At 55.0% G+C, this 57,671-nt stretch carries 46 protein-coding genes and 3 tRNA genes (1 of these 49 cut by a window edge); 34 read left to right on the top strand and 15 right to left on the bottom strand.

Going from position 1 to position 57,671, the window contains the following annotated elements; genetic code table 11:
* Together aas and lplT are read left to right on the top strand one after the other, a co-directional pair.
* Positions 1 to 95, top strand: the end of a protein-coding gene (aas, locus tag AC6I8K_RS14960; protein WP_497826968.1) for a bifunctional acyl-ACP--phospholipid O-acyltransferase/long-chain-fatty-acid--ACP ligase. 2,056 nt of this gene lie to the left of the window's left edge; the window shows 95 of its 2,151 coding nt (coding positions 2,057–2,151); the start codon falls outside the window, past its left edge; its stop codon occupies positions 93 to 95.
* Positions 92 to 1,282 carry a lysophospholipid transporter LplT gene (lplT, locus tag AC6I8K_RS14955; RefSeq protein WP_064738067.1) on the top strand — a complete coding sequence of 397 codons (1,191 nt, stop codon included), beginning with the start codon at positions 92 to 94 and terminating at the stop codon, positions 1,280 to 1,282. The genes aas and lplT overlap by 4 nt, the downstream gene beginning before the upstream one ends.
* Before the next feature lie 81 nt (positions 1,283 to 1,363).
* On the opposite strand, the gene AC6I8K_RS14950 is transcribed toward lplT, so the two are convergent.
* The 3 genes from AC6I8K_RS14950 to mutH form a co-directional block, all read right to left on the bottom strand.
* A complete protein-coding gene (locus tag AC6I8K_RS14950) occupies positions 1,364 to 2,404 on the bottom strand; it encodes an NADP(H)-dependent aldo-keto reductase (protein WP_064738066.1) in 1,041 nt (346 codons plus the stop codon).
* A 144-nt stretch (positions 2,405 to 2,548) separates the two neighbouring features.
* Entirely contained in the window at positions 2,549 to 2,767 is a 219-nt protein-coding gene (locus AC6I8K_RS14945; protein ID WP_064738065.1) for a YgdI/YgdR family lipoprotein, read from the bottom strand.
* Positions 2,768 to 2,871: 104 nt separating this feature from the next.
* Positions 2,872 to 3,558 (bottom strand): DNA mismatch repair endonuclease MutH, encoded by a 687-nt coding sequence (gene mutH, locus AC6I8K_RS14940; protein ID WP_497826967.1) that lies wholly within the window; start codon positions 3,556 to 3,558, stop codon positions 2,872 to 2,874.
* Between the two features lie 681 nt (positions 3,559 to 4,239).
* Here mutH and rppH point away from each other — a divergent pair.
* The 12 genes from rppH (at position 4,240) to recD (ending at position 22,582) form a co-directional block, all read left to right on the top strand.
* Positions 4,240 to 4,767: an RNA pyrophosphohydrolase gene (rppH, locus tag AC6I8K_RS14935; RefSeq protein WP_007890933.1), complete on the top strand. Its 528-nt coding sequence runs from the start codon at positions 4,240 to 4,242 to the stop codon at positions 4,765 to 4,767.
* 12 nt (positions 4,768 to 4,779) lie between these two features.
* A complete protein-coding gene (gene ptsP, locus AC6I8K_RS14930) occupies positions 4,780 to 7,026 on the top strand; it encodes a phosphoenolpyruvate--protein phosphotransferase (RefSeq protein ID WP_483816057.1) in 2,247 nt (748 codons plus the stop codon).
* A gap of 94 nt (positions 7,027 to 7,120) precedes the next feature.
* Positions 7,121 to 8,002, top strand: coding sequence for a prolipoprotein diacylglyceryl transferase (gene lgt, locus AC6I8K_RS14925; RefSeq protein WP_064738062.1), 882 nt, complete (start codon positions 7,121 to 7,123; stop codon positions 8,000 to 8,002).
* Positions 7,999 to 8,793 carry a thymidylate synthase gene (thyA, locus tag AC6I8K_RS14920; RefSeq protein ID WP_064738061.1) on the top strand — a complete coding sequence of 265 codons (795 nt, stop codon included), beginning with the start codon at positions 7,999 to 8,001 and terminating at the stop codon, positions 8,791 to 8,793. The genes lgt and thyA overlap by 4 nt, the downstream gene beginning before the upstream one ends.
* A gap of 269 nt (positions 8,794 to 9,062) precedes the next feature.
* The gene (locus AC6I8K_RS14915) at positions 9,063 to 9,533 is read left to right on the top strand and encodes a prepilin-type N-terminal cleavage/methylation domain-containing protein (RefSeq protein ID WP_064738060.1); all 471 of its coding nucleotides are present in this window, start codon (positions 9,063 to 9,065) and stop codon (positions 9,531 to 9,533) included.
* A complete protein-coding gene (locus AC6I8K_RS14910; RefSeq protein ID WP_497826966.1) occupies positions 9,524 to 10,063 on the top strand; it encodes a prepilin peptidase-dependent protein in 540 nt (179 codons plus the stop codon). Before AC6I8K_RS14915 ends, AC6I8K_RS14910 begins: the two co-directional genes overlap by 10 nt.
* Positions 10,060 to 10,482 carry a DUF2509 family protein gene (locus AC6I8K_RS14905; protein WP_497826965.1) on the top strand — a complete coding sequence of 141 codons (423 nt, stop codon included), beginning with the start codon at positions 10,060 to 10,062 and terminating at the stop codon, positions 10,480 to 10,482. The genes AC6I8K_RS14910 and AC6I8K_RS14905 overlap by 4 nt, the downstream gene beginning before the upstream one ends.
* Complete coding sequence (locus AC6I8K_RS14900) at positions 10,415 to 10,756, top strand: prepilin-type N-terminal cleavage/methylation domain-containing protein (RefSeq protein ID WP_497826964.1); 342 nt, start codon at positions 10,415 to 10,417, stop codon at positions 10,754 to 10,756. Before AC6I8K_RS14905 ends, AC6I8K_RS14900 begins: the two co-directional genes overlap by 68 nt.
* 69 nt (positions 10,757 to 10,825) lie before the next feature.
* Positions 10,826 to 14,206 (top strand): exodeoxyribonuclease V subunit gamma, encoded by a 3,381-nt coding sequence (recC, locus tag AC6I8K_RS14895; protein WP_483816052.1) that lies wholly within the window; start codon positions 10,826 to 10,828, stop codon positions 14,204 to 14,206.
* A 107-nt stretch (positions 14,207 to 14,313) separates the two neighbouring features.
* Entirely contained in the window at positions 14,314 to 17,211 is a 2,898-nt protein-coding gene (gene ptrA, locus AC6I8K_RS14890; protein ID WP_497826963.1) for a pitrilysin, read from the top strand.
* Positions 17,208 to 20,747, top strand: coding sequence for an exodeoxyribonuclease V subunit beta (recB, locus tag AC6I8K_RS14885; protein ID WP_497826962.1), 3,540 nt, complete (start codon positions 17,208 to 17,210; stop codon positions 20,745 to 20,747). Before ptrA ends, recB begins: the two co-directional genes overlap by 4 nt.
* Complete coding sequence (gene recD / locus AC6I8K_RS14880; RefSeq protein WP_497826961.1) at positions 20,744 to 22,582, top strand: exodeoxyribonuclease V subunit alpha; 1,839 nt, start codon at positions 20,744 to 20,746, stop codon at positions 22,580 to 22,582. The genes recB and recD overlap by 4 nt, the downstream gene beginning before the upstream one ends.
* Before the next feature lie 97 nt (positions 22,583 to 22,679).
* On the opposite strand, the gene argA is transcribed toward recD, so the two are convergent.
* Positions 22,680 to 24,008 carry an amino-acid N-acetyltransferase gene (gene argA, locus AC6I8K_RS14875; RefSeq protein ID WP_064738053.1) on the bottom strand — a complete coding sequence of 443 codons (1,329 nt, stop codon included), beginning with the start codon at positions 24,006 to 24,008 and terminating at the stop codon, positions 22,680 to 22,682.
* A 233-nt stretch (positions 24,009 to 24,241) separates the two neighbouring features.
* Between argA and amiC the strand changes: the two genes are divergently transcribed.
* Positions 24,242 to 25,477: an N-acetylmuramoyl-L-alanine amidase AmiC gene (gene amiC, locus AC6I8K_RS14870; protein ID WP_483816048.1), complete on the top strand. Its 1,236-nt coding sequence runs from the start codon at positions 24,242 to 24,244 to the stop codon at positions 25,475 to 25,477.
* Between the two features lie 40 nt (positions 25,478 to 25,517).
* Here amiC and AC6I8K_RS14865 read toward each other — a convergent pair whose 3' ends face one another.
* The 4 genes from AC6I8K_RS14865 to AC6I8K_RS14850 form a co-directional block, all read right to left on the bottom strand.
* Positions 25,518 to 26,984 carry an Ig-like domain-containing protein gene (locus AC6I8K_RS14865; RefSeq protein WP_497826960.1) on the bottom strand — a complete coding sequence of 489 codons (1,467 nt, stop codon included), beginning with the start codon at positions 26,982 to 26,984 and terminating at the stop codon, positions 25,518 to 25,520.
* A 287-nt stretch (positions 26,985 to 27,271) separates the two neighbouring features.
* A tRNA-Met gene (locus AC6I8K_RS14860) sits at positions 27,272 to 27,348 on the bottom strand.
* A 51-nt stretch (positions 27,349 to 27,399) separates the two neighbouring features.
* Positions 27,400 to 27,476 (bottom strand) — tRNA-Met (locus AC6I8K_RS14855).
* Positions 27,477 to 27,528: 52 nt separating this feature from the next.
* A tRNA-Met gene (locus AC6I8K_RS14850) sits at positions 27,529 to 27,605 on the bottom strand.
* A gap of 204 nt (positions 27,606 to 27,809) precedes the next feature.
* On the opposite strand from AC6I8K_RS14850, the gene mltA reads away from it, so the two are divergent.
* The gene (gene mltA, locus AC6I8K_RS14845) at positions 27,810 to 28,958 is read left to right on the top strand and encodes a murein transglycosylase A (RefSeq protein WP_064738050.1); all 1,149 of its coding nucleotides are present in this window, start codon (positions 27,810 to 27,812) and stop codon (positions 28,956 to 28,958) included.
* A 28-nt stretch (positions 28,959 to 28,986) separates the two neighbouring features.
* Positions 28,987 to 29,793 (top strand): tRNA cyclic N6-threonylcarbamoyladenosine(37) synthase TcdA, encoded by an 807-nt coding sequence (tcdA, locus tag AC6I8K_RS14840; RefSeq protein WP_064738049.1) that lies wholly within the window; start codon positions 28,987 to 28,989, stop codon positions 29,791 to 29,793.
* Here the strand turns inward: tcdA and csdE are convergent.
* Complete coding sequence (gene csdE / locus AC6I8K_RS14835) at positions 29,781 to 30,236, bottom strand: cysteine desulfurase sulfur acceptor subunit CsdE (RefSeq protein WP_497826959.1); 456 nt, start codon at positions 30,234 to 30,236, stop codon at positions 29,781 to 29,783. The two genes, tcdA and csdE, sit on opposite strands and share 13 nt — an antisense overlap.
* A 4-nt stretch (positions 30,237 to 30,240) precedes the next feature.
* Positions 30,241 to 31,446, bottom strand: a complete 1,206-nt coding sequence (gene csdA, locus AC6I8K_RS14830) for a cysteine desulfurase CsdA (RefSeq protein ID WP_497826958.1) — start codon at positions 31,444 to 31,446, stop codon at positions 30,241 to 30,243.
* Positions 31,447 to 31,652: 206 nt separating this feature from the next.
* Here csdA and AC6I8K_RS14825 point away from each other — a divergent pair, with 206 nt between their 5' ends.
* From AC6I8K_RS14825 to rlmM, 4 genes are all read left to right on the top strand, one after another.
* Positions 31,653 to 31,877 (top strand): YgdI/YgdR family lipoprotein, encoded by a 225-nt coding sequence (locus AC6I8K_RS14825; protein WP_008109575.1) that lies wholly within the window; start codon positions 31,653 to 31,655, stop codon positions 31,875 to 31,877.
* A 413-nt stretch (positions 31,878 to 32,290) separates the two neighbouring features.
* Entirely contained in the window at positions 32,291 to 33,208 is a 918-nt protein-coding gene (locus AC6I8K_RS14820; protein WP_008109573.1) for a transcriptional regulator GcvA, read from the top strand.
* Between the two features lie 49 nt (positions 33,209 to 33,257).
* Positions 33,258 to 33,653 (top strand): DUF423 domain-containing protein, encoded by a 396-nt coding sequence (locus tag AC6I8K_RS14815; RefSeq protein ID WP_064738045.1) that lies wholly within the window; start codon positions 33,258 to 33,260, stop codon positions 33,651 to 33,653.
* Positions 33,646 to 34,746 carry a 23S rRNA (cytidine(2498)-2'-O)-methyltransferase RlmM gene (rlmM, locus tag AC6I8K_RS14810; protein ID WP_483816044.1) on the top strand — a complete coding sequence of 367 codons (1,101 nt, stop codon included), beginning with the start codon at positions 33,646 to 33,648 and terminating at the stop codon, positions 34,744 to 34,746. Before AC6I8K_RS14815 ends, rlmM begins: the two co-directional genes overlap by 8 nt.
* 426 nt (positions 34,747 to 35,172) lie before the next feature.
* On the opposite strand, the gene xni is transcribed toward rlmM, so the two are convergent.
* From xni to queF, 3 genes are all read right to left on the bottom strand, one after another.
* Positions 35,173 to 35,931, bottom strand: coding sequence for a flap endonuclease Xni (xni, locus tag AC6I8K_RS14805; protein WP_497826957.1), 759 nt, complete (start codon positions 35,929 to 35,931; stop codon positions 35,173 to 35,175).
* Positions 35,932 to 35,969: 38 nt separating this feature from the next.
* A complete protein-coding gene (gene ppnN / locus AC6I8K_RS14800; protein WP_064738042.1) occupies positions 35,970 to 37,334 on the bottom strand; it encodes a nucleotide 5'-monophosphate nucleosidase PpnN in 1,365 nt (454 codons plus the stop codon).
* 184 nt (positions 37,335 to 37,518) lie between these two features.
* Positions 37,519 to 38,364, bottom strand: a complete 846-nt coding sequence (queF, locus tag AC6I8K_RS14795; RefSeq protein ID WP_064738041.1) for an NADPH-dependent 7-cyano-7-deazaguanine reductase QueF — start codon at positions 38,362 to 38,364, stop codon at positions 37,519 to 37,521.
* A gap of 61 nt (positions 38,365 to 38,425) precedes the next feature.
* On the opposite strand from queF, the gene syd reads away from it, so the two are divergent.
* The 4 genes from syd to AC6I8K_RS14775 all read left to right on the top strand — a co-directional run bounded on the left by syd (position 38,426) and on the right by AC6I8K_RS14775 (position 41,129).
* Positions 38,426 to 38,974: a SecY-interacting protein gene (gene syd / locus AC6I8K_RS14790; RefSeq protein WP_497826956.1), complete on the top strand. Its 549-nt coding sequence runs from the start codon at positions 38,426 to 38,428 to the stop codon at positions 38,972 to 38,974.
* A 590-nt stretch (positions 38,975 to 39,564) separates the two neighbouring features.
* Complete coding sequence (locus AC6I8K_RS14785) at positions 39,565 to 39,891, top strand: YqcC family protein (protein WP_483816041.1); 327 nt, start codon at positions 39,565 to 39,567, stop codon at positions 39,889 to 39,891.
* Entirely contained in the window at positions 39,891 to 40,670 is a 780-nt protein-coding gene (gene truC, locus AC6I8K_RS14780) for a tRNA pseudouridine(65) synthase TruC (RefSeq protein WP_064738037.1), read from the top strand. The genes AC6I8K_RS14785 and truC overlap by 1 nt, the downstream gene beginning before the upstream one ends.
* 12 nt (positions 40,671 to 40,682) lie before the next feature.
* Positions 40,683 to 41,129, top strand: a complete 447-nt coding sequence (locus tag AC6I8K_RS14775) for a flavodoxin (RefSeq protein WP_497826955.1) — start codon at positions 40,683 to 40,685, stop codon at positions 41,127 to 41,129.
* Positions 41,130 to 41,181: 52 nt separating this feature from the next.
* Here AC6I8K_RS14775 and garD read toward each other — a convergent pair whose 3' ends face one another.
* Complete coding sequence (gene garD, locus AC6I8K_RS14770) at positions 41,182 to 42,741, bottom strand: galactarate dehydratase (RefSeq protein ID WP_497826954.1); 1,560 nt, start codon at positions 42,739 to 42,741, stop codon at positions 41,182 to 41,184.
* 508 nt (positions 42,742 to 43,249) lie between these two features.
* Here garD and AC6I8K_RS14765 point away from each other — a divergent pair.
* The 6 genes from AC6I8K_RS14765 (at position 43,250) to AC6I8K_RS14740 (ending at position 50,242) form a co-directional block, all read left to right on the top strand.
* The gene (locus AC6I8K_RS14765) at positions 43,250 to 44,596 is read left to right on the top strand and encodes an MFS transporter (protein WP_483816038.1); all 1,347 of its coding nucleotides are present in this window, start codon (positions 43,250 to 43,252) and stop codon (positions 44,594 to 44,596) included.
* Positions 44,597 to 44,605: 9 nt separating this feature from the next.
* Positions 44,606 to 45,946 (top strand): enolase C-terminal domain-like protein, encoded by a 1,341-nt coding sequence (locus AC6I8K_RS14760; RefSeq protein WP_483816037.1) that lies wholly within the window; start codon positions 44,606 to 44,608, stop codon positions 45,944 to 45,946.
* A 16-nt stretch (positions 45,947 to 45,962) separates the two neighbouring features.
* Positions 45,963 to 47,294 carry a glucarate dehydratase gene (gene gudD, locus AC6I8K_RS14755; RefSeq protein ID WP_483816036.1) on the top strand — a complete coding sequence of 444 codons (1,332 nt, stop codon included), beginning with the start codon at positions 45,963 to 45,965 and terminating at the stop codon, positions 47,292 to 47,294.
* A gap of 52 nt (positions 47,295 to 47,346) precedes the next feature.
* Positions 47,347 to 48,114, top strand: a complete 768-nt coding sequence (gene garL / locus AC6I8K_RS14750) for a 2-dehydro-3-deoxyglucarate aldolase (RefSeq protein ID WP_064738031.1) — start codon at positions 47,347 to 47,349, stop codon at positions 48,112 to 48,114.
* 19 nt (positions 48,115 to 48,133) lie between these two features.
* Entirely contained in the window at positions 48,134 to 49,018 is an 885-nt protein-coding gene (gene garR, locus AC6I8K_RS14745; protein ID WP_483816035.1) for a 2-hydroxy-3-oxopropionate reductase, read from the top strand.
* Between the two features lie 84 nt (positions 49,019 to 49,102).
* Complete coding sequence (locus AC6I8K_RS14740) at positions 49,103 to 50,242, top strand: glycerate kinase (RefSeq protein ID WP_497826953.1); 1,140 nt, start codon at positions 49,103 to 49,105, stop codon at positions 50,240 to 50,242.
* Positions 50,243 to 50,323: 81 nt separating this feature from the next.
* Here the strand turns inward: AC6I8K_RS14740 and barA are convergent, their stop codons facing one another.
* Positions 50,324 to 53,053 carry a two-component sensor histidine kinase BarA gene (barA, locus tag AC6I8K_RS14735; protein WP_483816033.1) on the bottom strand — a complete coding sequence of 910 codons (2,730 nt, stop codon included), beginning with the start codon at positions 53,051 to 53,053 and terminating at the stop codon, positions 50,324 to 50,326.
* A gap of 90 nt (positions 53,054 to 53,143) precedes the next feature.
* On the opposite strand from barA, the gene rlmD reads away from it, so the two are divergent.
* From rlmD to mazG, 3 genes are read left to right on the top strand one after another with little or no spacing between them, the layout of a single operon-like run.
* Positions 53,144 to 54,460, top strand: coding sequence for a 23S rRNA (uracil(1939)-C(5))-methyltransferase RlmD (rlmD, locus tag AC6I8K_RS14730; RefSeq protein ID WP_483816032.1), 1,317 nt, complete (start codon positions 53,144 to 53,146; stop codon positions 54,458 to 54,460).
* A gap of 32 nt (positions 54,461 to 54,492) precedes the next feature.
* A complete protein-coding gene (gene relA, locus AC6I8K_RS14725) occupies positions 54,493 to 56,724 on the top strand; it encodes a GTP diphosphokinase (protein ID WP_064738026.1) in 2,232 nt (743 codons plus the stop codon).
* 57 nt (positions 56,725 to 56,781) lie between these two features.
* Complete coding sequence (gene mazG / locus AC6I8K_RS14720; RefSeq protein WP_497826952.1) at positions 56,782 to 57,573, top strand: nucleoside triphosphate pyrophosphohydrolase; 792 nt, start codon at positions 56,782 to 56,784, stop codon at positions 57,571 to 57,573.
* Positions 57,574 to 57,671: the final 98 nt, after the last annotated feature.

Raw genomic sequence — 57,671 nt, 5'->3', positions numbered from 1 at the left:
GCGATATCCGCATCATGAAACAACTGCCGATGCTGGGCAGCGGCAAACCGGACTATGTCAGCCTCAAGCAGCTGGCGGAACAGGAGCAGGCATGAGCCAGGCGTTAAATAAGGATGCACCGCTAATGTCACGGAATATGCTGGCGGTGATTGTGGCGCAGTTCTTCTCGGCATTTGGCGACAACGCGCTGTTGTTTGCCACGCTGGCGCTGCTGAAAAATCAGTTCTACCCGGACTGGAGTCAGCCGATCCTGCAAATGCTGTTTGTGGCGACTTACATTCTGCTCGCGCCGTTTGTTGGGCAGATGGCGGATAGCTTTGCTAAAGGTCGGGTGATGATGTTCGCCAACAGCCTCAAGCTGCTGGGGGCGCTGATTATCTGTTTCGGCTTCAATCCGTTCCTTGGCTACACGCTGGTGGGGATTGGTGCGGCGTCCTATTCGCCGGCGAAGTACGGCATCCTGACGGAAATCACCCGCGGGGAACGCCTCGTAAAAGCTAACGGCTTAATGGAAGGGTCGACCATTGCGGCGATTCTGCTGGGTTCGGTAGCGGGTGGTATTCTGGCGGACTGGAACCTGGTGGCTGCGCTGGTGGTGTGTGCCATGACGTACGCAATGGCGGTGGTAGCGAACCTCTTTATTCCGCGCCTGACGGCGGCGCGTCCGGGACAGAGCTGGTATTTTGGCGCGATGCTGCGCAGTTTCATCGCGGCGACCAAGTTGTTGTGGCGCAACGGCGAGACGCGTTTCTCGCTGCTCGGCACCAGTTTGTTCTGGGGCGCGGGCGTGACGCTGCGCTTCCTGCTGGTGCTGTGGGTGCCGGTGGCGCTCGGCATCAGCGATAATAAAACCCCAACCACGCTGAATGCGATGGTGGCGATTGGCATTGTCATCGGTGCGGCTGCGGCGGCAAAACTGGTGACGCTGCAAACCGTGCGCCGCTGTATGCCGGCGGGCGTGTTGATTGGCGTGATGGTGGTCGTGTTTGCGTTGCAACAGAGTTTGCTGAATGCCTATCTGGTGCTGATGCTGATTGGTGCGCTGGGTGGTTTCTTTGTCGTGCCGCTCAATGCGCTGCTGCAGGAGCGTGGTAAAGCGTCCGTGGGTTCGGGTAACGCGATTGCGGTGCAAAATCTGGGTGAAAACAGCGCGATGCTGCTGATGCTGGGTTTGTATACCGTGGCGATTAAGCTGGGCGCACCTGCGGTGGCAACCGGCGTGGGATTCGGTGCGATTTTCGCCGTGGCGATTGCGGTGCTGTGGTGGAAAGCGCGGCGGTAATTGTGCGGTAATTAAAAAGGTCGCCATGAATGGCGACCCTACGGCAGAATTTGTAAGGTGCGCATTAATGCGCACCTGGTTTCAAGGGGCAGGATAAGTAAACTGGCGATGAATCGCTTCCAGTTCCTCTAACACATCAGCGTTCAGCGTCAGATTGAAACTCTCAACGTTAATCTTAAGTTGCTCCAGCGTGGTGGCGCCCAGCAAGGTGCTGGCGACAAACGGCTGTTGACGCACGTAGGCCAGCGCCATCTGCGACGGATCCATATTGTGCTTCTTCGCCAGCTCAACATAGGCGGCAATCGCCTGCTGAGACTGATCGCCGCTGTAGCGGGTAAAGCGACTAAACAGCGTATTGCGCGCACCGGCTGGTTTCGCACCGTTCAGGTATTTACCGCTCAAAGTACCAAAGGCCAGGCTGGAATAAGCCAGCAGCTCGACGCCTTCATGCTGACTGATCTCCGCTAAACCTACCTCGAAGCTGCGGTTCAGCAGGCTGTACGGGTTCTGGATGGTGACGATACGCGGTAGCTCGTGCTTTTCAGCCAGCTGCAGGTAACGCATCACGCCCCACGCGGTTTCGTTCGACACGCCAATGTAGCGAATCTTACCGGCACGAACTTGTTCGGTCAGCGCTTCCAGCGTTTCCAGCAGCGTCACGGGGACACTGGAATCGGTGTATTGATAGCCCAGCTTGCCGAAATAGTTGGTTTGGCGCTGTGGCCAATGCAACTGATAGAGATCGAGATAATCGGTATTCAGGCGTTTCAGGCTGGCATCCAGCGCTTCGCGGATGTTTTTGCGATCCAGCGCCTGGTTCGGGCGAATTGAGGCATCCGCACCGCGTACCGGGCCGGCCACTTTGCTGGCGAGGATGATTTTGTCACGGCTGCCGCGCTTCTTCAGCCAGCTACCAATGTACTGTTCGGTTAATCCCTGGGTTTCCGGGCTCGGCGGCACCGGATACATTTCCGCGGTATCAATCAGGTTAATGCCACTGCTAACCGCGTAATCAAGCTGTGCGTGGGCGTCGGCTTCGCTGTTCTGCTCACCAAACGTCATGGTTCCAAGCCCCAGCTGACTCACTTCCAGCGTGCTATGGGGAATACGGTGATAGTGCATTTGCCGGCATCCTTTTTTCATTATGAAAGGGAATGTTGTGTCCTTTGGGACTATAGCGTGTGAAGCGGCGCGGAAGGAAGGGGGGAAAGTTCGGGAAATCGCCTGCACAAGGGGAAAACATGTGCAGGCAAGGCAATTTGGCACTTAACGCTCAATGATGGTCGAAACCTCGTCACCATTGATCTGCATCTGATGGCCTTTCTCATCGGTGTACTGTACCAATCCAGTCTCTTTATCGATGGCGGGTTTGCCATCGGTCATGATCATGCGGCCATCTTTGGTCGCCATGACGTAATCACTGCTGCAACCACTCAATAACAGCGCAACCAATCCTAAACCCACTGCACTTACCAACCCTTTCATTCTTATCTCCTTCTCGCGACTTCAACAGCAAAAGTGTAGTAATAAATGCTTTCGTCGTTAGGAGTAATCGCATCATTCCTAAAATTATCGGCAGCAATATGCATTTACAGTAAAAAATGTCGCGCCAAAAGTGGGCCGGTAAAGCTCTTCTTTAAATAAAAGCCGCGCGGCAGCGTCATAATCGGCTCGCCGTGTTCCCCGATGGCTTCGGTTAATGCTTTGCTGTTGGCGGCTTTAGGGCGGATTTGCAGCCACGCACCGTGACGGGCGGTGATGCGCTCAACCTGGCCAAGCACAATCATATCCATTAACTCTTCCCAGTCTTCCCGCAACTGTTGTTCCTCTTCTTCACTGGGATGCCATAGCAGCGCTGAACCAACACGACGCTCAGCCAGCGGCAAGGCACGATCGCCTTCGATCGGAATCCACAGCACGCGTGCCAGTTTGTGCCGCACATGGCTGGTTTGCCAGGTAACGCCACTATTGCCGGTTAACGGCGCGACACACACGAAGGTGGTCTCCAGCGGTTTGCCTTGCGCATCTACCGGAATGGTCTTCAGCTCAATACCGAGATGCGCAAAATCCTGTTCGGCTTTGCTGCCCGCACTGGCACCTAAATGCAGCTCTAACAACATGCCGACCCAGCCTTTATCGCGTTTCAAATCGGTGGGTATCGGCAGGTTTAGCTGTGCCGCTAGCGCGGCAAAGGTCTGGCCTGCCAGCTGTTGTGCTCGTTGCAGTAATTCCGCTTCGTTTTCGGGTGATGACGGCAATAATGCTGAAGAGTGCATGCTAGAACTCACATTGGTTAAAGAGTGAACAGTGGAGGCTGACTGAGTTTGTCCACATGGCAATTAGGTGAATAACTGTGATAATAGCATGATTAAGAATGGTTTTTTATTCCAATAGAATGGGGCCATCCGATGCTGTGGCCAGGTTATCCCAGCTTGTTATCGACAATGAACAGGTGTTGAACCTAGTTATCCACAGAAATGTGGGGTAACCCCCTTTTCTCAGACACCTGTTTCCATTTACAGCCTTGACTTTCGCGTTTTGAACGCTTTTTTTCCTTTCTTTGACCAGGTTTAGGTCATTCTCTGTGGATAAAAACGTCATTGGTGGATCTTTAACCGATGACAGGCAAGTGGAATGAATCTGCAAAGGATCTTTTCATCGCCTGAGTTTCCATTATTTTATATGTGTATGAAATTTAATGTTTTATTTTATCTGGCGACGAGGGTTTTTGAGAATGTTCTGTAATGGTTATTCACGTCATTCCCGTGTTCTGCACAACGCTATCCACAGAAAAAGTGAATAAGATCGCCCATAAATCTCACTCGCTGTTTATAACTTGGCTAATCTCTGTGAGTTATCCTGTTTTTATTCTGCTTACACCCCGGTATCCAGTGGTTTACCGCCTGTAAGGAGTGTGAAACAATCAGGCTATTCAAATTTAGCTTTGAGGTAGTCCAGTGATCGATGATGATGGCTACCGCCCGAATGTTGGTATCGTAATCTGTAACAGGCAAGGACAAGTGTTGTGGGCCAGGCGCTTTGGACAGCACTCCTGGCAATTTCCTCAGGGAGGCATCAATCCGGGTGAAACTGCTGAACAGGCAATGTATCGCGAACTGTTCGAAGAAGTGGGTTTACACCGCAAAGATGTTCGAATACTTGCTTCAACCCGAAACTGGTTACGCTACAAGTTGCCAAAACGTTTGGTGCGTTGGGACACAAAGCCGGTGTGTATCGGCCAGAAACAAAAGTGGTTTCTTCTGCAGTTGATGTGTAGTGACGCGGAAATCAATGTGCAGCACAGCAGCACGCCCGAGTTTGACGGTTGGCGCTGGGTTAGCTTCTGGTATCCGGTGCGTCAGGTGGTCTCTTTCAAGCGCGATGTTTACCGCCGCGTGATGAAAGAATTCGCTGGCGTGGTGATGTCGATGCAGGAGAGTGCGGGGCAACGTAATAACGCTGCCCAACGACGTAAAAGAGGATAGGCCACGCCCTTTATGCTCACTCAGTTACGCGAAATAGTAGAGAAAGTGGCGAGTGCTCCACGTCTGAATGAAGCACTCGACATTCTGGTAAACGAAATTTGCCTTGCGATGGAAACCGAGGTTTGCTCGGTTTATCTCGCCGATCACGACCGTCGTTGCTACTACCTGATGGCGACACGCGGGCTAAAAAAGCCGCGTGGTCGTACGGTTACGCTGGCGTTTGACGAAGGCATCGTTGGCCTCGTTGGACGCTTAGCAGAGCCGATCAACCTCGCCGATGCGCAAAGCCATCCCAGCTTCAAATACATCCCTTCTGTTAAAGAGGAGCGTTATCGCTCCTTCCTCGGCGTCCCGATTATTAGCCGCCGCCAACTGCTTGGCGTGTTGGTTATCCAGCAGCGCGAACACCGTCAATTTGATGAGAGCGAAGAGTCCTTCCTCGTCACGCTCGCCACGCAAATGGCAGGATTGCTGTCGCAGTCGCAGCTCGGTCAACTGTTTGGTCAATTCCGTCAGACACGCGTAAAAGCGATCGCTGCTTCGCCTGGCGTGGCGGTCGCGCCGGGCTGGGTGGACGAAACCCAGCCGCTGCTCGATCAGGTTTCCGCTGCGTCCACGCTCGACGTGCAGCGCGAACGCGAGCGTCTGGTGCTGGCGATGGGTGAGGCCGGCAACGAATTTCGCCGCTTCAGTAAACGCTTTGCTGCCAGCGTGCAGAAAGAGAGCGCGGCGATCTTCGATCTCTATTCGCATCTGCTTACCGATGCACGCCTGAAAAAAGATCTGTTTGACGAGATCGAACGCGGATCGGTCGCCGAGTGGGCGGTGAAAACGGTGATCGAGAAGTTCGCCGAGCAGTTTGCCAATCTGCAGGATCAATATTTACGCGAGCGCGCCGGCGATTTACGCGTGCTCGGTCAACGTCTGCTGTTCCACCTTGATGATTCCCTGGTCGGCACCAATGCCTGGCCGGAACGCTTCGTGTTAGTCGCCGATGAACTCACGGCAACCACGCTGGCGGAATTACCGCAGGAGCGTTTAGCCGGCGTGGTGGTGCGCGACGGCGCCGCCAACTCGCATGCGGCGATTCTGACGCGCGCGATGGGTATTCCGACCGTAATGGGCGCGGATATCCTCCCGGCACAGCTCAACAAACGCTTGCTGATTGTGGATGGCTACCGCGGCGAAGTGCTGATCGATCCGGAACCGGTGCTGGTGCAGGAATATCAGCGTTTGATCAGCGAAGAGAATGCGCTGAGCAAAATGGCCGAAGGCGTGGTCGAGCAGCCCGGTGAGTTGAAAAGTGGTGAACGCATTCAGGTGATGCTGAATGCCGGTCTCAGTCCGGAACACGAGCAGGCGCTCGACAGCTGGGTAGATGGCATCGGTCTGTACCGTACCGAAATTCCGTTCATGCTGCACAATGGTTTCCCGTCCGAAGAGGAGCAGGTGGCGCAGTATCAGGGCATGTTGCAGCTGTTTTACAACAAGCCGGTTACGCTGCGCACGCTTGATGTCGGCGCGGATAAACAGCTGCCCTATATGCCGATAAGCGAAGAAAATCCCTGCCTTGGCTGGCGGGGTATTCGCTTGACGCTCGATCAGCCTGAAATCTTCCTGGTGCAGGTGCGCGCCATGCTGCGTGCTAACGTGGCGTCTGGCAACTTAAGCATTTTGCTGCCGATGATCAGCCATATCGACGAGATCGACGAGGCGCGTCGTCTGATCGATCGTGCCGGTCGTGAAGTGGAGGAGATGCTCGGCTATGTGATTCCTAAGCCGCGCATTGGCATCATGATTGAAGTGCCATCGATGCTGTTTATGATCCCGCATCTGGCGGATCGCGTCGATTTCGTTTCCGTCGGCACTAACGATCTGACGCAATATTTGCTGGCGGTCGATCGCAATAATACGCGCGTGGCGAACCTGTATGATTCGCTGCATCCGGCGATGCTGCGGGCGCTGCACACCATTGCCAGCGAAGCCCGCCAGGCCAAACTGGAGCTCTGCTTGTGTGGTGAAATGGCCGGCGATCCCATGTGTGTCGCGCTGTTAGTGGGCTTGGGATATCACCATCTCAGCATGAACGGCAAAAACGTACCGCGTGTGAAATATCTGCTGCGCCATCTCGATTTTGAAGAGGCGCAGAAGCTCAGCGAGCATGGGCTGGCCGCGCATTCCGCCTCGGAAGTGCGCCATCTGGTCTCCACCTTTATGGAGCGCCGCGGTTTAGGCGGTTTGATTCGCGGCGGGCGTTAACGGTTACAACTTCACGACCTGTAAAAAAAGTGGCTGTGCTATCATGCGCAGCCTTTTATTGTCCCGTTTCAGGGCAGAAAAATGATGGTGAAAGATGACTGACGGCTACATTTCGTTTCCCCAATTCGATCCGGTAATTTTCTCTATCGGACCGGTTTCGCTTCACTGGTACGGCTTGATGTACCTGGTAGGCTTTATATTTGCCATGTGGCTGGCCACGCGCCGTGCCAACAAACCTGGCAGCGGCTGGAAAAAAGAAGAAGTGGAAAACCTGCTCTATGCGGGCTTCCTTGGCGTCTTCCTCGGCGGCCGTATTGGCTATGTGCTGTTCTACAATCTGCCGCTGTTCCTTGAGAATCCGCTGTATCTGTTTAAGGTTTGGGATGGTGGCATGTCGTTCCACGGCGGCCTGATTGGTGTGATTGTGGTGATGCTGATCTTCGCACGCCGCACCAAGCGCACTTTCTTCCAGGTGGCTGATTTCATTGCACCGCTCATCCCATTTGGTTTGGGGGCCGGTCGTCTCGGCAACTTCATCAACGGCGAACTGTGGGGCCGCGTGGCGCCAGATTTCAAATACGCGATGTTGTTCCCCGGTTCACGCAGCGAAGATATCGCGCTGGCGGCCAATAATCCGCAGTACCAGGAATTGCTGAACACCTACGGCGTTCTGCCACGTCATGCGTCGCAGCTGTATGAGCTGTGCCTGGAAGGCATTGTGCTGTTCATCATTCTCAACCTGTTTATTCGCAAGCCGCGTCCAATGGGCAGCGTCTCGGGCCTGTTCCTGATTGGTTACGGTGCATTCCGTATCATCGTGGAGTTCTTCCGTCAGCCAGATGCACAGCTTGGCCTGTTTGAAGGCGGTGTCAGCATGGGACAGATCCTATCGATCCCAATGATTCTGGCCGGTGTGATTATGATGATCTGGGCGTATCGTCGTCGCCCGCAGCAACAAACGCGTGAGGTAAAATGAAACAGTATCTGGATCTAATGCAACATGTGCTGAATGAAGGCGCAGAAAAGGCCGACCGCACAGGTACCGGCACGCTCTCCATCTTTGGCCACCAGATGCGTTTTAATTTGCAGGACGGTTTTCCGCTGGTTACCACCAAGAAGGTACACTTGCGTTCCATCATTCATGAGCTGCTATGGTTCCTGAAAGGTGAGACCAACATTGGTTACCTGAAAGAGAACAAGGTCACCATTTGGGACGAGTGGGCGGATGAGAAGGGTGATCTCGGCCCGGTATACGGCAAGCAGTGGCGCAGCTGGGGCAGTGCTTCGGGCGACGAAATTGATCAGATCAGCAAAGTGATTGAGCAATTGAAGCGTGATCCGGATTCCCGTCGCATCATCGTCTCGGCGTGGAATGTGGGCGAGCTGGATCAGATGGCATTGGCACCTTGCCACGCCTTCTTCCAGTTCTACGTGGCCAACGGCAAACTCTCGTGCCAGCTGTATCAGCGTTCGTGCGACATTTTCCTCGGCCTGCCGTTTAATATCGCCAGCTATGCGCTGCTGGTGCATATGGTGGCGCAGCAGTGCGACCTTGAAGTGGGTGATTTTGTCTGGACGGGCGGCGATACCCATCTGTACAGCAACCATTTAGAGCAGGCGCGTCTGCAATTAACGCGCGAACCGCGTCCGTTGCCGAAGCTAGTGATCAAACGTAAACCAGCATCCATCTTTGATTATCAGTTCGACGATTTCGAAATTGAAGGTTACGATCCGCATCCAGCGATTAAAGCGCCCGTAGCGATTTAACGCTTTTTACCCGTAGGGTCGCCATTCATGGCGACCCATTTCCAACCGCTCTTCAATCCTCAACCGCTCCTCAATCTTCAACCGCTCCTCAATCTTCAACCGCTCCTCAATCCTCAACCGTTCCTCAATCCTCAAACACACCTCAATCCTGAATCCGCCTCACAAAATGCTGTATCCCTCTGCACACCTCCACGATTCCCTGCGCGACGTTTCCCATCGTCGATTTCTCCCGCTTGTTCAACCTCATCCCAACCGGCAGATTACCCGCCATGAACAAACACACGAACCACGGCTTCACCTTGCCCGAACTGCTGTTAGTGATGGTGATTGCCGGCATACTCAGCGTTGGCGCGCTGCAAGGTTGGCAGCGCTGGCAGCAGTATCAACAGTTGCGCGACAGCGTACTGCAACTGCAGGGATTTCTGCTGCGACTGCGCGCCCATGCTAATGGGCATAACCGCGATCTCACGCTGTGGTTGCAGAACGGTGAAAGCGGCTGTCTCGGCGCGGGCCCCAAACCTGCAGAAGGCTGTGCATTGCCGTCGCGCTGGTTGTTTAAACCGCCACATGACAGCGTGCATATTGTCGGCATTACTGGCGAAGTGGGCTTTTACGGTCTGCGTGATGTCGCGCGTCCCGGCAGTATCGATCTTGCCAGTGCAGCGGGACGTTGGCGTGTAATCATCTCCGCCAGAGCGCGCATCCGCGCCTGTCAACCCGGTGAGAAAGGATGCGAATAGTGCAAAGTGGATTTAGCCTACTGGAGATGCTGATTGCTATGGCGATTGGCGCGGTGTTGATGATCAGCGTCGGGCGTTTTTTGCCGCTGCTGCTGGAGCAGAATCTGCATCTGCAGCAGCGTGTTCAACTGCAACAGGAACTGCAGCAGATCGCCAATACGCTGCAAAAAGCGCTGCGTCGTGCAGGCTATTGCCACGGTCAGTGCAGCGGTTCAGCACTGACACTCGCCTCCAGCGGCAGCTGTGTTTTGCTGCGCTGGGATGAGAACAGTAATGGGCGTTGGGAAGGCGTGGGCCACAACGAAAGTGACTATTACGGCTATCGACTGCGCAGTGGACAGCTCGAAATGCAGCGTGGCGTGGAAGAGTGTAACAGCAGTGGCTGGGAGAAACTGTCCGATCCGGCGTTTCTCACCATCGATGTCTTCAAGCTTGAACGGCAGGGATCACGTTTGGTTCTGCAGTTAGCCGGACACGCCAGCAGCCAAAGCGTGGAGCTGGAAAACTGGATTGAAGGAATCAATCTGTGAAGCAGCGCGGCAATAGTACGCTGGGCATGGTGCTGATGATGTTGTTGATGGGCGGATTGACGCTGCACGCCACGCGGACTCAGCTATCGCAAAGCCTGGTATTGGTGGCAGATGAGCAGCAACAAAGTCAGGATTTTTGGCAGGCGCAGGCGGCATTGGAGTGGGGCAGCGTGCAAAACTGGCCGCAGGCCACCGGCTGGCAATGCCAGCAATGGACAGCAGAACAGTGGCAAAGCTGCCTGCTAAGGATGGAGGATGATAATGCGTTGTTATCGGGACATGGAGAAGGGCGCGCGCTGTGGCTCTATCGTTGGGTGTCACTCGCCAACACGCAACCACAGCTGCAACCGCATGGCTGGATTGATTACTGCCCGCTGTCGCAGCCGGCGCTGTGCCAGCCAGAAGCAGCGGGGCTTTAGCCTGGCGGAAACGCTGGTGGCGATGCTGCTCCTGGCGATGACGATCAGCACATTGCTGCAATATCATCGTGCGCTGGCGCTGGGTTTTAGTCAGCAGTGGCAGCAGCGTCAGGCATGGCGTGTTGCCGGTCAGGCGCTGCTTGGACGTGACGTTGAGGGCTGGCAGAGTCAGCGTCAGCAGCAAAGTCTGGCAGGTAACTGTAGGCTTGATCACGTCACGGTGACGGGTCCACATCAGCGTTCCGCCTCACTGGCGCAGCTCAATTGCCACTAGCGGTAGGCATCGCAGGTGATAACCGGTAGAGTGGCTCGGCTGCGTTGTTGTCTTGTGTTTAGGAGAAATATGTTCCGGGTCTATCACTCTAATCAGCTTGATCTGTTGAAAAATCTGGCAGGTATTCTGATTGAAAATCAACCGCTGGCCGATCCGCTGGCAGCTGAGCAGGTGCTGGTACAAAGCCCGGGTATGGCGCAGTGGCTGCAAATGGAACTGGCCAACAGTTTCGGTATTGCCGCTAACATCGATTTCCCGCTGCCTGCGAGCTTCATCTGGAACATGTTCGTCAAGGTGCTGCCTGATATTCCCGAAGAGAGCGCCTTCACCAAAGCCAGCATGAGCTGGAAGCTGATGCATCGCTTGCCAACCTTGCTGGAGCAAGACGCTTTCCAGCCGCTGCGTCATTACCTCAACGATGACGACGATAAGCGCAAGCTTTATCAGCTCAGCGCGCGTGTTGCCGATCTCTTTGACCAATATCTGGTGTATCGCTCGGACTGGCTCAACAGCTGGGAACGCGGAGAATTGATTGAAGGCTTAGGCGAATCGCAGCATTGGCAGGCGCCGCTGTGGTGCGATTTGGTCAACTTCACGGAAAGCCTGGGTCAGCCGATGTGGCATCGTGCCAATCTCTATGCGCGCTTTATCCAAAAGCTGGAACAGGCGCAAACGCCGCCGCCCGGCTTGCCGCAGCGCGTGTTTATTTGCGGTATCTCCGCGCTGCCGCCGGTCTATCTGCAGGCGCTGGAAGCGCTGGGCCGTCACATTGACATCCATCTGCTGTTCACCAATCCATGCCGTCACTATTGGGGCGACATTCAGGATTACGCCTTCCTCGCGAAGCTGCAAAGCCGCCAGCGCCGCCGCATACAGTCCGATGAGCTGCAGCCGCTGTTCCGCGATCCGGCTAGCGCACCGGCATTGTTTAACGACATCGGCGAACAGCAGCTGACCAATCCGCTGCTGGCGTCATGGGGCAAACTGGGGCGCGATAATCTGTTTCTGCTGAGTCAGATGGAGTCCGCCGCCAACGACATTGATGCCTTCGTGGAGATGCCACAAGACAACCTCCTACACTGCTTGCAAGCGGATCTGCTCAATCTGGACGATAACGCGGTTATTGGCCTCAGCGCCGGTGAGTTGGCCAACAGCGCCGAAAAACGTCTGCTCGATCCAGACGATCGCTCGATTACGCTGCAGGTATGCCACAGCGCCCAGCGTGAAGTTGAAGTGCTGCAGGATCATCTGCTCACGCTGATGGAAGCCAACCCAGAACTCAAGCCGCGCGACATCATCGTGATGGTGGCGGATATCGACAGCTACGCACCTTTTATTCAGGCCGCGTTTGCCAGCGCGCCGAGCGAACGCTATTTGCCGTTCGCCATCTCCGACCGCCGCGCCAGTCAGGCGCACCCGGCGATCCTGGCGCTGCTCAGTCTGTTGTCACTGCCTGAAAGCCGCTTTGCCTCCGAAGATGTGCTGGCGCTGCTGGAAGTTCCGGCACTGGCGCAGCGCTTCTCGGTTGATGAAAGCGGCCTGCGATTGCTGCGCCGTTGGGTGATGGAGTCCGGCATCCGCTGGGGGCTGGATGATGCCAGCGTTGAAGCGCTAGCTCTGCCGGTAACCGGGCAACACACGTGGCGCTTCGGCCTGCAGCGCATGCTGCTCGGCTACGCGCTTGAGAGTCGCAACGGCGACTGGCAAGGGATTTTGCCGTATGACGAATCCAGCGGTTTGATCGCTGAGCTGGCAGGGCATCTGGCCGAATTACTTTCGCGACTTGAAGAGTGGCGCACACGTCTCTCAGCAGAGCGCACGCTATCGGAGTGGCTGCCGTTATGTCGTGAGCTGATTGAATGCTTCTTCAGCGGTGACGCTGAAAGTGAAGCCGCGCTGTTGCTGGTGGAAACGCAGTGGAAACAGATTATCGAACAGGGGATGCAGGCAGCGTATCAACAGCCGATTCCGGCTACGCTGCTGCGCGACGAGCTGCGTTCGCGCCTGGACCAGCAGCGCATCAGCCAGCGTTTTCTTGCCGGTCCTATCAACTTCTGTACGCTGATGCCAATGCGTTCGATTCCCTTCAAAGTGGTGTGTTTGTTGGGCATGAACGACGGTGTCTATCCGCGCACCTTAGCGCCGCTTGGTTTCGATTTGATGCAGCAACAGATGCGCAAAGGCGACCGTAGCCGCCGCGATGATGACCGCTATCTGTTCCTCGAAGCGCTGATCTCAGCGCAGGATCAGCTGTATATCAGTTACATCGGCCGGGCAATTCAGGACAACACCGAGCGCTTTCCGTCGGTGCTGGTGAGTGAACTGGTGGATTACCTCGGTCAAAGCTTCTGTCTGCCCGGTGATGAAACGCTTGAACCCGATATCAGCGAGCAGCGCGTACGCGAACACCTGCAAAAGCTGCATAGCCGCATGCCGTTTGCTGCAGAGAACTTCAAGCCAGGCGCACACGGGCAAAGCTTTGCCGCAGAATGGTTGCCTGCGGCCACCGGCAGTGGCATAGCCCAGCCGGATTTTGTACAACCTTTGCTGCCTGCACCGTTAGAAACCTTGTCGCTGGAGCAACTGCTACGTTTCTGGCGTCATCCGGTACGCGCCTGGTTCCAACAGCGTTTGGGTGTTGCCTTCTGGATGGAAGAGAGCGAACTGCCTGATAGCGAACCGTTCGCGCCTGACAGCCTGGAACGCTACCAAATCAATGCCCAATTGCTGAATACGCTGGTCAACGGTGACGATCCTGCGCAGCTGTATGCTCGCCATCGCGCCGCTGGCAATCTGCCTTATGGCGCGTTTGGGGAACTTTTCTGGCAGAGCCAGACCGAAGAGATGCAGGAAGTGGCAGCGGAGGTGAGCGGTCAACGTCAGCCAGCCGAGAGCTGGGAGATCGCTCTAACGTTGGGTGAAGTGCAATTGACCGGCTGGCTGACACAGGTGCAAGCTGATGGGCTGCTGCGCTGGCGTCCAGGCGTGCTGAATATGAATGATGGTCTGCTGTTGTGGCTGGAACATCTGGTGTATTGCGCGATGGGCGGCAGCGGTGCAAGCCGCATGTACGGTCGTAAGCAGAGCCATTGGCGCTTCATGGCGCTGCCTGCTGAACAAGCGCTGGCGCTACTGAATGACTATGTTGCGGGTTATCAGGCCGGATTAGTTCAGCCGATGATGCTACTGAATAAATCCGGTGGTGCCTGGCTGGAAGCCAGCTTTGACAGCAAGTCGCACCAGTTGCTGGATGACGAAGCAACACAGAAAAAGGCACTTAACAAATTGCTGCAAGCCTGGCAGGGTGGTTTCCAGATCGAAGGCGAGGGCAGCGATCCCTATCTGCAGCGGTTAAGTCGTACATTGGATGATGATGCCGTGCAGGCAATTACTGCCGCCGCACGCCAGTGGTATTTGCCGGTGCGCCTGGCGCATCAACATGATGAATAGCAATGGGGTATGGTCTCGGTTGAGGTTGTTCCTGACACTATAAGAAAATGACTCTATTTAACCGCTGGGCACACAGCCAGCGGAAAAGGGTAACGTAAGGGGTTTAAATGCGGATTTACGCACGCTGGTTTGGAGCGCTGCTGCTGAGCACGTTAGCGCTGAATGCCTTTGCCGATACCGATCGCGGCTGGCAACCCATCAATGACACCATTCGTAAAAGCGATCACGATCCACGCAGTTATCAGGCGATTACGTTAAGTAACGGCATGATTGTGCTGCTAGTCTCAGATAACGAGGCACCTAAATCGTTGGCGGCGCTGACCTTGCCGATCGGTTCACTGGATGATCCAAATCAACAGCTGGGTCTGGCGCACTACCTCGAACACATGGTGTTGATGGGCTCAAAGCGATATCCCCAGCCTGATAACCTCGCCGAGTTCCTGAAAAAACATGGTGGTAGCCATAATGCCAGCACGGCATCTTATCGCACGGCATTCTACCTGGAAGTGGAAAACGATGCGCTGCAGCCGGCGGTGGATCGCCTGTCCGATGCGATTGCTGAACCGCTGCTCGATCCGATCAATGCCGATCGTGAGCGTTATGCGGTTAACGCTGAGCTGACGATGGCTCGCTCACGAGATGGCTTGCGCATGGCGCAGGTGGGTGCGGAAACCCTGAACCCGGCGCATCCGGGATCGCGTTATTCCGGCGGGAATCTCGATACGTTGAGCGACAAACCGGATAGCAAACTGCATCAGGCGCTGACCGATTTTTATCATAGCCATTACTCAGCCAATCTGATGAAGGCGGTAATCTACAGCAACAAGCCCTTGCCAGAGATGGCTGACATGGCGGCGAAAACCTTTGGTCGTGTTGCCAATCATCAGACCTCTGTGCCGAAGATTGAAGTACCGGTGGTGACCGCTGCGCAGAAGGGCGTCATTATCCACTACGTGCCCGCCCAGCCGCGCAAGCAGTTAAAAATTGAGTTCCGTATCCCGAACAATAGCAGCCAGTTCCGCAGTAAAACCGATACGCTGATCAGCTACGTTCTGGGTAATCGCAGCAAAAATACCCTTAACGATTGGCTGCAAAAGCAAGGGCTAGCGGATGGCGTTAGTGCCGGAGCTGACCCAATGACCGAGCGCAACAGTGGCGTATTCGCCATCAGCGTGTCGTTAACCGACAAAGGCCTGGCGCAACGTGATGAAGTGGTGGCTGCGGTGTTTAGCTACCTCGATATGCTGCGGAGTAAAGGCATCAGCAAAGATTACTTCGACGAAGTCTCCCACGTGCTGGCGCTGGATTTCCGTTATCCATCGATCACGCGTGATATGGATTACATCGAGTGGCTGGTGGATACCATGCTGCGTGTGCCGGTTGAACATACCCTGGATGCGCCTTATCTGGCCGATCAATTTGATCCCGCCGCCATTAAAGCCCGTCTTGATGAAATGACGCCGCAGAACGCGCGTATCTGGTACATCAGCCCGAATGAGCCGCATAACAAAGAAGCCTACTTTGTGAATGCGCCGTATCAGGTAGATAAAATCAGCGCCGCGCAGTTCAGCGACTGGCAGCAACGTGCCGCACAGCTGCAGTTGTCGATGCCAACGTTGAACCCCTATATTCCCTCTGATTTCGCCATCATCCCTGCGGATGGCAAAACCTACGATCATCCGGTCGCGCTGACCAATGGCGACAGCATGCGTATCTACTGGATGCCAAGCCAGCAGTTTGCCAGTGAACCGAAAGCCGCTATCACCTTAGCACTGCGTAACAAATCTGCGATTAGCGATGCGCGTCAGCAGGTGCTGTTTGGTCTGAATGACTATCTCTCCAGCCTGGCGCTGGATGAGCTGAATTCGCAGGCCTCGGTTGGCGGTATCAGTTTTTCTGTCGGCGAAGATGATGGCATCGTGTTTAGCGCCAGCGGCTTTACCCAGCGTTTGCCTGAATTGCTAAAGAAGCTGGTGGAGGGTTACGCCACCTTTACACCGGATCAGCAGCAGCTGGAGCAGGCTAAATCCTGGTATCTGGATCAACTGGAAGCGGCAGAGAAGGGCAAAGCTTTTGAGCTGGCAATTCAGCCGATGCAAATGTTGTCGCAGTTGCCGTACACCCAGCGCGAAACGCGTCGCAATCTGGTGAAAGACATCACGCTGAAAGAGGTCACCGATTACCGTGATGCGCTGATCCATCATGCAACACCGGAGATGATGGTGGTGGGCAATCTCTCAGCGGACCGTGTGAAACAGCTCGGCGATGAGCTCCAGCAGCAATTGCAAAGTGATGGCCACGGCTACTGGCACAGTGATTATGTGACGGTGGATAAAGAGATGAAGGCCAACCTGCAGAAGGTGGGCAGCAGCACCGATTCGGCGCTGGCGGCACTGTATGTGCCGTTGGGTTATAGCGAATATCAGAGCATGGCGAACAGCACCATGCTGAGCCAGATCGTGCAGCCGTGGTTCTATAACCAATTGCGTACCGAAGAGCAGCTCGGCTATGCGGTGTTTGCTTATCAGATGCCGATTGGTCGCCAATGGGGCATCGGTTTCCTGCTGCAAAGTAACAGCAAACAGCCCGCGTTCTTACTGCAACGTTTCCAGGCGTTTTATCCGCAGGCTGAAACGCGTCTGCGCAGCATGAAACCGGAAGATTTCGCCCAGTATCAGCAGGCGTTAATCAATGATATGAAACAGCGCCCGCAAACGCTGGATGAAGAGGCGAACCGTTTTAACCGTGACTTTAAGCGTCAGAATTTTGCTTTCGATACGCGTGAAAAAGCGATTGAGCAAATTCAGCAGCTGACGCCAGCCGGCCTCGCCGACTTTTTCCATCAGGCGGTATTCACGCAGCAAGGGATGGCGATGATTTCCCAGATTGGCGGCAGCCATGATGGCGCGACCAAAAATGATTACGCGCAATTGCCAGGCTGGACCACGTGGGATGAAGTTCAAAAGCTGCAGCAATCGTTGCCCGTAAAGAGTGATGCGCAATGAGTTTGCTCCCTGAATCGCTCAATCCTCTGACGCTGCCGCTGCGCGGTGAGCGTCTGATTGAGGCCTCAGCCGGTACGGGTAAAACTTTTACCATCGGCCTGCTTTACCTGCGGTTGCTGCTCGGATTAGGCGGACAAAATGCCTGGTCACGTCCGTTGTCGGTTGAAGAGATTTTGGTCGTGACCTTTACCGAGGCCGCTACTGCGGAATTGCGCGGGCGTATTCGCGCGAACATACATGAGCTGCGGCTGGCCTGCCTGCGTGGCGTCAGCAGCAATCCGATGCTGATGCAGTTATTGCAGGAAATTCCGCAACCCGCCGACGCGGCTTCGCTTCTGCTGGCCGCTGAACGCCAGATGGATGAAGCGGCCATCTTCACCATCCACGGTTTCTGCCAGCGCATGCTGAACCTCAATGCTTTTGAGTCCGGCATGCTGTTTGAGCAGCAGCTGATTGAAGATGAACAACTGCTGCTGCGCCAGGCGACCGCCGATTTCTGGCGTCGTCACTGCTATCCATTAACGCTGGATGTCGCGCGGGTGATCGTAAGCGAATGGAGCGGCCCTGAGCAGTTGCTTTCCACTTTACGTCCGTGGTTGCAGGGCGAATCGCCCAGCCTACGTCTGCCGCCAGCCGACAGTGAAACCCTGGGCTCGCGCCACAGTGAAAACCTTGCGCGAATAGCCGCGATGAAAGCGCAATGGCTGGCGGTGGGTGAAGAGGTGCTGACGCTGGTGGGGCAATCCGATGTGGATAAGCGCAGCTACAGCAGCAAAAATTTGCCGGTTTGGGTCAATAAAGTCAGCTTCTGGGCGCAAAGCGAAACGCGCGATTATCAGGTGCCCGCCGAACTGGCGCGTTTTGGTCAGCGCATGCTTGAAGAGAAGACCAAAAAGGGTAATCCGCCGCAACACCGTTTGTTCGATGCCGTCGACACTTTCCTTGCCCAGCCGCTGTCATTGCGCGATCTGGTGATTGCGCGCGCGCTAGTGGAGATCCGCGCCGCGGTGCGCAAAGAGAAACGTCAGCAGGCACTGTTAGGCTTTGATGATTTGCTGAGTCGGCTTGACGAAGCACTGCAACAGCCCAGCGGTGAGCAGCTGGCGCAGGCGATTCGCCAGCGCTTCCCGGTGGCGCTCATCGATGAGTTTCAGGACACCGATCCGCTGCAATACCGTATTTTCCGCACGCTTTATATCAATCAGCCAGCGCATGCGCTGCTGTTAATTGGCGATCCCAAACAGGCGATTTACGCCTTTCGTGGCGCGGATATCTTTACCTATATTCGGGCGCGTAACGAAGTCAGTGCGCACTACACGCTCGACACCAACTGGCGCTCATCGCCCGCGATGGTCAATAGCGTCAATCAGCTGTTTACGCGCCTCGACGCACCATTCTTGTTCGCCGATATTCCGTTCTTGCCGGTGCAGTTCGCACCACCGAACCAGCAGTTGTCACTCAGTATCGACCAGGTAGAGCAAGCGGCGTTACGCTTCTGGCTACAGCCGGGCGAAGGGTGCAGCGTTGGCGATTATCAGCAATGTATGGCGCAGCAGTGTGCGGCCGATATTAGCCGATGGCTGCAGGCCGGGCAGCAGCAGCGCGCGATGCTGGGCAAGGCACCCAATTTGCGGCCAGTACAAGCCTCTGATATCACTGTGCTGGTGCGCAGCCGTAACGAAGCAAATTTGATTCGCGAAGCCTTGAATTTGCTCGGTATTCCCTCGGTTTACCTCTCAAACCGCGACAGCGTTTACACCACACCAGAAGCGCGTGAACTGTTATGGCTGTTGCAGGCGGTGCTGGCGCCGGAGCAGGAACGCATGCTGCGCACCGCGTTGGCCACCTCGCTGTTTGCATTTGACGCCTCGCAGCTTGATGCGCTGGATCAGGATGCACGCGGCTGGGATGAACTGGTTGATACCTTTGCCCGCTGGCAACTGATATGGCAGCAACGCGGCGTGTTACCGATGCTGCGCGAGATGATGCTGGAGCGCCAACTGGCGGAGAACCTGCTGGCATCGGAGAACGGTGAGCGGCGCCTGACTGATTTACTGCATCTGGGTGAACTGCTGCAGGAAGCGGCTGCGCAGTTGGATAGTCCGCATGCGCTGGTGCGACATCTGGCGCAGCAGATTGCGCGTCCGGATAGCCAGTCGGCGAGTCAGCAACTGCGCCTGGAGAGCGACCGTCATCTGGTGCAAATCGTCACTATCCACAAATCCAAAGGGCTGCAATATCCGTTAGTGTGGCTGCCGTTTGCCGCCGGATTCCGCGAAGCAGATACCGCGCTTTATCACGACCGTGAGAATTTTGGCGCGGTATTGGATCTGCAAGCCGATGAGGAAAGCCTGGCGTTAGCCGAACAGGAGCGTCTGGCGGAGGATTTACGCCTGCTTTACGTGGCATTAACCCGCTCGATCTATCACTGCAGCGTCGGCGTCGCGCCGCTGTTTCGTGGTACGCGCAAGAAAGAAGGCGAGAGCGATTTACACAAAAGCGCACTGGGTTTCCTGTTGCAGCGTGGCGCAGCCGCGACGGCGGAACAGCTCGGCATATTACTGCATGATATGGACGCAGTGGGCACCGATGTGGTGCTGGTGGAGGATATTCAAGCTGAGCGTTGGCAAGTGGATGCCGTTGCCGATAGTAAACTTGGCGCGCGTGCCGTAACGCGAGTGCTGGCCGATCCGTGGCGCGTCACCAGCTACTCTGGCTTGCAGCAGCACAGTTCTCATCGTCTGCTTGAGGTGATGCCGAATTTCGATGTTGAAGCGGCAGGCGAAGAGGATCATGAAGAAGCGCTGGATGCGGCGCTGACGCCACACCATTTCCCACGCGGTGCTGCGCCTGGCACGTTTTTGCATGAGCTGTTCGAATCGCTGGATTTCCCGCAGCCGCCTTCTGAAGAGCAGCTGGCGCAACATCTGCAGCAGAACGGCTATCCGCTGCACTGGCAGCCGATGCTCAGCGCGTGGATCGCTCGCGCATTGAGCACGCCGCTCAATGCGCAGGGCATTCATCTGGCGCAGGTGCAGAGCAGCGATCGTTTGGTGGAGATGGCGTTCTATCTGCCGATTGATAATGTGCTGACGGCGCGTGAACTCAGTGAGTTGATCTCTCAGGATGCGTTATCGGCTCAGGCTCCGCCGCTTGATTTCCGCCAGGTGCAGGGCATGTTGAAGGGCTTTATCGATCTGGTGTTTCGCTGGCAGGGCAAATACTACCTGCTGGATTACAAATCCAACTGGCTTGGCGACAGCCATGAAGCCTATACGCCGCATGCGATGGCGCAGGCGATGATCGAGCACCGCTACGATTTGCAGTACCAACTTTACACGCTGGCCCTGCATCGTTATTTACAGCATCGCGTGCCGGATTATGACTATGAGCAGCATTTCGGCGGCGTATTTTATCTCTTCCTGCGTGGCATGGATGGCAGTTCGCCAGACAACGGCGTGTTCCACACCCGTCCGACTTTCGACTTCGTTTCACAACTGGATAGCCTGTTTCGCGGGCCGGGAGCAACAGCATGAGCAGTATGACCGCGCTTTTAGCCCAGGCGGCTGAGTTACGTTTGCTGCGCTCGCTGGACGTCCAGTTTGCCCAACTGCTGGCTGATGATGAGCAACCGGCACGTTTGCTGCTGGCGGCGTGCCTGAGTGCGGAAGCGGGTGATGGGCATGTCTGTTTGCCGTTATCACAGCTAAGTCGCGATAACCTCTTTAAAGGGCGACATGCGGAGCTGGCGCACGCCATCTGGCAAGCCGCGGGGGAACCACAGGATTGGCCTGCGCTTTTAGAAGGCTGGTCTGCGCTCAGTAGCAGCGATCAGGCGGCGCCAATCGTGTTGAGCGAAGACCGTCTCTATCTACATCGCTTGTGGCACCACGAAGGGCAGGTGGCGCGCTTCTTCCAGTCGCAGGCTTCGTCACAGCCTTTTGCGCCGGAACAGGTCAGGGAAGTGCTGGATGAGTTGTTTGGCAGCGAGCCAGATAACTGGCAGAAAATTGCGGCTGCTGTGGCGCTGACGCAGAAAACGGCGGTGATCTCGGGCGGCCCCGGTACTGGAAAAACCACCACGGTGGCAAAACTGCTGGCGGCGCTGATTCGTCTCAGCGCGGGCGCGTTGCGTATCCAGTTAGCCGCGCCAACCGGTAAAGCGGCGGCTCGTCTCACTGAGTCGCTGGGCAAGGCGCTGCAAAAACTGCCGGTGAGCGAGGCGGAACGGCAGCGTTTCCCGGCCGATGCCACTACGCTACACCGCTTGTTAGGCGCGCAGCCGGAAACGCAGCGTCTGCGCTATCACGCCGGGAACCCGCTGCATCTGGATGTGCTGGTGGTCGATGAAGCCTCCATGGTGGATCTCGGCATGATGGCGAACCTTATCGCCGCATTGCCCTCGCAGGCGCGCGTGGTATTTCTCGGCGACCGCGATCAGCTGGCATCGGTGGAGGCGGGTGCCGTGCTCGGCGATATCTGTCGCTGCGCCGAAGCCGGTTACAGTCCCGTGCGTGCTGCGCAGTTGAGCGAACTCACCGGCAGTCAGGTAGCGGGCATCGATGACATCAGCGCGCCTGCCGTGCGCGACGCGATCTGTCTGCTGCGTAAAAGTTACCGCTTTGACGCCAATTCCGGCATTGGCCAATTGGCCGCCGCGGTTAACGCCGGTGATGCAAAAGCGGTGGAAGCGGCATTTCAGGCAGGATTCAGCGATATCACTCGCCAACCATTGAATGATGCTGACGCTTATCAGGCGATGCTAACGGAGATTGCGGCAGGGTATCAGCCATTCCTTAAGCTGATTAGCCAGCGTGCTGAGCCGGCGAAAATTATCGCGGCGTTTGGACGTTATCAACTGCTGTGCGCACTGCGTGAAGGGCCATTTGGCGTGCAGGGACTGAACCAACGTATTGAGCAAAAGCTGATGCAGTTACAGCTGATTCGCCGTCCAACCGGCGGCAGTCGCTGGTATCAGGGACGTCCGGTGATGGTGACGCGTAACGACAGCGCGCTGGGGCTGTTTAACGGCGATATCGGCATTACGCTGTTCGATGATGAAGGTCTGCTGAAAGTGTTCTTCCCGTTGCCCGATGGCAGCATTAAAGCGGTACAGCCCAGCCGCTTGCCGACGCACGATACCGCATGGGCGATGACGGTGCACAAATCGCAGGGTTCGGAGTTCGATCATACGGCATTGGTGATGCCGGCGCAGTTTCTGCCGGTGTTAACGCGCGAACTGATTTACACGGCGATCACTCGCGCGCGTAAGCAGTTAACGTTGTACAGCGATGAAAGCGTGTTTCGCCGTGCGGTGCAGCTGCGCACCCAGCGGCGTAGCGGATTGCTGGAGCGGTTGAGCGGGGAATAAACCCGGGTCGGCATAAATGCCGCCCCTACAAAACCGTCGTAGGGTCGCCATTCATGGCGACCTCTTCCCGATGCACATAAATGCCCACCAGCAGGCGTTACCCCAAATCCGCCATCAACACTTTCGAACGGCGCTGATAGTTATACATCTGCTTTTTGCTCTCAGGCAGCGACTCAATATCCACCGGCGTAAATCCGCGTTCCTGGAACCAGTGAATGCTGCGCGTGGTTAAGACAAAGAGCTTTTTTAGCCCCATCTGGCGCGCCTGAAGCGCCACGCGGTCCAGAAGCAGTTCACCACGCGACGAGCTGCGATAATCCGGATGCACTGCCACACAGGCCATCTCACCAATCTGCTCATCCGGGAACGGATAGAGCGCGGCGCAGGCAATAGTCAGGTTATCGCGCTGAATAATCGTGAACTTATCAATCTCCATCTCCAGCTGTTCACGGGAACGGCGCACCAGAATACCTTGCTGCTCCAGTGGGCGGATCAGCTCGAGAATGCCGCCGATATCGTTGATGTTGGCGCGACGGATCTGTTCAGCGGACTCCATCACAATCTGCGTTCCGATACCGTCGCGCGAGAACAGTTCTTGCAGCAACGCACCGTCTTCCTGATAGCTGATCAGGTGGCTACGCCGCACGCCGCTGCGGCAGGCTTTTACCGCACCGCGTAAGAAACGCACGGTGCCAGAGAGGAAATCGCCGTCGCTCTCCATCTCGTCGATGCGCGCCTGGGCTTCGTTCGGGAACAGTTCGGAAATAATCGCGCCTTCACGGTTAGTCACGCCCTGCTCGGAGCAGAAACCAATCATCTTCTCGGCCTTCAATTTGATAGCCAGCTGCGTCGCCACTTCTTCAGAAGTCAGGTTAAAACTCTCGCCGGTGACAGAAACCGCTACCGGACCGAGCAGCACAATCGCATCGTTGTCCAACTGACGATGAATAGCGTCTTCATCAATACGACGAATACGGCCGCTGTGGCAGTAATCAACGCCATCATCCACGCCCAGCGGCTGCGCGATAATGAAGTTGCCGCTCACCACATTAATATGCGCGCCTTGAAGCGGCGTGTTGTTAAGGCTCATCGACAGTCGCGCGGTGATATCCAGCTGTAAACGACCGGCCGCCTGCTTCACCAATTCCAGCGACTGCGCATCGGTTACGCGCGTGTGTTTGTGATAAATCGGTTCCAGTTGTTGTTGGGCCATGCTGGCGTCAATCTGCGGACGCGCACCATAAACCACCACTAAGCGAATGCCGAGACTATGCAGCAGACCGATATCATTAACGATGCTTGAGAAGTTCTCATGCTCGATGGCCTCGCCACCCAACATGATGACAAAGGTCTTGTCACGATGGGTATTTATATAGGGAACGGTATGGCGAAAACCCTGAACCAGTTCTGTACTGCGTTCCTTCACGGCAAAGCCCTCTGTGCATGTTTATTCGTAATTTTCGTATTTTTATGCTCTTTTGCCGGTTATTGCAAGCGCCGGGCCTGACGTTACTTTACGATTTTCCTGATGCAACACGTGCTAACAGACTGCATTATCTGGGTTTTCCGGCAAGACAAGACAATTCTCATCGAACAAAGTTTTCACTTTCTTGCCATCAAGTGACGATTTTTTAGACATTACACAGTAGTTGGAGCGGCATGTCCGAAGCTTTTACACGACGACGATTATTACAGGGCGCAGGCGCACTATTCATGCTTAGCGTCACGCGCACCGGCTTGGCTGCCAGTCAGCATATTGTGGCGGTGCGTATCTGGCCATCATCGACTTACTCCCGCGTTACATTGGAATCAAACGTTCCCCTCAAGTACAAGCAGTTCACGCTGAGTAATCCCGATCGTCTGGTTATTGATATTGAAAATATGCACATTAATCCGGTACTGAAAGGGGTGGATAGACTGGTGCGTGTGGACGATCCCTACATCAAAACCGCGCGCGTTGGCCAGTTTGATGCCAACACGGTACGGCTTGTGCTGGAGGTGAAGCGTAGCATCGCACCAAAGACCTTCACGCTGGCGCCGGTGGCGGGTATTAAGCACCGCTTGGTGGTTGATCTCTATCCGAGTCAGCAGTCGCGCGAAGAGGATCCGCTACTGGCATTACTGCAGGATTACAATCAGGGCGATCTCGAGCGCGATCAGCCAGTACAGGCGGCGCTGCCGGGGAAAGCGGGGCGCGATCGACCGATTATCATCATGATCGATCCCGGACATGGTGGTGAAGATCCCGGTGCGCATGGCAAATACAAAACGCGTGAGAAAGATATTGTGTTGAAGATCGGTCGCTATCTGAAGGCGCTGATCGACAAAGAGCGCAACATGAAAGCCTACATGACGCGTAATGAGGATGTGTTCATCCCGCTGCGTGTGCGGGTGGCGAAAGCGCGCAAGCAGCGTGCGGATCTGTTTATTTCGATCCACGCCGATGCCTTTACCAGTCGTGCCGCGCGCGGCTCATCAGTATTTGCGCTCTCAACCCGCGGCGCAACCTCCGCGGCGGCGCGTTTTCTGGCGCAAACGCAGAATGAGGCTGATTTGATTGGTGGCGTTAGCATGAGTGGCGACCGTTATCTTGATCACACCATGTTCGATATGGTACAGCGGCAAACCATTAGCGACAGCCTAAAGTTTGGCAAAGAAGTCTTGTCGCGCATGGGGCACATCAACCATTTGCACAAGCGTACGGTCGATCAGGCCGGATTCGCGGTGCTTAAAGCGCCGGATATTCCCTCTATTCTGGTAGAAACCGCATTTATCAGTAATGTAGAAGAGGAACGGAAGCTGCGTACGGCGCGCTATCAGCATCAGGTCGCTGAGGCGATTCTGCAGGGTATTAAGGCGTATTTTGATAAGGGCGCGGCGCTGGCACATCGCTAAAAAACGGATGGCGGTGGCCATCCGTTTTATCTTTCAGTGATTAAGCGAAGGGCAGGGAAGCTTGTTCTTCATCTGCCGCCGTCAGCGGGAGTGCTGCGATCTCGATACCAACAGCATCACTTTGCGTCGTGAGATCACTCTGGTTGAGAACCAGAGTGGCAACTTCTGGCTGCTCAATATCCTGTGCAAACAGACTGGTTTCGTCTTCAATCAGCAAGTCATTCACACTATAGATGCCGCCACCCCAACCTTTGCCGGGTATTTTTTGCGCCGCAATGCTGAAGTTGAAAGGCTCGCTGGTTTGTCCGTCCGCGAAGGCCGTTATTGCATGCTGGCCTGCGTCCAGCGCCGTAGTGATTTCATAATTCCATTTACCTTGCTCATCTGCTTGTACAAAGCCAAGGAATTTAGTGCCTTCCAGAAGCAGGATGTTAGCAAAAGCCGCGCTTTTACCGCTGATCCATGGCGTGGAATCATTAGACAAGCCATTTTCAGGAATAGTATCAAAAGTCTGACCATCCACCAGGTAATCAATCGTCACAGGCTGAATAAACGTTTCAACTTCAATTGTCAGGGTGAATTGGGCGGTTTGGTTATCAGCACGCACTTCCAGCGTTTGCGTGCCCAGCTCAAGATCTTTGAAAGCAGTAATACTCCACTCACCAAAGCCGTTAGTAATTGTTCCACCAATCGGTTCATTGCTGCCTTCAACGAACAGATAAATTACTGAACCCGGTGCCGCTTTGCCCGTAAAATTAGGGCGCAGATCGTTGGTTTTTCCGTTTTCTGGAATACCTTCATACGTTAATAAATAAAAGGCACCAGTGAAGGTTAATGTATGATCAGGGGGCGTGGTATCAATGGTTAAATTTATGTCTGAGCTGTATTTTCCGTTAATAAATGCACGGAAGTTATAGCTGCCATCATTAATATCGTATTCTGGTTTAACGTTCCAGTTGCCATAAATATCCGTATTTCCTGAGGCAACTACATTATTATTTTCATCTACCAGCAAGACCTTCGCATTAGCCGGACCTTTTCCCCGGAAGCTGGGACGAGCGTCATTAGTATGATTACCATCGTGAAGCACGCTGTTATCGCTATAAACCTGAGTAATCTCCACAGGAATTTCGCTATTGTTACCTTCAACAATCAGGTTGATGGGGGCGCCTGGCGCAAAGCCATAACCTGTTTGTTTCACCATGAAATTGTGGTTGCCAGCAGAAATAACATCGGATAAGTCGGCAGTCCAGGTTCCTAAACGTCCCGCTTGCGTGGTGAATAAAAGTTTACCGTTGTCGTAAATTTCTATTTTGGCATAGGCGTAGGCGAAGCCGGATAATAACACATCACCCGTTTTATCCGTTGAACCAGGATTAATTGAGCTCCACTCATTTCCCACTTTGTGTCGGATATCATCTACGACAACTTCGCCAGGTTGAAACTGTGGGCGTGGCCATAAGTTTCTGTAAAAACCCCAAGAGTAAAATTTATTAGAATAAGCCATTTTTAATTTCTCACTGTGCCTGGACAACGCCCGATGCGTTATCAATGGGTGCAGTGTTACGAAAATGAGAAATTGAAAACCTGAGACTTGTCCCGATAAAAATTAACGAAAATGTTTACCTGAGGAATTCATAATTACATCATTAAAAACATGATGTTATGATATTTTAACATTATAAACATTTTGTGAAATCTACTCATGCGCGTTGAGTTTTATGGCAGATAACATGGAGGGGACAGCGATAAAGTGTAAAAACAAAAAAACACCCGTTAAGGTGTTTAAATGATTGGTTGCGGGGGCCGGATTTGAACCGACGACCTTCGGGTTATGAGCCCGACGAGCTACCAGGCTGCTCCACCCCGCGTCCGTCTGCCGCATTACGCGACTTTTCACATTGTATTCTTCTTAAGACAATTGGTTGCGGGGGCCGGATTTGAACCGACGACCTTCGGGTTATGAGCCCGACGAGCTACCAGGCTGCTCCACCCCGCGTCCGTTTGACGCGTTACACACACTTCACATTGTCTCTTCATTTAAGAAGAATTGGTTGCGGGGGCCGGATTTGAACCGACGACCTTCGGGTTATGAGCCCGACGAGCTACCAGGCTGCTCCACCCCGCGTCCGTGGATGCGCACTATACTCTGGACGCGCGGCGATGCAACCCCTTTTTGAGACAAAGCGCTAAATTTACAGTCAGTTGGTGAATAAACTCGCCATTGGGTGGATTATTGTACAGATGTGAGCGCAACCGCTTGTCGCGGATTTCAATCTCTCGGCCCCTTTGCTATCGTCGCCGGGCAAACAATCGATAAAAAGAGAAGGTTATGAAAGGACATTGGGCGAAGTATGCACTTACTGGCGCATTTATCGCGCTGTTAGCGGGCTGTAGTTCTAAACCGACCGACCGGGGTCAACAATATATAGATGGCAAGCTGGAGCAGCCGCTCGGGCTGGTCAATCAGCCGAATGCCAAAGGACGTCCGGTGAACGGCAAAGACTTTAGCGATCAGGTAGTGCAGATTCAAACTACCTCTTCCGGTCTGTTTGGCCGCAATAACGGCACCTATAGCGCAATCCAGAACTGGCTGCTTTCTGGCGCCGATACGCGTCAGCTCAATCAGTTTGGTTTGAATGCTTATCAGATGGAGGGCACCGACAATTATGGCAACGTGCAATTTACTGGCTATTACACGCCGGTAGTGGAAGCGCGTTATACGCGTCAGGGCGAGTTCCAGTATCCCATTTATCGTATGCCACCGCGCCCGCGCGGGCAGAAACTGCCGAGCCGCGCTTCTATCTATAATGGTGGACTCGACGACCGTTACATTATTGCTTACAGCAACTCGCTGATTGATAACTTCATGATGGATGTGCAGGGCAGTGGCTACGTCGATTTTGGTGACGGACGTCCGTTGCGCTTCTTTGGTTATGGCGGCAAAAATGGCTGGGCTTACCACAGCGTCGGTAAAGAGTTGATCGATCGTGGTGAAGTGAAGCGCGAAGATATGTCGATGCAGGCGATTCGTCAGTGGGCGCAGGATCATTCGCCAGCAGAAGTTCGCTCGGTACTGGAAACCAACCAATCCTTCGTCTTCTTTAAACCTGAAGAGTATGTGCCGGTGCGCGGTGCCAGCGCGGTTCCGCTGATTGCCAAGGCGTCAGTCGCCTCTGATCGTTCACTGATTCCAGCCGGAACTGTGCTGTTGGCAGAAGTGCCGCAGCTGAATGAGAAGGGGAAATTTAACGGCAAATATGAGATGCGACTGATGGTGGCGCTGGATGTCGGGGGGGCAATTAAAGGCCAGCACTTCGATATCTATCAGGGCGTTGGTCCGGATGCGGCGCATCTGGCTGGTTTCTACAACCATTATGGCCGCGTCTGGGTGCTGAAAGCCGCGCCGGGTACTGGTCAGCCGGTGTTTAGCAACCCACAAAATGGCAACAACGGTTCGCTGCTGTTAGGGTCTAATTAATGTCTCGTTTTCCCGGAAAGGTTTGGTTATGACAGTAGTAAGCGACGCCTGGCGACAACGTTTTGGCGGCACGGCGCGTCTGTATGGGCAGGACGCGCTTCAGCGTTTTGCCGACGCGCACTTTTGCGTGATTGGTATTGGCGGCGTGGGTTCGTGGGCGGCGGAAGCGTTAGCGCGCACCGGCATCGGTAAAATTACCCTGATTGATATGGACGATGTCTGTATCACCAATACCAATCGCCAGATTCACGCGTTGCAGGGCAAAGTGGGCCAGGCGAAAACCGAAGTGATGGCCGAGCGTATGCGCGCTATCAATCCGGAATGCGAGGTGATTTGTATCGATGACTTCATCACGCCAGAGAATACCGCCGAACTGCTCTCTGCGGGTTTTGACTATGTGATTGATGCGATTGACAGCGTGCGCCCCAAAGCCGCGTTGATTGCCTGGTGTCGTCGCAATAAGATCCCGCTGATTACCACCGGCGGCGCGGGCGGTCAGATCGATCCCACGCAGATTCAGGTTAGCGATCTGGCGAAAACCATTCAGGATCCGCTGGCGGCCAAGCTGCGTGAGAGATTGAAAGGGGATTTCGGCGTAGTGAAGAACAGTAAAGGGAAGCTCGGTATCGACTGCGTATTCTCGACGGAAGCGCTGATGTATCCGCAGCCGGACGGCAGCGTCTGCACCTCACGTTCCACCGCAGAAGGCCCGAAACGTATGGACTGTGCCGCTGGTTTCGGTGCGGCCACCATGGTCACCGCCACCTTCGGTTTTGTGGCGGTTTCGCATGCGCTAAAGAAGTTTCTCGCCAGGGCGGTGCGTCAAACAGCCTGAGTGTGCTGACGCGCCGCGCGTTGCACCGCATCGGCCAGCGCCTGTAAGCCACTGCTGCGCGACGCACTAAGCTGCGCGCGCAGGCCTAAGGTATCAAATAACGCCAGCGGATCTTGCCGCAGCAAGTCGGCTGGCGTTTTGCCTTCCACTGCCGTCAGTAACACCGCCAGCAATCCGCGCACGATGCGTCCTTCACTGTCGCCATAAAAATGCAGCGTGCCGTTGTTCAACAGCTGGCTGCTTAGCCATACGCGGTTTTCACAGCCGCTGAGCTCGATATCCGCCGTCTTTAATGCTTCCGATAACGCAGGCAGCTGACGGCTAAGTTGAATCAACTGGCGATAGCGATCTTCCCATTGATGGAACTGGGTGAATTTTTCCGTCAGGCTGGCTGCGGTAATCAGATCGCCGAACGGATGCGGGGCAAGCAGAGTTGATGTCATTGGCTTATTCACTTAGTAAGTCGACGGCATGATGCATGGCGCGCACCAGCGCATCCACGTCCTGCAGATTATTATAGGGGGCGAACGAGACGCGCAGCGTGCCAGTGACGCTAAGCGCCGCCATAAGCGGCTGCGCGCAGTGCTGCCCTGCGCGCAATGCGATGCCGTGCTCGGCGAGTAGTGTGACGATATCACTATGATGAATGCCTGCAATATCAAACGCCAGCAGGCTGGCATTACCACAACGGAAGCTGCGGAAACCGGGAATGTCGCTCAGCTGCTCTTCGGCCAGGCTCGCCAGCTGCTGGCTCCACATTTCGGCCTTTTCGGCATGATGCTGCGCCAGCCATTCCAGCGCGGCGCTCAAACCCACCACGCCTGCGACATTGGGCGTTCCGGCTTCAAAACGCCACGGCACTGGCTGCGGCGTGAAGCCGTTGAAATCGACTTGCGTCAGCATTTTGCCGCCGCCGTGCCACGGATTCATCGCGTCCAGTAATTCAGCTTTGCCATACAGCACGCCAATGCCCATTGGTCCGTATAGCTTATGGCCGGAAAAGGCATAGAAATCGATATCCAGCGCCTGTACGTCCGGTGGACAATGCACCACGCCTTGCGCACCATCGACCATGACTTTGGCGCCCACGTCATGGGCTAAGCGGATCGCCTGGGCCAGATCCGGACAGCCGCCGGTAACATTCGACATCTGGCTCACGGCCAGCAATCGGGTACGTGAATTAAGCAATGCCGGGAGCTGCGCGATATCGGGCAACCGATCGTCGCCTAGCGGCCATTTCACCACTTTCGCACCTCTGGCCTGCGCCAACATTAGCCACGGCACCAGATTGGCATGATGTTCAGCTTCGCTGACCACAATTTCATCGCCTGCTTGCAGTCGCGGGGCTAGCCAGCTGTTGGCCACCAGATTGATCGCTTCGGTGGTGCCACGCGTCCAGACAATCTGCCGATCGTCTGCCGCATTGAGCCAGCGCGCCACTAAACCGCGTGCCTGTTCATACTTTTCCGTTAACGCGCGGGCAGCAGCGAACTGGCTGCGGTGCACGGTGCCTGCGCTTAAGCTGTAAAACTGAGCGGTCGCGTCAATTACCGCCTGCGGTTTAAGCGCCGTGGCGGCGCTATCGAGATAAATGCCGGCATCGCTCATTGCGGGAAACTGCTGACGAAAGGATGTTGGGGAAAAAATGGTCATACTCGGCCCACTATTAATCATGTTAGGACCAGGCTGAAAGCTAGCCTGTTGCCTGGCAAAGCTGGAAAAGCGCGTTATGCTAATTATTGCAAGGTTTGAACCGAAACCCGCATAACGCATCGCTATTCATAGTCGATTTCACTGGCGCTACCGTTGATGAGCGCATGCGGGTGGTTTAATGCAATCAATCTGCAAGGAGATAGAAGATGAATAAACTCACCGCAGTGCTGGCCGTATGTACTCTGGCCTTTACCCTGTCCGCCTGTTCCAGCAATTACGTGATGCACACTAACGATGGTCGCACTATCGTAGCCGACGGCAAACCTAAAGTTGATGACGAAACCGGTATGATCAGCTATCAGGATGCCAATGGCAACAAGCAGCAGATTAACCGCTCTGACGTCAAAGAGATGGTGGAGATGGGACAGTAAGTAGAGAGATAAAAAATTTCCGGGAGAAATTATTAACGTCGCTTTGCGACGGCCCGGAAGGTGACGCACAGGGATGTGCGGCAAAAAAAAAAAAGCACCGCAATTTGCGGTGCTATTTAAAATCACTATGGACAGACAGGGTAAATCTACAGGAATTAAAAGCTTGATCTGCAAGCGTCAGATCAAAATGCAAACACAACATCACGACCACAAGCCAAAAGCTCTCCAAAAGTCTGCGATCTCTCGCACGTTTCCAGAAATCTTTTCGTTCCGGCTCAGGAAGTGCGGCAACTATAGGTATTTGCTGGAGCTTCCTCAACGGACAAATTATAATGTCTCGGATTAAAAAAACTAATACGTAGCGACTTTGTATAAGTTGAAGTATTACCTTGTCAATCCGGATACGGAAAACCATGTCTAAACGCCTTCCGCCGCTTAATGCTTTACGCGTCTTCGATGCTGCTGCCCGTCATTTGAGCTTCACCAAAGCCGCCGAAGAGCTATTTGTTACCCAGGCTGCTGTCAGCCATCAGATCAAATCTCTGGAAGATTTCCTCGGTCTAAAGCTGTTTCGCCGGAGGAATCGTTCGCTTTTACTGACAGAAGAAGGTCAAAGCTACTATTTAGATATTAAAGAGATTTTCTCCGCCCTGAACGATGCGACGCGTAAGTTACAGGCGCGCAGTGCCAAAGGTGCGCTCACCGTCAGTTTGCTGCCGAGCTTCGCCATTCAGTGGCTGGTGCCACGTCTTTCCAGCTTTAATATGGCTTATCCGGGCATCGACGTGCGTATCCAGGCGGTGGACCGTGACGAGGAGAAATTGGCGGACGATGTTGACGTGGCGATTTTCTACGGTCGCGGCAATTGGCCAGGCCTGCGGGTTGAGAAATTGTATGCCGAATATTTGCTGCCGGTCTGCTCACCGATGCTGCTGACGGGTGATAATCCACTCAAATCGCCGGCTGATTTGGCGCACTGCACGCTATTGCATGATGCATCGCGTCGCGACTGGCAATCCTACACCCGCCAGCTTGGCTTGCAGCACATTAACGTGCAACAGGGCCCGATCTTCAGCCACAGCGCGATGGTACTGCAGGCGGCCATTCATGGCCAGGGTGTGGCGCTGGCCAATAATGTGATGGCGCAGAGTGAAATTGAAGCCGGTCGTCTGGTCTGTCCTTTTAATGACGTATTGGTCAGTAAAAATGCTTTTTATCTGGTTTGTCATGACAGCCAGGCAGAACTGGGTAAAATAGCCGCCTTTCGTCAGTGGATCCTGGAAAAAGCGGCTAATGAACAAGAAAAATTCCGTTTTCGCTACGATCACTAATGCATTGATGGCCGCACAGTGATGTGCGTATTACCTTGAGGATTCTTTGATGTCCAGTCGTGCCATGTTTGTTTTTGCTGCCATTAGCGGATTTTTGCTGGTGGCGTTTGGTGCTTTCGGGGCGCACGTGCTGAGTCAATCACTCGGCCCAGCCGAAATGGCGTGGATACATACCGGCCTTGAATATCAGGCGTATCACACGCTGGCGGTGATTGGCCTGGGTGCCGCCATGCTGCGTCGCGCCAATATCTGGTTTTACTGGAGTAGTGCCGCTATGGCGCTCGGTACCGTGTTGTTCAGTGGCAGCCTCTATTGTCTGGCGCTGTCGCACATGAAGTTTTGGGTTTTTGTTACGCCAGTAGGAGGTTTGTGCTTCCTTATTGGCTGGTTTTTGATGTTGATTGGCGCACTGCGTCTGAAACGAAAGGCAGATCGCCATGAATAAAGTATTGCTCTATTGCCGTCCGGGATTTGAGAAAGAGTGCGCGGCAGAAATCAGCGCGAAAGCCGCTGAGCGTGAGATTTACGGCTTCCCGCGCGTCAAAGATGACTCGGGTTACGTGCTGTATGAATGCTATCAGCAGGAAGATGCAGAAAAGCTGATCCAAACGCTGCCGTTTGCCGAGCTAATCTTTGCACGTCAGATGCTGGTGGTCGGTGAACTGCTGCGCGATTTGCCGCCAGAGGATCGTATCACTCCTATTGTCGGCATGCTGACCGGTGTGGTGGAAAAGGGCGGTGAACTGCGGGTCGAGGTGCCGGATACCAATGAGGCGAAGGAGCTCACCAAGTTCTGCCGCAAGTTAACCGTGCCGCTGCGTGCCAGTCTGCGTGAAAGCAAAATCCTGCTTAACTACGAAACGCCGAAGCGTCCGGTGGTGCACGTCTTCTTTATTGCACCGGGCACGTGTTATGTCGGTTATTCGCTGCCAGAAAACAACTCGCCGTTCTACATGGGCATTCCGCGCCTGAAGTTCCCCTCCGATGCGCCGAGCCGTTCCACGCTCAAGCTGGAAGAGGCATTTCACGTATTTGTGCCCGCCGATGAATGGGATGAACGTTTAGCCAGCGGCATGTACGCCGTCGATCTCGGCGCTTGTCCAGGCGGTTGGACCTATCAACTGGTGAAGCGCAGCATGTGGGTGTTTGCGGTGGATAACGGCCCGATGGCGCCAAGCCTCATGGATACCGGACAAGTCACGCACTGCCGCGAAGATGGTTTTAAATTCCGCCCGCCGCGTACCAACATCAGTTGGCTGGTGTGCGACATGGTGGAAAAACCGGTACGCGTGGCCAGCCTGATGACCGAGTGGCTGGTAAATGGCTGGTGCCGTGAAGCTATCTTCAACCTCAAGCTGCCCATGAAGAAACGCTACGAAGAAGTGACGCAGAATCTGGCGATGATCGATGACGCGCTGAAAGCGCAGGGCATCAATGCGCAGATTCAGGCCCGTCAGCTGTATCACGATCGCGAAGAAGTGACGGTACACGTGCGCCGGTTTTGGGCGGCAGTTGGCGGGCGTCGCGACGAGCGCTAATCCTGCTTCATAATTTGCACTACAGCCGCGTTGGCTGCGTTTGCTCGCCCCGGTCACATACTGATGTATGCTCCCGGGGACTCGCGCACTTGCCGCCTTGCTGTAGCGCAAATTCTTTCGCAGGATGTCAGCTTCATACTTTGCACTACAGCCGCGTTGGCTGCGTTTGCTCGCCCCGGTCACATACTGATGTATGCTCCCGGGGACTCGCGCGCTTGCCGCCTTGCTGTAGCGCAAATTCTTTCGCAGGATGCCAGATTCATACTTTGCACTACAGGGGGGTTGGCTGCGTTTACTCGTCTTGTTCTAGCGCAAATTCTTTCGCAGGATGCATTTTGAAAACGCTATATTATTCCTGGTGCGCATGAATGCCCACCCTACGAAAACCGCGCTCTGTAAACGTAGGGGCGCCATTTATGGCGACCGTTATTTTGCCTGATATCTCAACGTATTGAGATTGCCCTGCAACACCAAATCGCGTTTTAACGTTGATACCTCACGGCAGATTTCCGCCATTTCTCGCTGTTCCTGTAATTTCCCCTGCCACTTGCCTGGAACTTGATCCCATTGCTGATAGATCGTGTCCAGCGAGCCAAACTGCATCAGCAACTCGCGGGCGCTTTTGGGTCCAATGCCAGGCACGCCGGGGATTTTACTGCTGCTGATACCGCATAATCCCCAGTAATCGGGTAACTGTGCAGGCGAGACGCCAAACTCTTGCTCGATAAAGGGCACATCCAGCCAACGCTTCTGAAAATAGTCGCGAATGCGAATGTTGGGGGCCAGTAGCTGACAATAGCCTTTATCGGTGGACACAATCGTTGCCTGATGACCGGCGTCAGCCATTTTCACCGCCAGCGTGGCAGCAAGATCGTCAGCTTCGTCTACATCGGCGACCCAGCAACTGACGCCAACGGCGCGGAAGGCTTCCTGCAGCGCTGGCATCTCCAGATGCAAATCTTCGGGCATCGGCGGGCGACCCGCTTTGTAATCCGGCAGAAGTTGATGACGCCAACCCGGCTGACGATCGTGACTATCAAAAACCGCCACCACGTGCGTGGGCTGAGTGTGGCCTAATAACTGATGCAAGGCGGCAACGCAGCTGTCACGGCACGGGGATCCTTGCACGGCATGCAGACGACGAATCAGATTAAGCGCATCAATGATAAGAAGATGAAACGACATAGCGATAGCGGCAGCCCGCAGGCTGCCTTCCTGATGGGTTATTTGATGATTTCGTAGCAAGGCGTGTAAGCGCTGCCCGGCAGCTTCATGCGCTGCTGCGCGACAAAGCCCTGTAAAAGCTCATCCATGCGATGCATGAGATTGGCATCGCCATGCAGCTTGTACGGGCCTTTCTCGCGGATTTCACGGATCCCTATCTCTTTAACGTTTCCGGCGACAATCCCGGAGAAGGCGCGGCGCAGATCGGCTGCCAACAGCTCGGCAGGTTGATCCGGGAACAACTTCAGGTTAGCCATATTCTCGTGCGTGGGCAGGAAGGGAACCTGTAATTCCGGTGCAATACGAATCGACCAGTTGAAGCTATACGCATCGCCGGTTTCGCGACGATATTCCTTCACCTGCGGCATGGCCTTTTTCATCAGACGCGCGACTTCAGCGGCGTCATCAATGATGATTTTGTAGTGCTTACGTGCTGCTTCGCCCAGCGTGTTAACAATAAAATCATCCAGCACGCGGAAGTAATCGGCGCTCTCTTTGGGGCCGGTCAGAATCAGTGGCAACACCTGCTCGCTGTTGTGCGGATTCATCAGAATACCCAGCAAATACAAGAACTCTTCTGCCGTGCCGACGCCGCCAGGGAAGATCACAATACCGTGAGCCATACGCACAAAAGCTTCGAGGCGTTTTTCAATATCCGGCATGATGATCAGCTCATTGACCAACGGATTCGGTGGCTCAGCAGCAATGATTGACGGTTCGGTTAAGCCGATAAAGCGGCTGTCGTGATAACGCTGTTGCGCATGACCGACGGCCGCGCCTTTCATTGGTGCTTCCATGACGCCAGGCCCGCAGCCGGTACAGATGTTGAGTTCACGCAGGCCCATCTGCGTACCCACGTTGCGGCAATATTGATACTCCACCGCATTGATTGAGTGACCGCCCCAGCAAACCACGGTATTCGGGTATTCGCCGATATGCAGCGCGCGGGCGTTACGCAGAATCGAAAACACCTGGTTAGTGATGTGCGCGGAGTCTTCGGTATCTTCAGGCTGGAAACGTTCGATCGCGGAGAGATGGCCATTAACAAACAGAATATCGCGCAGTACCGCAAACAGGTTGGCCTGCAGCGAACGAATAATACGGCCATCAACAAACGCTTCTTCCGGCGGGTTGATAAGCTCCAGTTTTACACCGCGCTCACGACGCAACACATTGATATCGAAGTTTTCGAAGCGCGAGAGCAATTCCTGACTGCTGTCGGTCTGGCTACCCGAATTAAGTACCGCAAGAGAACAGTTACGAAACAGCTGATAAAGGTCGCTGCTGGCAGTGCGCTTCAGCATGTCAACTTCAAGCTGGGATAGCAGATCCATCGAGCCAAGCGGGCTGATATGTGTAATCAAGAGAACTCCTTTACACGCAAATGCGTGGCTGATGACGCTGCGCTTAACTTATTAACGCAGCGACGAAAATCCCTGGTCGCGCATGCTTTTCAATCGCGCCTTCAACAGAGTAACGTTGTCCCCCGTGAATGCTCAAGAGGAACCGCGCATCCGTGTAGCGGCCTGCGAGGCGTCTCGCAATCTGTTACTGGCGAACCAGGCGGGAAAATCCCGGAGAGAAGGGCACGTTACTGCGCCACGGATTGATATCCAGGCCGCCGCGACGCGTATAGCGTGCATAGACGGTCAATGCTTCTGGCTGACAAAAGCGCTGAACGTCATTAAAAATGCGCTCAACACACTGCTCGTGAAACTCATTATGCTGACGGAATGAGATGAGATAACGCAGCAGCGCTTCGCGATCAATCCGCGGGCCTTTATAACGAATCATCACCGAGCCCCAGTCAGGCTGATTGGTGATTAAGCAGTTGGATTTCAGCAAATGGCTAACCAGGGTTTCTTCAACAATCTCGCGGCCTGCAGCCTGCGCCAGATAATCCGCATTGAATCCGTAATCGTGAATCTCAATATCCTGCTCATCAATCACTTCGCCATTAAAGTGACCAATTGGCTGGCCTTCCACTTCGCTGAGACGGAACAGCGCCACGCTGACCTCGCCGTTGGCGCAGGCGCTGAGATCGCGCTCCAGCGTCTGGCGCACTTCACCCCAGTCGGCGAAAACTGTCTGATTAAAACTGTTAAGATAGAGCTTGAAACTCTTCGACTCGATCAGGTTTTGGCTGTCGGCGCGTAGCACAACTTCGCCCACCGCCACCTGTGGAACGCCTTTGCTGTTGAGCCAGGAGAGTTCGTATAGCGTCCAGATATCCGCGCCGCTAAACGGCAGATTATCCGGATACAGCCCAAGCGGTTCACGATTCAGGCTGCGCGGCACCGATTGCAGCAGCGTGTTATCGTAGCGATCTACATAAGCCGTGGGCTTACCTAAGGTCAGGCCGCTTAGTGCCTGATCCCGGTTTTCAGAAGACATACAGTTACCACTAAATTTCATCAAAGTGGTTAAGTGTAACCTAACACCTGCGAGAATATGAATGATGCAGCAAACCGTAGATGCTCTGCGTGAATTTACCGCCCGCTACGTTGAACATTGGCAGCAACAAACCGGGCATTTGCCCGCCAGCGCCGAACTGATTGGCGTCCCTTCCGACTGCATTGTTAGTACGCTGGATGACCGCGTATTATGGCAGTCGCAACCTTTTACGCTGCCTGCCACGCTTGAAGCGGTGGAGCGCGCGCTGGAGCTCCAGCTAAAACCAGAAATTAGTGCGTTTTACACCACGCAATTTGCTGGCGATATGACAGCAAGGTTTGAGCAGCGGGCGATTACATTACTGCAGGTGTGGAGCGAAGCGGATTTCACCCGCTTGCAGGAAAACCTGATTGGTCATCTGGTAATGAAGCGCCGCTTAAGACAAGCGCCAACGTTATTTATTGCCACCACTGACTCAGATAATGATGTGATAGCGCTGTGCAATCTTACGGGTGAGGTCATTCTGGAAGAGCCTGGTACTAAAAGGCGTGAAATACTGGCGACTTCTGTTGAGACATTTCTTAATGCATTACAGCCAGTTAGTGATTGATTTGCAGATTTTAAGGGCGTGCCTTGTGAGAGATCTCTCACGTGATGTGTGAGAGATCGCTAGATCATGCCGCAGAGTAATGGAAGCCCTAAATGTAAAAATATTGTGAATCATGAACTTATGGCATCTATCTGAAAATCAAGACAGGACTCAAGCTATTAACGCGTCTTACTGGGTTGTTATTGCGATGGTTTCTGGGAGAATAGTCACCACTGGCAGGATGCTGGGGATTAAGAGACGTTCAGGAGAATGTCAGCCATGAGGCGGGAACGTAACGGAGTTTACGGCACAAGGAAGGCTTCAGGATGAAGCAGGACACTCAGGATTGAGTAAGGGACACCTCCAGGACGGAGAATGAGAGCCACGCGGAATGTGGCGGGCCAGGATGCCAGGGACCAATGTCATGATGACAAGCGATGGAAAGCGCAGGAAAAGTTGTCATGGATGAGCAGGGAGCACAGCAGTAGCTGGAATGCTGCAAACGAAAACCGGGAGCACTGTAATCACAGTGCTCCCTTTTTTTATGCCTTTTTTGCGCAGGGCGTGACTGATGATATGCTTGCCGCCCAATTTTTCTCTGGAGGTGGCGTATGTCATCGCAAATGATTATTCAACGCCTGCAGCAGGTCGAAGCAGTAATGCGCGAACACGGCCACTGGCAGACGCAATCGCCTGAGGCGAACGCCTTCGCCAGTACCGAACCTTTCTGTCTCGATACCATGGAGCCACTGCAATGGCTGCAATGGGTGTTGATGCCGCGTTTTTATGCGCTGCTTGAGAGCGGTGCGCCGTTACCACAAAATTTCGCTATCGCACCTTATTATGAAGTGGCATTACCAGCCGACACGTCGGGTTATGCGGCGTTATTGCTGACAATCAACCACTTTGATGCGCTGTTCCAGGAACCTTCCGCCTGATGCTCGAAATCCTCTATCAAGATGAATGGCTGGTCGCCGTAAATAAACCGGCCGGTTGGCTGGTGCATCGCAGTTGGCTCGATCGCAATGAAAAAGTGGTGGTGATGCAAACGGTACGCGATCAGATTGGTCAGCACGTTTTTACCGTGCATCGCCTTGATCGCCCCACCTCGGGCGTATTGCTGATGGGATTATCGAGCGAAGTCGCCCATTTGCTGGCGCAGCAGTTTGAACAGCATCAGATGCAGAAAACCTATCATGCGGTGTTGCGCGGCTGGCTTGAAGGCGGCGCGACGCTGGATTATCCGCTGGTGGAAGAACTGGATAAGATTGCTGACAAATTCGCCACGCAAGAACCCGTGGCACAACCGGCGGTAACGGATTATCAGGCTCTTGCACATGTAGAAATGCCGGTCGCCATCAGCCGTTATAACACCGCGCGCTATACGTTGGTTGAGATGGCGCCGCACACTGGCCGTAAACATCAGCTGCGTCGTCACATGGTGCATCTGCGTCATCCGATTATTGGTGACAGCGCACACGGCGATCTGCGCCAGAATCGTGGTGCGGCGGCACACTTTGGCCTTAATCGCCTGATGCTACACGCCAGCGCACTCCGCTTTACCCATCCTGTCACCGGCGAGCCCTTAGTGATTCGTGCCGGGTTGGATCGCGTCTGGCAGCAGATGCTTGAGCAGTTCGGCTGGCAGGATCAGATCCCTGATGTTCCCAGGGTTGAGTTTGCCCTTGATGCAGTCCAGGATAAGCCGACAGAATAAAGGAGCGGCAAGATGGCAAAGATTGGCATTTTTACAGGTACGGTTTACGGCAATGCACTGCTGGTGGCTGAAGAAGCACAGACGGTGCTGGAAGAGCAGGGCCATGACGTGCAGGTGTTCGAAGATCCGTCGATGGCAGATTGGCAGGCATACAGCAAAGATGTCGTGCTGATTGTCACCTCAACCACCGGACAGGGCGACTTCCCGGATAACATTGCCCGCCTGTATGTCGCGGTGCGTGATGAGCTGGGTTATCAGCCAGAATTACGTTACGGTGTGATTGGCTTGGGTGACAGCAGCTATGACAATTTCTGTGGTGCAGGTAAAACCTTCGATGTCACCTTGCAGGATCAAAGTGCAAAGCGTGTTGGAGAGATGTTACTGGTGGATGCGACGGAACATCCTGAACCAGAATCGGTGACATCACCGTGGGTGGAGAGCTGGGGTAAGTTGCTGTAATGAATAAGGTCGCCATGAATGGCGACCCTACATTAACCTGCCAGATTAGCCATTACGTTACCGGCGCGGGATTAAATACCGCCAGCTGATTGCGAATCCCCCAGCGATCCGACCACGTTTGCTTGCGTCCGCTGGCTATATCCAGAATCAACTCAAACAGTCGCCAGCCGACCTGCTCAATACTCTCTTCACCGGTTGCAATGGTTCCGGCATTAATATCCATCAAATCATGCCAGCGCTCAGCCAGCGCATTGCGCGTCGCCATTTTAATCACTGGGATAGCCGCCAACCCGTAAGGCGTGCCGCGTCCGGTGGTGAACACCTGCAAGGTAATGCCCGATGCCATCTGCTGCGTGCCACAGACGAAATCGCTGGCTGGCGTGGCCGCATAAATTAGCCCGCGTTTAGTTGGGCGCTGTCCTGGCGATAACACTTCAACAATCGGGCTGCGACCTGATTTAGCAATCGAGCCCAGCGCTTTCTCCACCACATTCGCCAGCCCACCTTTTTTGTTGCCCGGTGAGGGATTGGCGCTGCGATCGGTTTGCCCCTGGCTGAGATAATCGTCATACCACGCCATCTCTTCCAGCAGCCGTTGACCAACGGCTTCATCTACCACGCGTGGCGTTAGCAGATGAATGGCATCACGCACTTCGGTCACTTCCGAGAACATCACCGTTGCACCACAGCGCACCAGCAAATCAGAAGCAAATCCCACGGCGGGATTCGCCGTTACGCCCGAGAAGGCATCGCTGCCGCCACACTGCGTGCCGATCACCAGCTCTGATGCTGGACAGGTTTCGCGCTGGCGTTGATTGAGCTTTTTCAGATGGCGCTCGGCGACCTGCAGGATTTCATCCACCATCGCACCAAAGCCCACCAGCCGCTCATCCTGCAAACGCACAATGTCGTGGTCATCCAGTGAAATGGCCTGCACATCCGGTGTGCCGGTCAGCAGACGTTCCGGCTGTAATTTCTCGCAGCCGAGGCTGACGATCATCACTTCGCCACCGAAATTGGGATTCAAAGCCAGGTTGTGAATGGTGCGAATCGGCACCACAGCAGCGGGCGCATTGATTGCCACGCCGCAGCCATAAAGGTGATTCAGCGCCACCACGCCGTCGACATTGGGATAACGCGGCAATAAATCACGTTCGATTATCTGCACCACGTAATCCACTACACCCGCCACGCAGTGAACGCTGGTGGTGATACCGAGAAGATTGCGCGTTCCGACGCTGCCATCGGCGTTGCGATAGCCTTCGAAAGTGTAACCTTCCAGCGGCGGCAAGGCGGGCGGCACATTGTTCGCCAGTGGCAAACTAGTGAGCGGTGGTGCTTCGGGCAGCGCCACCAGTGATTCTTCAATCCAGCTACCTTGGGCGATCGGACGCAGCGCGTAGCCAATCACCTCGCCGTAGCGCAGGATGGCGCCATCTTGCGGGATGTCGCTCAGCGCGACTTTATGCCCCTGCGGCACATGCTCAGTCAGTTGCAGTCCGTCGTCGAAACGGGTGCCTGACGGCAATCCCTGATTGTTGACCACGATTGCCACGTTATCGGCATCGTGTACTTTGATATAGAGCGGTTTTTCTGTCAGAGGACGGTTCATTGCTCACCTTCCAGTTCGTCGCACTGTACTTAGCAGCGCGGTTTAAATGTGTTCATCACGTCATCGTTTTTTGCCAGCCTCAGTATATGCAGGGGTATTTGCGTAACGCATTGTGCAACTGACTGGCTTTAAGGGGATTTATCCGCGCAATTTGGTTCGTTTATCCAAACGCAAGTGAAGGGACTCACAAACTGCGGTCGGCCTGTACGTTTACCAGGCAAAATCAGGGTGAAAAAAAGCGTTCCGTGAGCCACGCCGCAGCGTTATGTGCAGATGCCATAAAATCATTCTTATTCATCCTTAATCCTCATGCTTTCTTCCAATGTTTCGCCGCCAGGCTGTTCCTATACTGATTCTCGTTCTTCAACGTTAGGTTATTCGTCACGACGCATCATCGTTTTGCCAAATATAAAAATCGCCGTGTTTAACCCAACTTCTCTCTGATACCCAACGCGATGTGTATGCAGTCAGAGCGGATGTAGCTCACGCTATATTTCAGGAGTGCATCATGAATAGTTTCAGCCAGACAGCGGAAGCGGTGCAAAAGCGCACCAATGCCCGTTACTGGATTGTGGTGATGTTATTTATCGTCACCTCGTTCAACTACGGTGACCGCGCAACCATTTCGATTGCCGGTTCGGCAATGTCCAAAGATATCGGTCTCGATACAGTCGGACTGGGCTACATCTTCTCCGCCTTCTCGTGGGCTTATGTGATTGGTCAGATTCCGGGCGGCTGGCTGCTCGACCGCTTCGGCTCAAAACGCGTCTACTTCTGGAGCATCTTCACCTGGTCGCTGTTTACCTTGCTGCAAGGCTTCGTCGATGTATTCAGCGGCTTCGGCATCATCGTTTCATTGTTTATGTTGCGATTCCTGGTGGGTTTAGCTGAGGCGCCATCCTTCCCCGGCAACAGCCGTATTGTTGCGGCCTGGTTCCCGGCGCAGGAGCGCGGCACCGCCGTAGCGATCTTCAACTCGGCGCAATACTTCGCCACGGTGATTTTCGCGCCCATCATGGGTTGGCTGGTATCAGAAGTGGGCTGGGCTCACGTGTTCTGGTTCATGGGCGGATTGGGCATCATCCTCAGCTTCATCTGGCTGAAAGTGATCCACGATCCCACCGATCATCCGGGCGTTAATAAAGCCGAGTTGGAGTACATGGAGCAGGGCGGTGCGCTGATCAACATGGACGCCAAAAAGGATGACCGCAAAGTCAGCTGGAGCGAGAAGTGGTTTCAAATTAAACAGCTGCTCTCCTCACGCATGATGCTGGGCATCTATCTCGGCCAGTATTGCGTCAACGCTTTAACTTACTTCTTTATTACCTGGTTCCCGGTGTATCTGGTGCAGGCGCGCGGCATGTCGATTCTGAAAGCCGGCTTTATCGCTTCGATCCCGGCGGTGTGCGGCTTCCTCGGTGGCGTATTGGGCGGTGTGATTTCCGATTACCTGATGCGTAAAACCGGCTCGCTGAATATCGCGCGTAAAACGCCGATTGTGCTCGGCATGCTGCTTTCCATTTCGATGGTGATGTGTAACTACACCGACACTGAATGGGTAGTGGTGTTCTTCATGGCCCTGGCGTTCTTTGGGAAAGGCATTGGTGCGCTGGGTTGGGCGGTGATGGCGGATACCGCACCGAAAGAGATCAGCGGCCTGAGCGGGGGTCTGTTCAACATGTTCGGTAACTTCTCCGGCATCGTCACGCCAATTGCTATCGGTTACATCATCGCCACCAGCGGATCCTTCGAAGGCGCGCTGATTTATGTCGGTATCCATGCCTTTGTCGCCGCATTTAGCTTCCTGGTGATTGCGGGCGATATCAAGCGCGTCGAGCTGAAAACCAGGCCATAAGGACGGAATATGACTACGCAAAGCACGCCGGTGATCACCGAAATGCAGGTGATTCCGGTTGCCGGTTACGACAGCATGCTGCTCAACATCGGGGGCGCGCACAGCGCCTGCTTCACCCGCAATATCGTGGTGCTCACTGACAGTGCGGGACATACCGGCGTCGGTGAAGCACCAGGCGGTGAAACCATCTACCAAACGCTGATTGAGGCGATTCCGCAGGTTAAAGGCCAGCAGATTGCTCGCATGAATCGTCTGGTGCAGCAGGTGCATAAAGGCAACCAGTCGGCGGATTTCGATACGTTCGGCAAAGGCGCGTGGACCTTCGAACTGCGCGTCAACGCGGTCGCCGCGCTGGAAGCGGCACTGCTCGATCTGCTCGGCCAATGCCTCGGCGTGCCGGTGGCGGAACTGCTCGGTCCAGGTCAGCAGCGTGATGAAGTGACGGTACTTGGCTATCTGTTCTATCTCGGCGATCGCCGTAAAACCGATTTGCCGTATTTGACCGGCGAAGGGGCCAGCCACGATTGGTACCACTTGCGCCATCAGGAAGCGCTAACACCGGAATCCGTGGTGCGTCTGGCGGAAGCGGCGCAGGACAAATACGGCTTCAAAGATTTCAAACTCAAAGGCGGCGTGCTACCGGGCGAGCAGGAGATTGAGTCGGCGGCGGCACTGAAAAAACGTTTCCCCGATGCACGCATTACCGTCGATCCCAACGGCGCCTGGACGCTCGACGAAGCCATTCGCTTATGTAAGGGCATGGGTGATGTGCTGACCTACGCCGAAGATCCGTGCGGTGCCGAACAGGGCTATTCCGGACGCGAAGTAATGGCCGAATTCCGCCGCGCCACCGGATTGCCTGTCGCCACCAATATGATTGCCACCAACTGGCGCGAAATGAACCACGCGGTGATGCTCAACTCCGTCGATATTCCGCTGGCCGATCCGCACTTCTGGACGCTGAGCGGCGCGGTGCGGGTAGCGCAACTGTGTGACGATTGGGGATTAACCTGGGGTTGTCACTCGAATAACCACTTCGACATTTCGCTGGCGATGTTCACCCATGTGGGCGCAGCGGCGCCGGGCAAACCGACCGCCATTGATACGCACTGGATTTGGCAGGAGGGCGATCAGCGCCTGACCAAAGAGCCGCTGCAGATCCGCAACGGCAAAATTGCCGTGCCGGATAAGCCGGGCCTCGGCGTTGAGCTGGATTGGGATCGTTTGCATCAGGCCAACGCATTGTACAAATCGCTGCCAGTTGGTGCGCGTAATGACGCCACCGCTATGCAGTATCTGGTTCCCAATTGGTCATTCGACCGCAAGCGTCCGGCCTTCGGTCGCGGCTAAGTCTAAGGAGCAGAAAATGAGTCAGACACCGAAAATCATATCGCTGCAGGTCATTCCGGTGGCCGGTTACGACAGTATGTTGCTCAACCTGAGTGGCGCGCATTCGCCGTTCTTCACCCGCAATATCGTTATCATTAAAGACAATGCCGGTCATACCGGTGTGGGTGAAATTCCGGGCGGCGAAAAGATTCGCCAGACGCTGGAGGATGCAGAGGCGCTGGTGGTGCAGAAAACCGTTGGCGAATACAAAAACATCCTCAATCTGGTGCGCAGCACCTTTGCCGACCGCGATTCCAGCGGGCGCGGCAACCAAACCTTCGACTTGCGCACCACCATTCATGTGGTGACCGGTATTGAAGCGGCGCTGCTTGATCTGCTGGGGCAGCATTTGGGGGTTAACGTGGCCTCGCTGCTCGGCGATGGGCAGCAGCGCGACCGCGTAGAAATGCTCGGCTACCTGTTCTACGTCGGCGACCGCAAGAAAACGTCGCTGCCGTATCAGAGTCAGGAACATGACAAATGCGATTGGTATCGCCTGCGCCATGAAGAAGCGCTGACGCCGGATACAGTGGTGCGGCTGGCGGAAGCGGCTTATGAAAAATATGGCTTTAACGATTTCAAACTGAAAGGCGGCGTGCTGCGCGGTGGTGAAGAGGCCGAAGCGGTGACGGCGCTGGCGAAGCGTTTCCCCCAGGCGCGTATCACGCTCGATCCTAACGGTGCCTGGTCGCTGAACGAAGCGATTCTGCTCGGTAAGCAGCTGAAAGGTGTGCTGGCGTATGCGGAAGATCCGTGCGGTGCTGAGCAGGGCTATTCCGGTCGCGAAGTGATGGCTGAGTTTCGTCGCGCCACCGGCATGCCGACCGCCACCAATATGATCGCCACCGACTGGCGTCAAATGGGCCACACGCTGTCGCTGCAATCGGTCGATATCCCGCTGGCCGATCCGCACTTCTGGACGATGCAGGGTTCGGTGCGCGTGGCGCAAATGTGCCACGACTTCGGCCTGACTTGGGGCTCGCACTCTAACAACCACTTCGATGTATCACTGGCGATGTTTACCCACGTCGCCGCCGCCGCGCCGGGCGCGATTACCGCTATCGATACGCACTGGATTTGGCAAGAAGGCAATCAGCGCCTGACCAAAGAGCCGTTCCAGATAAAAGGCGGCATGGTGCAGGTGCCGCAAAAACCGGGTCTCGGCGTTGAGCTGGATATGGATCAGGTCATGCAGGCTAATGCGCTGTATCAGAAACACGGTCTGGGCGCGCGCGATGATGCGCAGGCCATGCAGTTCCTCGTACCGAACTGGACCTTTGATAACAAGCGTCCATGCCTGGTGCGCTAACTTTTCCGGCTCCCCGCGCGGGAGCCTGCTGTGACCGACAGGAGTGAAGACAATGAGCAATGCCTGGCCGAATAATTTTCGTCGCCGTCTGCTGGCAGGAGAAACCCTGATTGGCAGCTGGTGTGCGCTAGCTAACCCCCTTACCACCGAAGTACTGGGCCTGGCGGGCTTTGACTGGCTGGTACTGGATGGCGAACACGCACCGAACGACATCACCACTTTTGTGCCGCAGCTGATGGCGCTGAAGGGCAGTCACAGCGCGCCGGTGGTGCGTCCGCCGTGCAATGAACCGATCATCATTAAGCGTCTGCTGGATATCGGCTTCTACAACTTCCTGGTGCCGTTCGTGGAAACCGAGGAAGAAGCGATTCGCGCGGTCGCGTCCACCCGCTATCCGCCGGCTGGCATACGCGGTGTCTCGGTTTCACACCGCAGCAACATGTACGGCACGCTGCCGGACTACAACAGCACCATCAACGACAACATTACGGTGCTGGTGCAGATCGAAACCCAACAAGCGGTGGACAACATTGATGCTATCGCCGCGGTGGAGGGTGTCGATGGCATCTTCGTTGGGCCAGGCGATCTCTCGGCAGCGCTCGGCTATCTCGGCCAGCCCGCGCATCCCGAAGTATTGAAAGTGATTAAACACGTGTTTGAACGCGCTAAAGCAGCGGGGAAACCCAGCGGCATTCTCGCCCCGGTCGAAGCCGATGCGCGCCGCTATCTGGAGTGGGGTGCCAGCTTTGTCGCGGTAGGCAGCGATCTGGGTGTATTCCGTAATGCCACGCAGGCGCTGTGTGACAAATTTAAAAAATAACTGACTGAGAGGAAAGGCAATGAAAATTGGATTTATCGGCCTCGGCATCATGGGCAAACCGATGAGTAAAAACCTGGTGAAAGCCGGTTATTCGCTGGTGGTACGCGACCATAATGTCAGCAACGAAGCAGAGCTGGTGGAGCTGGGCGCTACCGTGGCGAAGACGCCAAAAGAGGTCGCCGAGCAGGTGGATGTGTTGATCACTATGGTGCCGAATTCGCCGCAGGTAAAAGAGGTGTGCCTCGGCGCCAACGGCATCATCGAAGGGGCGAAGCCGGGCCTGATCGTTATCGACATGAGCTCCATCGCGCCGTTGGCCAGCCGTGAAGTGCATGATGCGCTGGCGGCAAAAGGCATCAAAATGCTGGATGCACCGGTAAGCGGCGGTGAGCCGAAAGCGATCGAAGGTACGCTATCGGTGATGGTGGGTGGCGATAAAGCCGTATTTGACCAGTGCTACGACATCATGAAAGCGATGGCGGGTTCGGTAGTGCATACCGGCGATATTGGTGCGGGCAACGTTACCAAGCTGGCCAATCAGGTGATTGTGGCGCTTAACATCGCAGCGATGTCGGAAGCGCTGTCGCTGGCAACCAAAGCGGGTGTGAATCCTGAGCTGGTATATCAGGCGATTCGCGGCGGTCTGGCGGGCAGCACGGTGCTGGATGCCAAAGCGCCGATGGTGCTGGATCGTAACTTCAAGCCGGGCTTCCGTATCGATCTGCATATTAAAGATCTGGCGAATGCGCTGGATACCTCCCACGACATTGGTGCGCATCTGCCGCTGACCGCTGCCGTAATGGAGATGATGCAAGCGCTGAAGGTAGACGGACAGGGCACTTCCGACCATAGCGCACTGGCCTGCTATTATGAAAAATTAGCGAAAGTTGAGATCACCCGGTAGTGCAATCGTCCGGCATCTGCGGATGCCGGACGGCTCGCTATCTTCGCAGGACGGATGTCCGTCATCAACCGCGCTGGATTGCCTATGAAAATTGTCATCGCACCGGATTCATATAAAGAGAGTTTATCCGCCCTGGAAGTGGCTTCGGCGATTGAAGCGGGTTTCCGCGAGATTTTTCCTGAAGCTGACTACGTGAAAATACCGGTTGCCGACGGTGGTGAAGGCACGGTTGAAGCGATGGTGGCGGCAACGCAGGGAAACATTGTCAGGCTGACGGTTACTGGACCGCTCGGCAAGCCAGTGGAGGCGTTCTACGGTTTATCTGGCGATGAGCGTACCGCGTTTATCGAAATGGCGGCGGCCAGCGGGCTGGAGTTAGTGCCTGCAGCACAGCGCGATCCGCTGATTACCACCTCGTTCGGCACCGGCGAGCTGCTCAAAGATGCGCTTGATCGCGGTGTCGATCACATCATCATCGGCATTGGCGGCAGCGCCACCAACGATGGCGGTTCTGGCATGATGCAGGCGCTGGGCGCGCATCTGCTGGATGAGCACGGCAAGGAAATTGCCTATGGCGGCGGTGCATTGCCGCAGCTGGCGCGCATTGATATCGAACAGCTGGATCCGCGTATTAAGCAGTGCCGCTTTGAGGTGGCCTGCGATGTCAGCAATCCACTCACCGGTGAAAAAGGCGCTTCGGCGATATTCGGCCCGCAAAAAGGTGCGACGCCGGAGTTGGTGCAGCAATTGGACAAAGCACTGGAACATTACGCCACCCTGATTCATCGCGATCTGGATATTGATGTTTTACACATTGATGGCGGCGGTGCGGCAGGCGGCATGGGCGCGGCGCTGCATGCGTTTTGCCAGGCCGAATTACGCAGCGGTATTGAGATTGTCACTGAAGCCCTGGGTCTGGCCGAACAGGTGAAAGATGCCGATTTGGTGATTACCGGCGAAGGGCGCATTGATAGTCAAAGCATCAACGGCAAGGTACCGATTGGCGTGGCAAAAGTTGCGAAGCAGTTTAATAAGCCGGTGATTGGCATTGCCGGAAGTTTAACCGCGGATGTCGGCGTGGTGCATCAACATGGGCTGGATGCGGTGTTTAGCGTACTGTTTGGCATCTGCACGCTGGAGGAGGCGCTGGCCAATGCGGCGCAGAACGTACGCCTGACAGCGCGCAATGTGGCCGCGGTCATCAAAGCGGGCAAAGGGTTATAAGTCGGTCGCCATGAATGGCGACCCTACAGATGCCGTCGTAAGGGCGGCATTTATGCCAACCGGGTCCATCACCGCACGCAATTAACCCAACGCCAATAACTTCCGCGCCTCACGCGCCACGTTTGCCATCTCATCGCTCAACTCCAGCAACTCCGGCTCCAGCGCTTCGATATCACTTTCCTGATGCAAACTCTTCTCCAACTGCTGACACAACTGCTTCAGGCGCGGTACGCCGCTGTAGCTGGCGCTGCCGTGCAGCTTGTGGATAATCTCCCGCAATCCCATCACATCATTACTCGCTATCGCACTCTCAACGCGCGCTTCGACTTCCGGCAGGAAATCGAGCAGCATTTGCAGCAGATCGCGGGCTAAATCAGGTTTGTTGGCGGCCTGACGCAGCGCTAATGTCCAGTCCAGCGATGGCGCTACTTCCGGCTGTTGCGGCTGCGGCGTGACTCGGTTTGGCGCGTAACGCTGCAGCAGCTGGCTCAATTTGTCCTCGTCAATCGGCTTTGCCAAATAGTCGTTCATGCCAGCGTTGATGAGCTGCGCACGTTCGCCATCCAGCGCATGGGCGGTAACGGCAACAATCGGCGTGGTGGCATGCAACGGCAGGCCGCGGATGATTTCGCTGGCGCGGATGCCATCAATATCCGGCATCTGAATGTCCATCAGAATCACGTCCAGCTTGTGCAGTCGCGCCTGGCGAATCGCCTGCTCGGCGTTATCACACAGAATGATGTGCTGCACCTGTTCCTCCAGCAACGCGCCAATCAGTTTCAGGTTGGCAGGATTATCATCCACCGCCATCACCGTCAGCGGTTGGCGTGTCCCGCGTGGCAGCGCATCGCTTTGCCAGTCATGTAAGTCCAGCAGCATCGGCAGCAAGCGCGTCAACGAAATCGGCTTGGCGATACAACCGGCAATCCCGCGAGCCCGCAGTTCGTCGGCAAACAGCATCATTTCACTGGGTAGCGCCAGCAGTACCGAATCGGCACGCGCATGCAAACGGTTAATTAACGCATCCGGCAGCGTCGCGGGATGCGGTTCAGTTACCGGCCATCCCATCAGCAGAAGCGGGAAGTGCGTGTCGGGCATCTCATCCAGGCTGGAGAAATGCTGCACTTGCAGCGGCGTGATGCTTAGCATCTCCTGCACCGCTTTCGCCACCGCCGGGTGCGGCTCGATATAAGCCAGCGGCGTGGCGCGCAGATCGTCCAGCATGCGTGGAATGGCTGGCGCATTCGGATTGAGATCGAGATGAATGTGTACCCAGAAAGTCGAACCCTGGTTCGGACGGCTGTGGAAGGCAATTTCACCGCCCATTTCGCTCACCAGTTTCTGCGTGATGACCAGCCCTAAACCGGTACCGCCATGACGCCGTGTGATACTGGCATCGGCCTGGCGAAACGCCTGGAACAGCTGCGACTGTTGCTGTTCGGCGATGCCAATGCCGGTGTCATGCACCTGAATCTCCAGCTCGACGCGCGTGGCGCTGATGCTGCGTAACTCAACGCGTAAATCGATATGTCCGTGCTCGGTGAATTTAATCGCGTTGCCAATCAGGTTGATCATGATCTGCTGCAGACGCAGCGGATCGCCAATCACATTGTCCGGCACCTGTTTTTCCAGGCAGACGGTAATTTCCAGTCCTTTGTCATGGGCGGACGGTGCCAGCAGCACCAGCGTCTCATCCAGCGTGGCGCGCAGTGGGAAGGGGATAGACTCCAGCACCAGCTTGCCGGCTTCCAGTTTCGAAAAATCGAGCACGTCGTTAATGATGCTTAGCAGGTTATTCGCCGAACGCTCGATGGTGCTCATGTAGTCGCGCTGGTTGGTGCTCAGTCCGGTTTTCAGCATCTGGCGGGTAAAGCCGATCACGCCATTGAGCGGCGTACGCAGCTCATGCGACATGTTGGCGAGAAATTCCGATTTGATACGCGCCGCTTCCTGCGCGCGCTTCTTCGCCAGATCCAGCTCCACGTTCTGAATCTCCAGCTGTTCCAGCGTTTCGCGCAGATCGTAAGTGGCCTGATCGATGTTCTGCTGCATCTCTTCGTGATATGCAGTAAGCGACATCGCCATCGCATTGATACCGTTCTTAAGAATACTCAGTTCGCCCAGCATGTAGCCATCCACGCGACTGTCCAGCTGGCCGCGGCGAATGCGGTCAACGGTGGTAACCATATTGCGAATCGGGCCGGTGACATCGCGCATCAGGCGATAAGCAAACAGCATGGCGATGCACAGGCAGAACAGCAGCAGCAGCGTGGCGACAAACACCTCTTTGTACTGCTCCAGCCGCACCGATTGCAGATCTAACTCGATCGCCACATAACCCAGCGGATTCCCCGACGGTTTAGCGTCTTCGCCCGGCAACTCATCCACTGAATAGCGTTCAGAAATGATCGGCGTGCGCAGAATCATAATCGTGCCCTGGCGCTCAACCGAGACCCCATCTTCCAGCGTTGAGATATCCTCTTTTTGCAGCAGCGCCAGATTTTGATTGTTATTTGAGGTGACGTAGACGTGATTGTTATTGTCGAAAATGGTGATGGCACGGACAATATTGGAATGGCGGCGGTGCAGCAGGCTCACTAATTCGCGAATCGCATCGCGGTTGTGCCACGTCATACTGTATTCACTGGAGACGGCCAGGGGTTCGATAATATTCGCCCCCGCGTCATGTACCTGATGCTGTAATTCGTTGTAGCGGTGAACCACGAAGAAGGTACTGAGCAGCAAGCCAATCATCAGCGTTGGCGCCAGTATCAAAATCATCATTCGCGCCCGCAGGCTATATTTGGTCATAATTGTGGCCTGGCGACTCCTGACATTTTTTCCCTGTGCGAGCGCTGTTAACGGCTGCACACCCAACTAAAGTAGAGATTTCACAATACTATGGCGCAATTTTACTCTGCAAAACAGCGTGTGACGACCAAGGCGCGCATAACCGTCACCATCGAAGACCTCGATCCTTTTGGGCAAGGTGTTGCGCGCCATAAGGGCAAGACGATGTTTATCAGCGGCGCGCTGCCCGGTGAACAGGCTGAAGTGACGGTGTTTGAGGATAAAAGTAAGTACGCGCGCGCCAAAGCGAACAAGATTCTTAATCCCAGCCCACAGCGGGAAAAACCGCGCTGTGTCCATTTCGGTGTATGCGGCGGTTGCCAGCAGCAACATGCTGCGGTGGCCTTGCAGCAAGAGAGCAAAGCGCGCGCATTAAGCCGCATGTTAAGCCGAGAAGCGCCGCTGCCGGTCAAGGTTGATGAGATCATTAGCGGCAGCGCGTGGGGTTATCGTCGTCGGGCGCGTTTAGGCCTGCAGTGGCAGGCGAAACAGCAGCGCCTGCAAATGGGGTTTCGTCAGGCGGCGAGCAACGATCTGATTGAACTGAAGCAATGCCCGGTTTTGGTGCCCGAACTTGAGGCGTTACTCCAGCCATTGCACCACTGTCTCAGCGATTTGCAGGCGGTCAGACGTTTGGGCCACGTCGAATTGGTGCTGGCCGATAATGGCCCGCTGATGGTGTTGCGTCATCTTGATGCATTATCTGCAGGCGACCGCGCAAAACTGGAACGCTTTTCGCATGAGCAGCAACTGTCGCTCTATCTGGCTGATGGCAGTGAAAGTTTGCAGGCGCTCAATGCGCGCGAACCTTTTTATCACTCGTTGAATTTACCGCTATCCTTTAGCCCGCAGAATTTTATTCAGGTCAACGATGGCGTGAATCAGCAGATGGTCGCCACCGCCATCGAATGGCTGGATTTGCAGCCAGAGGATCGTGTGCTGGATTTGTTCTGTGGCATGGGAAACTTCACTTTGCCGCTAGGAAAATTCGTACAAAATGCTGTAGGTGTGGAGGGTGTTGCAGCATTAGTGCAGCAGGCAGCGTATAATGCTGAGCAGAATAATCTTGGGAATGTTCGCTTCTTCCAGCACAACCTGGAGGAAGATGTAACGCGTCAGCCGTGGGCGACGCAGGGATTTAATAAGGTGTTACTGGATCCAGCGCGTGCTGGGGCCGCGGGCGTAATGGCGCATGTGGTTAAACTTGCGCCGGAACGTGTGGTCTATGTTTCCTGTAACCCGACAACGCTGGCGCGTGACAGTCAAACATTGCTGTCAGCGGGCTACCATTTGGAAAGGGTCGCGATGCTGGATATGTTCCCCCATACCAGTCATCTCGAATCCATGGTGCTATTTAGCAAAGCATAAGCGGTGTCCACATCGCTGTGGCAGGAGAGGATATGGTTGCGGTTAGAAGTGCGCATTTAAATACGGCGGGCGAATTTGCCCTCGACCAGTGGATCGCCAGTTTAAGTATCAACAATCCGCAATCCTGTCAGCGACTGGCGGATGCATGGCGCTACTGTGAAGCCGAAACGCACAACCATCCTGATCAAGCTCTGCTGCTGTGGCGTGGCATTGAGATGGTGGAAATTCTTACCATGCTCAGCATGGATATCGACAGTCTGCGCGCCGCACTGCTGTTCCCCCTTGCCAATGCCGATGTGGTGAGCGAAGAGGATCTTGAGAAAGCGTTTGGCAAAGAGATTGTGATGTTGGTGCACGGCGTGCGCGACATGGATGCCATTCGCCAGCTGAAAGCCATTCACAACGATTCGATGGCCTCCGAGCAGGTGGATAACGTACGCCGCATGCTGCTGGCAATGGTGGAAGATTTCCGCTGCGTGGTTATCAAGCTGGCGGAACGCATCGCCCATCTGCGTGAAATGAAAGACGCGCCAGAAGATGAGCGCGTACTCGCGGCGAAAGAGAGCACCAATATCTACGCGCCGCTGGCCAACCGCCTGGGTATCGGTCAACTCAAATGGGAGCTGGAAGATTACTGCTTCCGCTATCTGCATCCCGATGAATACAAACGTATCGCTAAGCTGCTGCACGAGCGCCGTATCGATCGTGAAGGCTATATCGAAAGCTTCGTCGCCAACCTGCGCGCTGAGATGCAAAAAGAGGGCGTGCGTGCCGAAGTCTATGGTCGGCCGAAACACATCTACAGCATCTGGCGCAAGATGCAGAAGAAATCGTTAGCGTTCGACGAGCTGTTTGACGTGCGCGCGGTGCGTATCGTGGCTGAGCGTCTGCAGGATTGCTACGGCGCGCTCGGTACGGTGCATACGCTGTTTCGCCATCTGCCGAGCGAGTTTGACGACTACGTCGCTAATCCGAAGCCCAACGGTTATCAATCGATTCATACCGTGGTGCTGGGGCCGCAGGGCAAAACGGTGGAGATTCAGATTCGTACGCGTCAGATGCACGAAGATGCTGAATTGGGCGTGGCGGCACACTGGAAGTACAAAGAAGGCCCAACGTCCAGCAATGCGCGCGGCGCAGCAGGACATGAAGGGCGCATCGCCTGGCTGCGTAAGCTGATCACCTGGCAGGAAGAGATGGCTGATTCTGGCGAGATGCTGGAGGAGGTGCGCAGTCAGGTATTTGACGACCGCGTCTATGTATTTACCCCGAAAGGTGATGTGGTCGATCTGCCGGCGGGCTCAACGCCGCTCGACTTCGCCTACCACATTCACAGCGATATCGGTCACCGCTGCATTGGCGCCAAAATCAGCGGGCGCATCGTGCCGTTTACCTATCAGCTGCAGATGGGCGATCAGATTGAAGTGATCACCCAGAAACAGCCGAACCCCAGCCGCGACTGGCTGAATCCGAACCTAGGCTACATCACCACCAGCCGCGGTCGCTCGAAGATTCACGCCTGGTTCCGCAAGCAGGATCGTGACAAAAATATTATTGCTGGTCGCCAGATTCTGGAAAGCGAACTGAACCAGATGGATATCAGCATGCGCGAGGCGGAAAAACTGTTGCTGCCGCGCTATAACGTCAGTTCACAGGATGAGCTGCTGGCGATGATTGGCGGCGGCGATATTCGCCTCAATCAGATGGTGAATTTCCTGCAGGCCAGGCTCAACAAGCCGAGCGCCGAAGAGGAAGATCGCGAGGCGTTGCGCCAACTGACGCAGAAGTCGCATGCGCCGTCTTCACGCAAAGAGAGCGGTCGCGTGGTGGTGGAAGGGGTGGGCAATCTGCTGCACCACATCGCACGCTGCTGCCAGCCGATTCCCGGCGACGATATTGTTGGCTTTATTACCCAGGGACGCGGCATCTCTATTCACCGCGCCGACTGTGACCAGTTAACTGAGCTGATTTCGCATGCGCCGGAACGTATCGTGGATGCCGTATGGGGCGAGGATTACTCCAGCGGTTACTCGCTGGTGGTGCGCGTCACTGCCAACGATCGTAGCGGCCTGCTGCGCGATATCACCACTATTCTGGCTAACGAGAAGGTCAATGTACTTGGCGTCTCCAGCCGCAGCGATACCAAAAAACAGCTGGCGACGATTGATATGGATATTGAGATCTATAACCAGCAAGTACTCGGACGCGTTCTGGCGCGTCTCAATCAGGTGCCGGATATTATCGACGCGCGCCGTTTGCACTGATTTCCAGGTCGCCATGAATGGCGACCTTTTTACATACCAGCCCCAAAGGATCCTCTCATGACGCCCTTAAACCGCCTGCTCACCATCATGCAAACCTTGCGCGACCCGGAGCGCGGCTGCCCGTGGGATCGTCAGCAAACCTTTGCCTCGATCGCGCCCTACACGCTGGAAGAAACCTACGAAGTGATCGATGCCATTCAGCGTGAAGATTTTGCCGATCTGCGTGGTGAACTCGGTGATCTGCTGTTTCAGGTGGTGTTCTATGCGCAGATGGCGGATGAGCAGCAGCGCTTTAACTTCGACGACATCTGTAACGCCATCAGCGACAAACTTGAGCGCCGTCATCCGCACATTTTTGGCGATGTTCAGGTCGAAACCAGCGAAGACGTGCTGAAAAACTGGGAAGCGATTAAGCACAGCGAGCGCGCGGAAAAATCGCAGCATTCCGCGCTGGATGACATCCCCAAAGCGCTGCCGGCATTAATGCGTGCGCACAAAATTCAGAAGCGTTGCAGCACGGTGGGATTTGACTGGAATAATCTCGGCCCGGTGCTGGATAAAGTGCATGAAGAGATCGATGAAGTGATGCACGAAGCGCAACAAGCGGTGGTAGATAATGACAAGCTGGAAGAGGAAATCGGTGATTTGCTGTTTGCCACCGTCAATTTGTCGCGTCATTTAGGCAGCAAAGCTGAAGTCGCTTTGCAGAAAGCTAACGATAAATTTGAGCGCCGCTTCCGCGAGGTTGAAGCCATCATTGCCTCACAGGGGTTGGCGATGAGCGATGCCACGTTGGATCAAATGGAAACAGCCTGGCAGCAGGTGAAAGTGAATGAGAACAAGCAGTAAGCGAATCTGGCGATTATTCCAGCGCTGCGCATAAATTCGCCGCTCGAGCTTACTCGATTCAGCCTTGCAGCGACTTTGTGACGTACATCAACATTTCA

The organism is Pantoea sp. X-Soil-ISGK-421 (assembly GCF_059730785.1).
This window is presented reverse-complemented; position numbering and strand designations above follow the sequence as displayed.

Bases quoted from the DNA above. Each gene is read 5' to 3' on its own strand.
- syd (WP_497826956.1), top strand. From the start codon at position 38,426: ATGATGCAGCAAACCGTAGATGCTCTGCGTGAATTTACCGCCCGCTAC.
- ptsP (WP_483816057.1), top strand. From the start codon at position 4,780: ATGCTCACTCAGTTACGCGAAATAGTAGAGAAAGTGGCGAGTGCTCCA.
- AC6I8K_RS14915 (WP_064738060.1), top strand. From the start codon at position 9,063: ATGAACAAACACACGAACCACGGCTTCACCTTGCCCGAACTGCTGTTA.
- rlmM (WP_483816044.1), top strand. From the start codon at position 33,646: ATGAATAAAGTATTGCTCTATTGCCGTCCGGGATTTGAGAAAGAGTGC.
- AC6I8K_RS14945 (WP_064738065.1), bottom strand. From the start codon at position 2,767: ATGAAAGGGTTGGTAAGTGCAGTGGGTTTAGGATTGGTTGCGCTGTTA.
- AC6I8K_RS14740 (WP_497826953.1), top strand. From the start codon at position 49,103: ATGAAAATTGTCATCGCACCGGATTCATATAAAGAGAGTTTATCCGCC.
- rlmD (WP_483816032.1), top strand. From the start codon at position 53,144: ATGGCGCAATTTTACTCTGCAAAACAGCGTGTGACGACCAAGGCGCGC.
- AC6I8K_RS14815 (WP_064738045.1), top strand. From the start codon at position 33,258: ATGTCCAGTCGTGCCATGTTTGTTTTTGCTGCCATTAGCGGATTTTTG.
- recD (WP_497826961.1), top strand. From the start codon at position 20,744: ATGAGCAGTATGACCGCGCTTTTAGCCCAGGCGGCTGAGTTACGTTTG.
- queF (WP_064738041.1), bottom strand. From the start codon at position 38,364: ATGTCTTCTGAAAACCGGGATCAGGCACTAAGCGGCCTGACCTTAGGT.
- garR (WP_483816035.1), top strand. From the start codon at position 48,134: ATGAAAATTGGATTTATCGGCCTCGGCATCATGGGCAAACCGATGAGT.
- AC6I8K_RS14775 (WP_497826955.1), top strand. From the start codon at position 40,683: ATGGCAAAGATTGGCATTTTTACAGGTACGGTTTACGGCAATGCACTG.
- gudD (WP_483816036.1), top strand. From the start codon at position 45,963: ATGAGTCAGACACCGAAAATCATATCGCTGCAGGTCATTCCGGTGGCC.
- thyA (WP_064738061.1), top strand. From the start codon at position 7,999: ATGAAACAGTATCTGGATCTAATGCAACATGTGCTGAATGAAGGCGCA.
- AC6I8K_RS14820 (WP_008109573.1), top strand. From the start codon at position 32,291: ATGTCTAAACGCCTTCCGCCGCTTAATGCTTTACGCGTCTTCGATGCT.
- AC6I8K_RS14865 (WP_497826960.1), bottom strand. From the start codon at position 26,984: ATGGCTTATTCTAATAAATTTTACTCTTGGGGTTTTTACAGAAACTTA.
- garL (WP_064738031.1), top strand. From the start codon at position 47,347: ATGAGCAATGCCTGGCCGAATAATTTTCGTCGCCGTCTGCTGGCAGGA.
- lgt (WP_064738062.1), top strand. From the start codon at position 7,121: ATGACTGACGGCTACATTTCGTTTCCCCAATTCGATCCGGTAATTTTC.
- recB (WP_497826962.1), top strand. From the start codon at position 17,208: ATGAGTTTGCTCCCTGAATCGCTCAATCCTCTGACGCTGCCGCTGCGC.
- garD (WP_497826954.1), bottom strand. From the start codon at position 42,741: ATGAACCGTCCTCTGACAGAAAAACCGCTCTATATCAAAGTACACGAT.
- AC6I8K_RS14760 (WP_483816037.1), top strand. From the start codon at position 44,606: ATGACTACGCAAAGCACGCCGGTGATCACCGAAATGCAGGTGATTCCG.
- mutH (WP_497826967.1), bottom strand. From the start codon at position 3,558: ATGCACTCTTCAGCATTATTGCCGTCATCACCCGAAAACGAAGCGGAA.
- xni (WP_497826957.1), bottom strand. From the start codon at position 35,931: ATGTCGTTTCATCTTCTTATCATTGATGCGCTTAATCTGATTCGTCGT.
- recC (WP_483816052.1), top strand. From the start codon at position 10,826: ATGTTCCGGGTCTATCACTCTAATCAGCTTGATCTGTTGAAAAATCTG.
- AC6I8K_RS14825 (WP_008109575.1), top strand. From the start codon at position 31,653: ATGAATAAACTCACCGCAGTGCTGGCCGTATGTACTCTGGCCTTTACC.
- mltA (WP_064738050.1), top strand. From the start codon at position 27,810: ATGAAAGGACATTGGGCGAAGTATGCACTTACTGGCGCATTTATCGCG.
- mazG (WP_497826952.1), top strand. From the start codon at position 56,782: ATGACGCCCTTAAACCGCCTGCTCACCATCATGCAAACCTTGCGCGAC.
- AC6I8K_RS14900 (WP_497826964.1), top strand. From the start codon at position 10,415: ATGGCTGGATTGATTACTGCCCGCTGTCGCAGCCGGCGCTGTGCCAGC.
- csdE (WP_497826959.1), bottom strand. From the start codon at position 30,236: ATGACATCAACTCTGCTTGCCCCGCATCCGTTCGGCGATCTGATTACC.
- lplT (WP_064738067.1), top strand. From the start codon at position 92: ATGAGCCAGGCGTTAAATAAGGATGCACCGCTAATGTCACGGAATATG.
- AC6I8K_RS14765 (WP_483816038.1), top strand. From the start codon at position 43,250: ATGAATAGTTTCAGCCAGACAGCGGAAGCGGTGCAAAAGCGCACCAAT.
- AC6I8K_RS14910 (WP_497826966.1), top strand. From the start codon at position 9,524: ATGCGAATAGTGCAAAGTGGATTTAGCCTACTGGAGATGCTGATTGCT.
- ptrA (WP_497826963.1), top strand. From the start codon at position 14,314: ATGCGGATTTACGCACGCTGGTTTGGAGCGCTGCTGCTGAGCACGTTA.
- AC6I8K_RS14950 (WP_064738066.1), bottom strand. From the start codon at position 2,404: ATGCACTATCACCGTATTCCCCATAGCACGCTGGAAGTGAGTCAGCTG.
- truC (WP_064738037.1), top strand. From the start codon at position 39,891: ATGCTCGAAATCCTCTATCAAGATGAATGGCTGGTCGCCGTAAATAAA.
- tcdA (WP_064738049.1), top strand. From the start codon at position 28,987: ATGACAGTAGTAAGCGACGCCTGGCGACAACGTTTTGGCGGCACGGCG.
- barA (WP_483816033.1), bottom strand. From the start codon at position 53,053: ATGACCAAATATAGCCTGCGGGCGCGAATGATGATTTTGATACTGGCG.
- relA (WP_064738026.1), top strand. From the start codon at position 54,493: ATGGTTGCGGTTAGAAGTGCGCATTTAAATACGGCGGGCGAATTTGCC.
- AC6I8K_RS14785 (WP_483816041.1), top strand. From the start codon at position 39,565: ATGTCATCGCAAATGATTATTCAACGCCTGCAGCAGGTCGAAGCAGTA.
- csdA (WP_497826958.1), bottom strand. From the start codon at position 31,446: ATGACCATTTTTTCCCCAACATCCTTTCGTCAGCAGTTTCCCGCAATG.
- amiC (WP_483816048.1), top strand. From the start codon at position 24,242: ATGTCCGAAGCTTTTACACGACGACGATTATTACAGGGCGCAGGCGCA.